This window comes from Natrinema zhouii, assembly GCF_013456555.2.
GTDB lineage: Archaea > Halobacteriota > Halobacteria > Halobacteriales > Natrialbaceae > Natrinema > Natrinema zhouii.
Map to the genome: position 1 here is coordinate 227,828 of NZ_CP084884.1, position 56,258 is coordinate 284,085.

At 57.0% G+C, this 56,258-nt stretch carries 55 protein-coding genes and 6 pseudogenes (1 of these 61 cut by a window edge); 28 read left to right on the forward strand and 33 right to left on the reverse strand.

The genetic code is table 11. The annotated features are described in order from the left end of the window. Window positions 1-281 precede the first annotated feature (281 nt). Complete coding sequence (locus HYG81_RS43545; RefSeq protein WP_226778591.1) at window positions 282-482, forward strand: hypothetical protein; 201 nt, start codon at window positions 282-284, stop codon at window positions 480-482. Window positions 483-842: 360 nt separating this feature from the next. Here HYG81_RS43545 and HYG81_RS43550 read toward each other — a convergent pair whose 3' ends face one another. Beyond that, window positions 843-2,129 carry a DUF2238 domain-containing protein gene (locus HYG81_RS43550; protein ID WP_226778592.1) on the reverse strand — a complete coding sequence of 429 codons (1,287 nt, stop codon included), beginning with the start codon at window positions 2,127-2,129 and terminating at the stop codon, window positions 843-845. A gap of 116 nt (window positions 2,130-2,245) precedes the next feature. Here HYG81_RS43550 and HYG81_RS43555 point away from each other — a divergent pair. The 4 genes and pseudogenes from HYG81_RS43555 to HYG81_RS43570 all read left to right on the forward strand — a co-directional run. Then, window positions 2,246-2,533 (forward strand): annotated as a pseudogene (locus HYG81_RS43555) (hypothetical protein); the annotation flags it as partial. 440 nt (window positions 2,534-2,973) lie between these two features. Further along, window positions 2,974-3,159: pseudogene (locus tag HYG81_RS43560) on the forward strand (hypothetical protein). A 300-nt stretch (window positions 3,160-3,459) separates the two neighbouring features. Next, window positions 3,460-4,677, forward strand: coding sequence for an MFS transporter (locus HYG81_RS43565; protein WP_226778594.1), 1,218 nt, complete (start codon window positions 3,460-3,462; stop codon window positions 4,675-4,677). A 143-nt stretch (window positions 4,678-4,820) separates the two neighbouring features. Further along, a complete protein-coding gene (locus HYG81_RS43570) occupies window positions 4,821-5,078 on the forward strand; it encodes an ACT domain-containing protein (RefSeq protein WP_226778595.1) in 258 nt (85 codons plus the stop codon). Between the two features lie 153 nt (window positions 5,079-5,231). On the opposite strand, the gene HYG81_RS43575 is transcribed toward HYG81_RS43570, so the two are convergent. The 3 genes and pseudogenes from HYG81_RS43575 to HYG81_RS43585 form a co-directional block, all read right to left on the reverse strand. Beyond that, a complete protein-coding gene (locus tag HYG81_RS43575; RefSeq protein WP_226778696.1) occupies window positions 5,232-5,507 on the reverse strand; it encodes a PadR family transcriptional regulator in 276 nt (91 codons plus the stop codon). 79 nt (window positions 5,508-5,586) lie between these two features. After that, window positions 5,587-5,682, reverse strand: a pseudogene (locus HYG81_RS43580) (IS5/IS1182 family transposase); the annotation flags it as partial. Between the two features lie 163 nt (window positions 5,683-5,845). Then, a complete protein-coding gene (locus HYG81_RS43585) occupies window positions 5,846-8,314 on the reverse strand; it encodes a cbb3-type cytochrome c oxidase subunit I (protein ID WP_226778596.1) in 2,469 nt (822 codons plus the stop codon). A 305-nt stretch (window positions 8,315-8,619) separates the two neighbouring features. Between HYG81_RS43585 and HYG81_RS43590 the strand changes: the two genes are divergently transcribed. After that, window positions 8,620-8,793, forward strand: a complete 174-nt coding sequence (locus tag HYG81_RS43590) for a hypothetical protein (protein WP_226778597.1) — start codon at window positions 8,620-8,622, stop codon at window positions 8,791-8,793. A 241-nt stretch (window positions 8,794-9,034) separates the two neighbouring features. Here the strand turns inward: HYG81_RS43590 and HYG81_RS43595 are convergent, their stop codons facing one another. Continuing rightward, window positions 9,035-9,340, reverse strand: coding sequence for a helix-turn-helix domain-containing protein (locus tag HYG81_RS43595; RefSeq protein ID WP_226778598.1), 306 nt, complete (start codon window positions 9,338-9,340; stop codon window positions 9,035-9,037). 180 nt (window positions 9,341-9,520) lie between these two features. Here HYG81_RS43595 and HYG81_RS43600 point away from each other — a divergent pair, with 180 nt between their 5' ends. Beyond that, complete coding sequence (locus HYG81_RS43600; RefSeq protein WP_226778599.1) at window positions 9,521-9,772, forward strand: HalOD1 output domain-containing protein; 252 nt, start codon at window positions 9,521-9,523, stop codon at window positions 9,770-9,772. A gap of 48 nt (window positions 9,773-9,820) precedes the next feature. On the opposite strand, the gene HYG81_RS43605 is transcribed toward HYG81_RS43600, so the two are convergent. Then, window positions 9,821-10,261: a response regulator gene (locus tag HYG81_RS43605; RefSeq protein ID WP_226778600.1), complete on the reverse strand. Its 441-nt coding sequence runs from the start codon at window positions 10,259-10,261 to the stop codon at window positions 9,821-9,823. Window positions 10,262-10,448: 187 nt separating this feature from the next. On the opposite strand from HYG81_RS43605, the pseudogene HYG81_RS43610 reads away from it, so the two are divergent. The 3 genes and pseudogenes from HYG81_RS43610 to HYG81_RS43620 form a co-directional block, all read left to right on the forward strand. Beyond that, window positions 10,449-10,669, forward strand: a pseudogene (locus tag HYG81_RS43610) (hypothetical protein); the annotation flags it as partial. A gap of 818 nt (window positions 10,670-11,487) precedes the next feature. After that, on the forward strand, window positions 11,488-12,276 hold the full coding sequence (locus HYG81_RS43615) for a sulfite exporter TauE/SafE family protein (RefSeq protein WP_226778601.1): 789 nt from the start codon (window positions 11,488-11,490) through the stop codon (window positions 12,274-12,276). 9 nt (window positions 12,277-12,285) lie between these two features. Further along, entirely contained in the window at window positions 12,286-14,718 is a 2,433-nt protein-coding gene (locus tag HYG81_RS43620; protein WP_226778602.1) for a heavy metal translocating P-type ATPase, read from the forward strand. Between the two features lie 56 nt (window positions 14,719-14,774). Here HYG81_RS43620 and HYG81_RS45975 read toward each other — a convergent pair. The 3 genes and pseudogenes from HYG81_RS45975 to HYG81_RS45520 form a co-directional block, all read right to left on the reverse strand. Then, window positions 14,775-14,906, reverse strand: a pseudogene (locus tag HYG81_RS45975) (IS1595 family transposase); the annotation flags it as partial. A 125-nt stretch (window positions 14,907-15,031) separates the two neighbouring features. Beyond that, window positions 15,032-16,009 (reverse strand): deoxyhypusine synthase, encoded by a 978-nt coding sequence (locus HYG81_RS43625; RefSeq protein ID WP_226778603.1) that lies wholly within the window; start codon window positions 16,007-16,009, stop codon window positions 15,032-15,034. 441 nt (window positions 16,010-16,450) lie between these two features. Beyond that, window positions 16,451-16,585 carry a hypothetical protein gene (locus tag HYG81_RS45520; protein ID WP_255647825.1) on the reverse strand — a complete coding sequence of 45 codons (135 nt, stop codon included), beginning with the start codon at window positions 16,583-16,585 and terminating at the stop codon, window positions 16,451-16,453. Between the two features lie 467 nt (window positions 16,586-17,052). On the opposite strand from HYG81_RS45520, the gene HYG81_RS43630 reads away from it, so the two are divergent. Then, window positions 17,053-17,334: a DUF8072 family protein gene (locus tag HYG81_RS43630; protein WP_226778604.1), complete on the forward strand. Its 282-nt coding sequence runs from the start codon at window positions 17,053-17,055 to the stop codon at window positions 17,332-17,334. A gap of 356 nt (window positions 17,335-17,690) precedes the next feature. Here the strand turns inward: HYG81_RS43630 and HYG81_RS43635 are convergent, their stop codons facing one another. The 3 genes from HYG81_RS43635 to HYG81_RS43645 all read right to left on the reverse strand — a co-directional run bounded on the left by HYG81_RS43635 (window position 17,691) and on the right by HYG81_RS43645 (window position 21,863). Then, on the reverse strand, window positions 17,691-18,491 hold the full coding sequence (locus HYG81_RS43635) for an IclR family transcriptional regulator (RefSeq protein WP_226778605.1): 801 nt from the start codon (window positions 18,489-18,491) through the stop codon (window positions 17,691-17,693). A gap of 654 nt (window positions 18,492-19,145) precedes the next feature. Continuing rightward, window positions 19,146-21,113 carry an acetate--CoA ligase gene (locus HYG81_RS43640; RefSeq protein WP_226778606.1) on the reverse strand — a complete coding sequence of 656 codons (1,968 nt, stop codon included), beginning with the start codon at window positions 21,111-21,113 and terminating at the stop codon, window positions 19,146-19,148. A 594-nt stretch (window positions 21,114-21,707) separates the two neighbouring features. Further along, on the reverse strand, window positions 21,708-21,863 hold the full coding sequence (locus HYG81_RS43645; RefSeq protein WP_226778607.1) for a rubrerythrin-like domain-containing protein: 156 nt from the start codon (window positions 21,861-21,863) through the stop codon (window positions 21,708-21,710). 345 nt (window positions 21,864-22,208) lie between these two features. Here HYG81_RS43645 and HYG81_RS43650 point away from each other — a divergent pair, with 345 nt between their 5' ends. Next, window positions 22,209-24,827 (forward strand): PAS domain S-box protein, encoded by a 2,619-nt coding sequence (locus HYG81_RS43650; RefSeq protein ID WP_226778608.1) that lies wholly within the window; start codon window positions 22,209-22,211, stop codon window positions 24,825-24,827. A gap of 832 nt (window positions 24,828-25,659) precedes the next feature. After that, window positions 25,660-26,517: an MBL fold metallo-hydrolase gene (locus HYG81_RS43655; protein WP_226778609.1), complete on the forward strand. Its 858-nt coding sequence runs from the start codon at window positions 25,660-25,662 to the stop codon at window positions 26,515-26,517. Here the strand turns inward: HYG81_RS43655 and sugE are convergent, their stop codons facing one another. Continuing rightward, a complete protein-coding gene (sugE, locus tag HYG81_RS43660) occupies window positions 26,518-26,841 on the reverse strand; it encodes a quaternary ammonium compound efflux SMR transporter SugE (RefSeq protein WP_226778610.1) in 324 nt (107 codons plus the stop codon). It abuts the gene before it with no gap. Between the two features lie 178 nt (window positions 26,842-27,019). Continuing rightward, window positions 27,020-27,322, reverse strand: a complete 303-nt coding sequence (locus HYG81_RS43665) for a HalOD1 output domain-containing protein (RefSeq protein ID WP_226778611.1) — start codon at window positions 27,320-27,322, stop codon at window positions 27,020-27,022. A gap of 138 nt (window positions 27,323-27,460) precedes the next feature. On the opposite strand from HYG81_RS43665, the gene HYG81_RS43670 reads away from it, so the two are divergent. Next, window positions 27,461-27,766, forward strand: a complete 306-nt coding sequence (locus tag HYG81_RS43670) for a winged helix-turn-helix domain-containing protein (RefSeq protein ID WP_226778612.1) — start codon at window positions 27,461-27,463, stop codon at window positions 27,764-27,766. A gap of 242 nt (window positions 27,767-28,008) precedes the next feature. Here HYG81_RS43670 and HYG81_RS43675 read toward each other — a convergent pair. The 6 genes and pseudogenes from HYG81_RS43675 to HYG81_RS43700 form a co-directional block, all read right to left on the reverse strand. Continuing rightward, a pseudogene (locus tag HYG81_RS43675) lies at window positions 28,009-28,961 on the reverse strand (LysO family transporter). Between the two features lie 82 nt (window positions 28,962-29,043). After that, window positions 29,044-30,126: a type 2 isopentenyl-diphosphate Delta-isomerase gene (gene fni / locus HYG81_RS43680; protein WP_226778613.1), complete on the reverse strand. Its 1,083-nt coding sequence runs from the start codon at window positions 30,124-30,126 to the stop codon at window positions 29,044-29,046. Between the two features lie 200 nt (window positions 30,127-30,326). Continuing rightward, window positions 30,327-31,346, reverse strand: a complete 1,020-nt coding sequence (locus HYG81_RS43685) for an NAD(P)/FAD-dependent oxidoreductase (protein ID WP_226778614.1) — start codon at window positions 31,344-31,346, stop codon at window positions 30,327-30,329. A 161-nt stretch (window positions 31,347-31,507) separates the two neighbouring features. After that, a complete protein-coding gene (locus HYG81_RS43690) occupies window positions 31,508-32,551 on the reverse strand; it encodes an NAD(P)/FAD-dependent oxidoreductase (protein ID WP_226778615.1) in 1,044 nt (347 codons plus the stop codon). After that, window positions 32,548-32,904, reverse strand: a complete 357-nt coding sequence (gene trxA, locus HYG81_RS43695; RefSeq protein ID WP_226778616.1) for a thioredoxin — start codon at window positions 32,902-32,904, stop codon at window positions 32,548-32,550. Before trxA ends, HYG81_RS43690 begins: the two co-directional genes overlap by 4 nt. A gap of 218 nt (window positions 32,905-33,122) precedes the next feature. Further along, window positions 33,123-33,785 carry a class I SAM-dependent methyltransferase gene (locus HYG81_RS43700; protein WP_226778617.1) on the reverse strand — a complete coding sequence of 221 codons (663 nt, stop codon included), beginning with the start codon at window positions 33,783-33,785 and terminating at the stop codon, window positions 33,123-33,125. Between the two features lie 110 nt (window positions 33,786-33,895). Here HYG81_RS43700 and HYG81_RS43705 point away from each other — a divergent pair, with 110 nt between their 5' ends. Continuing rightward, the gene (locus HYG81_RS43705; protein ID WP_226778618.1) at window positions 33,896-34,279 is read left to right on the forward strand and encodes a DUF302 domain-containing protein; all 384 of its coding nucleotides are present in this window, start codon (window positions 33,896-33,898) and stop codon (window positions 34,277-34,279) included. A 166-nt stretch (window positions 34,280-34,445) separates the two neighbouring features. Here HYG81_RS43705 and HYG81_RS43710 read toward each other — a convergent pair whose 3' ends face one another. The 3 genes from HYG81_RS43710 to HYG81_RS43720 all read right to left on the reverse strand — a co-directional run bounded on the left by HYG81_RS43710 (window position 34,446) and on the right by HYG81_RS43720 (window position 38,658). Further along, window positions 34,446-35,594, reverse strand: coding sequence for an MBL fold metallo-hydrolase (locus tag HYG81_RS43710; protein ID WP_226778619.1), 1,149 nt, complete (start codon window positions 35,592-35,594; stop codon window positions 34,446-34,448). 70 nt (window positions 35,595-35,664) lie between these two features. Next, window positions 35,665-37,458, reverse strand: a complete 1,794-nt coding sequence (locus HYG81_RS43715) for a bifunctional metallophosphatase/5'-nucleotidase (RefSeq protein WP_226778620.1) — start codon at window positions 37,456-37,458, stop codon at window positions 35,665-35,667. 42 nt (window positions 37,459-37,500) lie between these two features. Next, window positions 37,501-38,658 carry an aminotransferase class V-fold PLP-dependent enzyme gene (locus HYG81_RS43720; protein WP_226778621.1) on the reverse strand — a complete coding sequence of 386 codons (1,158 nt, stop codon included), beginning with the start codon at window positions 38,656-38,658 and terminating at the stop codon, window positions 37,501-37,503. Window positions 38,659-38,913: 255 nt separating this feature from the next. Here HYG81_RS43720 and HYG81_RS43725 point away from each other — a divergent pair, with 255 nt between their 5' ends. Continuing rightward, the gene (locus HYG81_RS43725) at window positions 38,914-39,267 is read left to right on the forward strand and encodes a DsrE family protein (protein ID WP_193364782.1); all 354 of its coding nucleotides are present in this window, start codon (window positions 38,914-38,916) and stop codon (window positions 39,265-39,267) included. Window positions 39,268-39,316: 49 nt separating this feature from the next. On the opposite strand, the gene HYG81_RS43730 is transcribed toward HYG81_RS43725, so the two are convergent. From HYG81_RS43730 to HYG81_RS43740, 3 genes are all read right to left on the reverse strand, one after another. Then, window positions 39,317-40,591, reverse strand: coding sequence for a M20 family metallopeptidase (locus HYG81_RS43730; protein ID WP_226778622.1), 1,275 nt, complete (start codon window positions 40,589-40,591; stop codon window positions 39,317-39,319). Between the two features lie 7 nt (window positions 40,592-40,598). Further along, window positions 40,599-41,945 carry an FAD-dependent oxidoreductase gene (locus HYG81_RS43735; RefSeq protein ID WP_226778623.1) on the reverse strand — a complete coding sequence of 449 codons (1,347 nt, stop codon included), beginning with the start codon at window positions 41,943-41,945 and terminating at the stop codon, window positions 40,599-40,601. A gap of 175 nt (window positions 41,946-42,120) precedes the next feature. Continuing rightward, complete coding sequence (locus tag HYG81_RS43740; RefSeq protein WP_226778624.1) at window positions 42,121-42,387, reverse strand: hypothetical protein; 267 nt, start codon at window positions 42,385-42,387, stop codon at window positions 42,121-42,123. Window positions 42,388-42,655: 268 nt separating this feature from the next. Here HYG81_RS43740 and HYG81_RS43745 point away from each other — a divergent pair, with 268 nt between their 5' ends. From HYG81_RS43745 to HYG81_RS43755, 3 genes are all read left to right on the forward strand, one after another. Beyond that, the gene (locus HYG81_RS43745) at window positions 42,656-43,096 is read left to right on the forward strand and encodes a DUF302 domain-containing protein (RefSeq protein ID WP_226778625.1); all 441 of its coding nucleotides are present in this window, start codon (window positions 42,656-42,658) and stop codon (window positions 43,094-43,096) included. Between the two features lie 2 nt (window positions 43,097-43,098). After that, the gene (locus tag HYG81_RS43750) at window positions 43,099-43,659 is read left to right on the forward strand and encodes a class I SAM-dependent methyltransferase (protein ID WP_226778626.1); all 561 of its coding nucleotides are present in this window, start codon (window positions 43,099-43,101) and stop codon (window positions 43,657-43,659) included. A gap of 123 nt (window positions 43,660-43,782) precedes the next feature. Further along, entirely contained in the window at window positions 43,783-45,417 is a 1,635-nt protein-coding gene (locus tag HYG81_RS43755; RefSeq protein WP_226778627.1) for a multicopper oxidase family protein, read from the forward strand. Window positions 45,418-45,684: 267 nt separating this feature from the next. Here HYG81_RS43755 and HYG81_RS45980 read toward each other — a convergent pair whose 3' ends face one another. The 5 genes from HYG81_RS45980 to HYG81_RS43775 all read right to left on the reverse strand — a co-directional run bounded on the left by HYG81_RS45980 (window position 45,685) and on the right by HYG81_RS43775 (window position 49,370). Then, window positions 45,685-45,810, reverse strand: coding sequence for a hypothetical protein (locus tag HYG81_RS45980; RefSeq protein ID WP_425607582.1), 126 nt, complete (start codon window positions 45,808-45,810; stop codon window positions 45,685-45,687). Beyond that, window positions 45,786-45,944 carry a DUF2243 domain-containing protein gene (locus tag HYG81_RS45985; protein WP_425607583.1) on the reverse strand — a complete coding sequence of 53 codons (159 nt, stop codon included), beginning with the start codon at window positions 45,942-45,944 and terminating at the stop codon, window positions 45,786-45,788. Before HYG81_RS45985 ends, HYG81_RS45980 begins: the two co-directional genes overlap by 25 nt. A gap of 102 nt (window positions 45,945-46,046) precedes the next feature. Continuing rightward, entirely contained in the window at window positions 46,047-46,391 is a 345-nt protein-coding gene (locus HYG81_RS43765; RefSeq protein ID WP_226778628.1) for a four-helix bundle copper-binding protein, read from the reverse strand. Between the two features lie 172 nt (window positions 46,392-46,563). Beyond that, window positions 46,564-47,289, reverse strand: coding sequence for a DsbA family protein (locus HYG81_RS43770; protein WP_226778629.1), 726 nt, complete (start codon window positions 47,287-47,289; stop codon window positions 46,564-46,566). Between the two features lie 200 nt (window positions 47,290-47,489). Continuing rightward, window positions 47,490-49,370, reverse strand: a complete 1,881-nt coding sequence (locus tag HYG81_RS43775) for a polysaccharide deacetylase family protein (RefSeq protein ID WP_226778630.1) — start codon at window positions 49,368-49,370, stop codon at window positions 47,490-47,492. A 118-nt stretch (window positions 49,371-49,488) separates the two neighbouring features. Between HYG81_RS43775 and HYG81_RS43780 the strand changes: the two genes are divergently transcribed. The 9 genes from HYG81_RS43780 (at window position 49,489) to HYG81_RS43820 (ending at window position 54,868) form a co-directional block, all read left to right on the forward strand. Beyond that, entirely contained in the window at window positions 49,489-50,037 is a 549-nt protein-coding gene (locus tag HYG81_RS43780; protein ID WP_226778631.1) for a hypothetical protein, read from the forward strand. Beyond that, entirely contained in the window at window positions 50,034-50,528 is a 495-nt protein-coding gene (locus HYG81_RS43785; RefSeq protein WP_226778632.1) for a hypothetical protein, read from the forward strand. The genes HYG81_RS43780 and HYG81_RS43785 overlap by 4 nt, the downstream gene beginning before the upstream one ends. A gap of 93 nt (window positions 50,529-50,621) precedes the next feature. Continuing rightward, window positions 50,622-51,083, forward strand: a complete 462-nt coding sequence (locus HYG81_RS43790) for a response regulator (protein WP_226778633.1) — start codon at window positions 50,622-50,624, stop codon at window positions 51,081-51,083. Between the two features lie 98 nt (window positions 51,084-51,181). Continuing rightward, window positions 51,182-51,541 (forward strand): ArsR/SmtB family transcription factor, encoded by a 360-nt coding sequence (locus tag HYG81_RS43795; protein ID WP_006111122.1) that lies wholly within the window; start codon window positions 51,182-51,184, stop codon window positions 51,539-51,541. Beyond that, complete coding sequence (locus HYG81_RS43800) at window positions 51,541-51,804, forward strand: DUF7521 family protein (RefSeq protein WP_006111121.1); 264 nt, start codon at window positions 51,541-51,543, stop codon at window positions 51,802-51,804. The genes HYG81_RS43795 and HYG81_RS43800 overlap by 1 nt, the downstream gene beginning before the upstream one ends. A gap of 114 nt (window positions 51,805-51,918) precedes the next feature. Beyond that, entirely contained in the window at window positions 51,919-52,641 is a 723-nt protein-coding gene (locus HYG81_RS43805) for an SCO family protein (protein WP_226778634.1), read from the forward strand. 1 nt (window position 52,642) lies between these two features. Continuing rightward, a complete protein-coding gene (locus tag HYG81_RS43810) occupies window positions 52,643-53,230 on the forward strand; it encodes a TlpA family protein disulfide reductase (protein WP_226778635.1) in 588 nt (195 codons plus the stop codon). Next, entirely contained in the window at window positions 53,227-53,889 is a 663-nt protein-coding gene (locus HYG81_RS43815; protein WP_226778636.1) for a cytochrome c biogenesis CcdA family protein, read from the forward strand. Before HYG81_RS43810 ends, HYG81_RS43815 begins: the two co-directional genes overlap by 4 nt. A gap of 439 nt (window positions 53,890-54,328) precedes the next feature. Next, on the forward strand, window positions 54,329-54,868 hold the full coding sequence (locus HYG81_RS43820; protein WP_006111116.1) for a DUF2243 domain-containing protein: 540 nt from the start codon (window positions 54,329-54,331) through the stop codon (window positions 54,866-54,868). Between the two features lie 522 nt (window positions 54,869-55,390). On the opposite strand, the gene HYG81_RS43825 is transcribed toward HYG81_RS43820, so the two are convergent. After that, window positions 55,391-55,816 carry an EamA family transporter gene (locus HYG81_RS43825; RefSeq protein WP_226778637.1) on the reverse strand — a complete coding sequence of 142 codons (426 nt, stop codon included), beginning with the start codon at window positions 55,814-55,816 and terminating at the stop codon, window positions 55,391-55,393. A 234-nt stretch (window positions 55,817-56,050) separates the two neighbouring features. After that, window positions 56,051-56,258: the 3' portion of a sulfite exporter TauE/SafE family protein gene (locus tag HYG81_RS43830; protein WP_226778638.1), read on the reverse strand. 716 nt of this gene lie beyond the right edge of the window; only the last 208 of its 924 coding nucleotides appear in the window; the start codon falls outside the window, past its right edge — the gene reads right to left on this strand; its stop codon occupies window positions 56,051-56,053.

Consider the following 56,258-nt stretch of genomic DNA (forward strand, 5'->3'; position numbering starts at 1 on the left):
CTACATAACGAATCGTCGTTCTTCTCTGCAGGTAGTTCCAGTCATAATGCTGTGTTCAGTATAGGCAATTCACAAAGCAATTGATTCTCAAACGGCCCTCTGAGCCGATTCGTCCAGCTACGACATATCTATGTCTTCGAGAAGAGGGGTATTGATCGAGCACCAACCCACCGACAGCTCTCCGAACCACCCTGGTTCACCCTCGAGGAGGACGTCACAACGGAGACGGAAGCCATCATCGAATTTCCGAATACCAAGATGTCTGCCTCATCGACGTTGAGTTGTTCCTCAAAATAGAAATTCCACTTGACGCGGAAGGCACCGCGCTCGAACATCCGGAGCGGGTCGTCATCACCGCCGAATGTCCTGAAGGCGAGTCATATCCAGAACTGTCCTCGGAACTGCGTGAACGGATCAACGAACGAACGGCAGCCGACGTGACGGTTCACGTCCGGTACGTCGAGTACGATACCGCCGAATAACTCGCCGCTCGACACGGGATATATCGCGGACATGGTGGGAGTACGGAACTGGTCACTCACGCCGGGTTGCGGTGCGAACGGGACGCAAGCAAATAGGGGTAATGGAGGTCATTATTAGAATATATTTGAATGAATGAATATCGCTATTAGAAACCCCCTGCTCGGTAGAAATCCATTTCCATTCATCCACAATCGACTTTTCGTAGACAAGGTTTAATGAGTGTATGAGTATTGAGCAATACTCATCTACAATTACTGTATATATCCCAATCTAATTGAATTTAGGGAGAATAATATGTGATACGTAGCATTCAAGAGAGATAGACACAGCCGGAGGAAACTGGGTTTTTCATCGACGAATCAAACGTTGAATCTGCTTTCGAGTCGGGTTGCAAGATGCTCAGATACACGGACAAGGTATGCTGTGCCCCACGTCGCAACAAGGATTGCTCCAACGGTATTGAACAGCAGATCCGAGAGCGTGTCGTTAATCCCGTGCTGGGTAAGAACGGGATCAACTCCAAGGAGAAGAGCGCCTTGGTCAGTAAAGAACTCGAGTAGTTCCCAGATGACGCCCATCGCCAGAACGAATACAAGCGTAAATATAAACATCGCCCATGAAGGGAGGTGAATCGCCGTCGCGTGGAGATGTATGGCCCGAAGCGTCGTGTACCCTGCCGCAGCAATAACCATAGCAGAGAGAGTATGTGTGAGTGTATCCCAAGGCGGAATTATGCCATAGAATCCAATGGACCCGAGTGCATGGAGAAACACAGCACTTGTTATCCACAATGCGAGTCCCGGCTCTATCGGAATGCCGTAATCCCGTTCCAATATGGCAGGGATGAACGTAATTGCAAGAGTGACCGTGGCATTGATGAAAAGAGACAATTGTTGAGTCCAGAGTCCGTATACAAGAACGAGACTAAGAATAGTCTGCATCGTTAGCGCTACCTGACGCTGTCGTGCCGTCGAAATGTGTAAACGTTCACTGAGAACCGCTGATTCGACAGGAGTTTTCCTTTCAGGAGGAGACGGGGCCACCATTCGAGGAACGGGCTGTTGGGAGACCTGCTGAAAGTATCGATGAAAGATGATTCCGCCAACTAAGCCTGCGGTAGTGGCGTAGAAGAATTCGCTCATCAACGATGCATTGATCGCATCCTGCGTGCGACCGTCGAGCAGGAATGATGTTTCGAAGAGAATATCGGATATCCAGCGAAAGAGATTCAATGTGCAAGCCATTGCTAACGTAAATAATACTGTCAGAACGATGGTGAACCACGGAACTAATCGGAGAGACGTAAACCGGTGCAGATTAACCATGAGTAACAATCCGAGCGTGGCGAGTGCGAGGCTTGGGAAGAAAGTCGTCACAGGGGCAACAGGGACAAACGTTCCCGAGAGAACGGGAAGACAGACCAAGACGAGAAAGTACCACGGGGGCATCACCGTCAGATCGCGAAACATGAGGACTGGAACGAGAATGATCACTATCGCGACGAGGCTGAACAGTACCGCTTCGTAGCGGCCGAGTATCATTCCGATAGAGGCGCTACCGGCGAGGACTAAGACGCATATCCATGAACGGAGAACATTTACAATCGATTTGCTAAATAACGTAGCGAGTCTATTGTGATCACTCATAAGGAGGAAGTCGCTGCTGATACGCGAAGATTGGAGTTAAGAATTCTGCCGGCATTCTTGGAGCTGAGATAACGCTCGTAACGGAACTAGTGGTCCTAGCTGGCATACTTCTTCCTATGGTTGTAGCCTCAGCCGTCGTCTTTCTCGTCTGTCTCCTACTCGGCGCAGCAGGTATCTACGTTGGCGCACGGATCATCGTCGGAGCGAACAACTTTGGGCATGCTATCGTCACCGCACTACTTGGCGCAATCGTATGGACCGTCGTTGGATATCTTGTCGGATGGATCCTACTTTTAGGGCCGCTACTCGCTCTTATTGCTTATATCGGCGTGATCAATTGGCGATACTCAACCGAATGGACTGCTGCTGCGATGATCGCTCTCCTTGTGTGGCTCGTAGTTCTTTGGTGTTCCCGGCGCTTAGAGAACCTTCTTTCCCGCCCAATTCACAGCTGTAGTTACCGAATCGGTAGATTCGGTTTCAGGAACATTTCCGAATAAAGAAACCGTGCTACGATCTCCTGATAAACTACGAGGTGAATTGGTCGTTCGCTCAAGATGGTTTATCGCCCCAAGAGGGGTGCGGGGGCTCGACTGAAGCCCACCGCAGCAATCCATGCGAATCACTGATGTAGCAACAGCGTCGTCAGACGCGGAGACGACTCAGTTCCTGAAGCGGGGTATCACCAGATGACCGACGGCAACGCCTGTCGGATGCCGAATTGTTCGGCACTCACCCGTGATCGGGCAGGATACGCTGGCCGGTTCCGCTCGGACCGCTGCGGAGTCCGATACGACCATCTGCAGACGGACGCTCGAGATGCGCCTCAGGAGGCTGCGTCCTGATGTTCGAGCAGATCGATCACCGTGGTAAGCGGTTCACGATCGATGACGACGAGAAAATCGACTGCTGTCGTCGGGCAGACGCTCTCAAACGGCAGGCCTAGAGAGAGCGCCGTGAACTCGAGCGTGCGAAAGCGGTCGCTGGGCCAGCCGGTGCGAATCCTGACGTCGAGGTGCTCGACCGATGACGCCAGACGAGTCCGATCCTCAGGACACCCCTACGTTCGATTGAGCTCTCGGTGTCGACGATCCCGTTCCCGACTCGGAGTACTGATCAGGGGAATCACCCAGAACGCGGTGCCGTGGATGGCAAGCAGATTCCTGGTGACGATCTGCATGAGGTACTCCTCAAGATGGCTCTATTGAAATGCTACTTTTCGGACGTTTTCCAGCGTGAAACACACGCTCACTATACATGCGAACTGACCGACTGTCGCTGAATCGTTACCCTACTCTTTTATGTATTATACAGTAAATACGTCTATCGAATGGCAGCTATCGCTAACGGGAAGTGGCGTGCACTCATCTTGGTCGGGATTGCGGAGTTGTTTGCGATGACTCTGTGGTTTAGCGGGACAGCAGTCGGCCCGGAACTGGCCGAGATGTGGCACCTTTCCGCTGCCGAGACAGCGTGGCTGACCAACGCCGTCCAATTGGGTTTCGTCGTCGGTGCACTGCTGTCGGCAACGCTCACCATCGCTGATGTCATCCGACCTAAGTATCTTTTTGCAGGTTCTGCGCTCGCCGGTGCTGGTGCGACGGCACTCATCGCTGGGTTCGTCTCGAGTGGCTTCCCGGCCATCGTCCTCCGTTTTGCCACCGGCGTCGCCCTCGCTGGTGTCTATCCGACGGGGATGAAGATGATGGCCGCGTGGTTCGACAAAGGGCGTGGCCTCGCTATCGGTGTCCTCGTCGGCGCACTCACTGTCGGTTCAGCGTCGCCACATCTCATCCGGGCTGTCGGTGGCATCGGCCAACCCGATCTCGTGCTCTACGGGACCGCAGGGCTCGCAGCTCTCGGTGGGCTTCTCGTCCTCGCCTACGAAGATGGGCCCTACCAGCCCGAGACGTCCCCATTCGACCCCAGCGCAATCCGGCGTATCGTCACCGATCGTAGTGTTATCTTAGCAAACACCGGCTATTTCGGTCACATGTGGGAGCTGTACGCGGTCTGGACATGGATACCGATCTATCTTGCAGCCAGCCTTGAGGCCAGTAGGACGGCCAACGCGGAACAACTCGCTGCACTCCTGGCATTCGGGACCATCGCAATCGGCGGCGTGGGAGCCTGGCTCGCGGGCTCGGCTGCTGATCGGTGGGGACGGTCGCTGGTGACGAGCGTCTCAATGGGCATCTCCGGAACCGCCTGTCTTCTCGCCGGTATCGTCTTCGGCTCGTCACTAGTCATCATCGTCCCGTTCGTCCTTGTCTGGGGGTTCTTCATCGTCGCGGATTCCGCGCAGTTTTCCGCGGCTGTCTCGGAACTGGCCGATGAGAGTTACGTCGGCTCTGCACTAACACTTCAGACTGCTATCGGCTTTCTCATCACTATCGCCTCCATCCAGTTGATTCCCATGGTTCAGAACATGGTTGGGTGGCGGTGGGCCTTCATCCCACTCGTTGTCGGCCCACTCGTGGGGACGGGTGCGATGCTGTGGCTGCGGTCGCTCCCCGAGGCTAACCGACTGGCAGGTGGGCGGGGATAATCCGGAACATTGCCTGTTCTACTGTCCCCTCACACTCGTTTGTTGGCCGAATCGGCACATCGTGGACTCGCTTGGCATGTGATCTTGACATATATCAGTGAGATTGACCGCCACTCCGTTACCTGCTTGACCTGAATGGACCGATGAACGAAGAAGCTGACAAGACGTCACTGGCACTTGATCCAAGTGAAGATCGTCCAGGCTTGCTCCACAGCATTCTCGGCTGTTTCAGTGGGCATGAAATTAACCTCTCTTACATTCAATCGCGGCCAACGAAACGCGAACTCGGTGACTATTACTTCTACATTGAGGCGGAAACTAATCAGGAAAGCGAGACGTTCGAGAAGGTCCATCAGTGTCTAGAGACGTACGCTACGGTGGATATCTTAGATTCGTATTGAAGTGCGAACCATCTATAGCAGAGTTGGAAGCTCGTCTCGAATCTTACTCTCTGCTAAACTACAGTAAGTTTGACTGCTAGATATGCCAGTATATTTCTTATACTTACCGATTCGGGGAGTAAAGCAAGAATCCAGATTGTTTCCGATCTCGATTTAGTCGATGTATTGTGATTCCAATTCACGGCGATCCTCGATTATTTGCTCTCCCTCGTCTGTAATCGCGTAATAGTTTGTGCGTCTGTCGAGTTGTCCTTTCTCGACAAGCCCTTTGTCGACGACCTCGTCGAGATTGGGATACAGTCGCCCGTGGTTGATCTCGTTCTCGTAGTACTTCTCGAGTTCGCCTTTGATCGCGAGACCATATGGATCGCTCTGGCTGGCGATCACGTACAAGATATCATGTTGGCGTGGAATATCCTGCCGTGCCATCGAGCGGTGGTTTACGTAGTTGATTGTCAGATTCATCCCCGCCCTAAAGGACGGGGCTTTCTCCTCTATTCTCCGTAAACCCGCCGCCCCGAACGGTGACGGATCCGCTTCGATCACCAACAGCACTTTTAGCCAACGTCGCCACTTTCCCAGTGAAGCGGGAAATTTTGAATATGAACCATCTGCCGTTTCCTGTCTCAGTTCTCTAGTTCTGACGGATCAAGTCGGTACTGTATCATGAGTTCCCAGAGCCAACTGATTTGACTTCGGTAGCGACGAACAATGCATCGAATAGTCCGAACGTCTGGTTTCGAACGAGGGAAAGCGAAACGTCCATGCTACATGAGGTAGAACAGCGGGAAGAGAATCACCCAGACGATATCGACGAAGTGCCAGTAGAGCCCGAAGAACTCCACCGGACGGTTGTCCTCGAGGTAAGCGTCGATGCTCACGATTCGGTAGATCATGAACGCTGCGATGAGTAGGCCGAAGATGACGTGCAGCGCGTGTAATCCGGTCGTCACGAAATACATCGAGTATTGGAGTTCGGTGAACCAGTAAATACCGTGAGCGAACTCCTGGCTCCACTCGTAGCCTTTGATGGTGAGGAACGTGAGTCCGAGCAGCAGCGTGACCCCCATCGACGCCAGCAGCCCGCGCTTGTTCTCGCGTTCGGCCATCACTAGCGCGAGGATGACCGTAAAACTCGAGGTGAGCAGGACGTAGGTGTTGACCAGGCCGATCGTCGCCGACGGTGGCACGGTCTCGAAGTTACCCCAGCCGGCGTGGATCCGCATGAACACGTATGCCCCGATGACGGCACCGAAGACGACGACGTCCGAAGCCAAGAAGAACCAGATACCGGTCTTCGTCGTGCCGACCCCCTCGAACGGCCAGCGCTCGGCGATGGCCATCTCGGGTGCATTGAACTCCTCGCGCCCGTACTGGAACAGCGCGATCCCCAAGATGCCGACGCCGACGAGCGAGATTATGGGATAGAGAATATTCTCCGATCCAGCGGCCGTACCGGGGAGCTCCGCCCCGCGTGCGGTCGCGAAGTCGGCGACGTAGGGAGTCAGCCCCGACAGCCCAAGGAACATGACAAACATGCCGAGCCCGATTCCGAACGGCCAGATACTCGCGTGATCTTCGTGGTCAGCCTCAAGCGACTCAGCCTCCCCGGTGCGCTCGTGGGCGACCGCACCGCCGTCGGCCGCCGTCGCATCGTCGACGAACTCGAGTTCCCCGCTCGCATAGCTGGGCCGGTTCGGCCAGTTCTCGAGCGGCGGCGGCGACGTGGTCGCCCACTCGGCGGTCCGCGAGTACGCCCACGGGTTATCGGGCGCATCAGGCCCCGAGATAAAACTCTTCGCGAGTGTGATGAACACGAGCAGAACCCCCGTCCCGATGACGAAAGCCCCGACGGTCGCCAGTTGGTGATAGAGTTCCGTCCCCTCGGGATAGTGGAAGACACGCCTTGGTGTCTCCCACGCGAGGAACATCGGGAAGTACAGCAGGTTGAAGCCGACGAAGTAGACGGCAAAGCTGAGCTTTCCGAGCCGTTCATCGTACATTTTGCCGGAGATCTTCGGCCACCAGTAATAGAGGCCGCCGATCAGTGCGGTAACGCCCGCCACCATCACGTAGTGGAAGTGCGCGACGACCCAGTAGGTGCCCCGGAACTCGTAGTCGAGGACCACTGCACCGAGAAAGACGCCCGTGATGCCGCCGATGATAAACAGGATAAGTGCGCCAAGAGTGAACAGGAACGGCGTCGTAAAGCGCACGCGACCCTTGACCATGGTATAGATCAGCGCGAAGACTATCAAGTCGAAGGGTAACGAGATACCGATCGTCGTCGCCATGAACAGCGTCTTGATCGGGAGATTGATCGTCGTCAGAAACATGTGATGCATCCAGACCAAGAAGGACTGCACCGCGACAAGCACCATCGCAATGATAACCCACTTTCGGCCGACGATCCGTCGGCCAGTAAACGTTTGGAACGTCTCGAGCATGATTCCTAACGCGGGGAAGAAGACGATGTAGACCTCCGGATGGCCGAAGAACCAGAAGAGATGCCCCCACAGCAGGCTCGAGCCCTGGTCGGTCGCGAAGTACTGCGTGAGCAGGAGGCGGTCGGTCAACATGAGGATCAGTGCGGCTAGCAGCGCCGCGAACGCGAATAGCATCATCCAGACGGTCAGGAGGAGACCCCACGTGACCAGCGGCATGTTCCATAGGCCGAGGCCCTCGGCACGACAGCGGTGGATCGTCGTCAGGAAATTCACCGTACTAAGGGTGGTCGACATGACGAACAGAGTCAGCGCGAGGATCGTCGTATTGCCGCCCATCGTCAGCGTATAGCCGGGGTTGTAGATCGGCACGTTCAGCGGCGCGTACATGTACCAACCGTTGGCCCACGTCGTCCCCTGGAAGAACGAGAGCAAGACGAGAAGTCCCGAGAAGAGGAAGAACCAGTAACTCAGCGCGTTCAGGCGCGGAAACGCCATGTCCGTCGACCCGATCTGGAGCGGAACGATGTAGTTCCCGAAGCCGAATCCGAGCGGCGAGATGAACCAGAACACCATCAACAGCCCGTGGATCGAGACTGACTGATTGTATTCGGTGTTCGTGAGGAGTCCGGTGCCGCCGAACTCCCAGAGGTGAGCGCGGAATAGTAGCGCGAGGATGCCGCCAGCGACGAGGAAGAACAGCGCCGTCACAGTGTACAGAATTCCAATGTCCTTGTGGTTGGTCGTCACCAGCCACCGCTTGACACTTGTCTGCGGGGGAAGCTCGCTCATGTAGCGCCACCTCCTGACCGGTATCTCGAGCCGACACTAGTTCGGAACGTGGCAGGGCCGGTTTCGCCCACGAACCCACGGTCGAAACGGCTTTCGGAACGCGAGATAAGATGCATAGTCAACACTTCCCAATACGATTAAGCATATTATGATGTCCGGTGCACTTGCAAGCGGTATTTCTCGTGTTTTGGCCCGGCCGCGACCGAATTCGCGGTTATTCCCCTTCAACAGTCCTCAAATAGCACGATGCTGGCCAACAATGGGTCGTACAACACTCCCTAGCCCTTGACTTAGCAGAGAAACAGATGGAAGCACAGGACATCGAACCGGTCCTGGACTATGAACTTGTAATCATGGGACCGGATGCAGCAGATGTCGTCCGGGACGTGCTGACCAAAATCGAGATTGAAGTCTATCTCGCTGATGATACCGACCGCTGTACGAACGCGTCATGGTCTCGCCCAGCGATTTTCACCTGAACTATGTTCCAAAACGTTCAAATTACGAAACCCTATTAACCTGGAACTCCGCATCACGGTGATGACCGATACGGTGAGCCCTAGCCAAACAACTACACGCTCGATGTCCGGATTCTTGACTCCAATGGCGATAGCATCCTACCAGCTTGAGCCAAACCATGACGTACCCGCGAAAATAGAAGGTAGAGGAAGCACACTCTGGTTCCGAGCGTTCTACTGTCCGCAATGCATAAACAGTTGATTACGGCCACTCGACCGGCAGCTCGTCCGCATTCTCCTCGAACATCTCGAGGACTGGTTCGATCTGCTCAAACTCCGGGCCTTTCACGACTATGTCCTGCTTCTTCTGCCACTCGATGAATCCCGCATCTTCCAACCGGGGCAGATGGTTGTGACACATCTCGATTTGGAGCTCCTCCAACTGCTCATCCCCCAACTGTACACCCTCCGGTGTCTGGACCGCAGCTTGCGGATTATGCTTCGAGAGCGCGACCAGTAGCTCTCGACGATGCTCATCAGCTAATGCTGCCATGATCTCGTCGAGCATACCTTCAACTATAACCGAAAACAGTGAAGGACCTTTGGCTGGCTATAACATGTTCTTGCACAATCGTATGTTTTAAAGACTATATATTTGGATAAGCCTATTCATCAAGAAAATGGTAAATATCAGAGCTTTCCTGTCCATGGCGAAACATGATATGGAGATCAGTGGAGGCTCGAGACAATGACCGGCAGCGATAGCCCTGATACTCCGTTTGAATACGAGTCAGAACAGCCACCGAGCCTTGCTGTTGTCAACGCACTTGCCAATCTAGAGGAAGAGGACCCAACAGATCTGAACTATACCCTCTACGACTACATCCATCCCGAAGCACTGGATACGCTCATCCAGTCTGGCCCTGTTACAGTCACGTTCACCGTCAACCAGTACACGGTTCATATCACAGGATCTGGTACCATTCGGATCACCAGTTGACCAAGCTACTCAGTAAAGGTCGAGGACTTACCGCAGAAGCTGTGCCCGTCAGTCCACTCGCATAACTGCTAACTGAAACTGCTCGAACGATCGAATCACCTCAACGAACTCGCCAGGGTCAACTGGCTTTTTGAGGACTGCATCTTCGTCTGCATCATGATCAAGGTCACGGGACTCGATCAGGTCTTCCTTCATCCCGGTCAGGATGACCACTGGGACATGGTCCAACTCGGGGTGGTGTTTGATTTCGTGTAAAACATCTTCACCATCCACCTTCGGCAGATTCAGATCGAGCAATATAATGTCTGGTCGAGGTGCGTCGTTGTACTCTCCACGTTGATAGATGAAGTCGAGTACTGACTGGCCATCAGTGACGGCGTTGAGTGTGTTTTCGATGTTCCCGCCTGAGAAGGTTTCTTCGATGAGGCGAACGTCGCCAGGATTGTCTTCTACCAGCAGTATTACCGCCTCTGATGACCCGTTTCCCATGGTATGATGAATTGGACAACTCGATATAAGAGATTTGGTGAGATGCCTAATAGGTATACTTTCGAGTCTTCAACATCGACTGTTGTTTCTATTATCGTTCAGTACACACGTGTAGTGTACAGTAGATTCACGTGAATGAGTCTCTAAAGAAGAGGATTTCAACAGAGCAGTCCGAGAGGAGACGTGAAATGGCGTCACCCGGATGCGATCATCGGTGACTGCCGCATGCTCTATGTTTGATGTCCCCGAGTTCGAAGGAAGAGCGTTTCAAGATGCGTGTCTCCGGGTGATTGCAGACCACGGTGACGAGGTTGCCCTCGAGATCCTCCGGAGCGTGGTATCGAAACTGATGAGGAACGTGTTCAGGAAGTTGTAGAGATGCTGAGCGAGCAGGCCACGAATGACTAATCTTAGATTCGGCTGATTTCCGCCACTATTTGGGTTTTGTACATATTTCACATTATGTAGGTTGTGTAGGCCACATTTGCTTGCCGCCTCTTGATTATCCTCAAGACCGGGTCCGACCGGTAGTTGTATACAAGTTGAGACTGGCCATTCCAATGCATACGATCTTGTCTGGATCGACTTTGATTAAAGAATCATCGGGTGAATCTGTCGTTAGATAATATAGCGAGTCTACCGATGGTATCCTCTTTTCAAATGGAAGACTTCCAAGGGATTCATCACTCTGGTAATCGAGATTATCGGCACTGTCTAGTTAAGCAATTCTGACGTTGAACAGCATTTCAGCATCTGTCACAGCAGCACCGATGAGATCTGTGACCACACTTCTTATGAGACGTTTGCTGAGGCAGCCGAATTTTCGCTGCTCGTGGAACAAGGATCCTTTCTATCAAATTATAGATAATAATCCCACAATCGATACCGTCACCTCATCGTCGACCTGTCTTGCGGCTTCCTTATCTAGACAGTGACCATTTAGCAACAACCTCTGAGTAGAAAATCCTAACAGTTACTATAGTTGTCTACAGATATTGATGTGCCGTTCTGACTGGGCTTGGACGGTCTCGTCAGGTTCGATGTGATACCTGTAGTGATGCAGCCATCAAACAGCACTGATTTGTGCCAGCAGTGAGCGGCGAAATCACGGTTACTATTGCCGGTTGTTTCGACCAAACTGAAGAGGAGAACGGTGAGTTCAACACGAAATCCCTTACTATCCGGGGCGGCTACTTCGACCAGTATCACTTGCTACTCCCATAGATATGGACCTATTCACATCCCTTGGCGTCGACGTGCTGTTGTTTCTCGCAATCGGTGTCCTCGCCGGTGCACACTGTATCGGAATGTGTGGTCCGCTCGTCACCGTTTACGCGAGTCAGATGGATAGCGCCACATCAAATAGCAGTCGTGAAAGTCATCTCACAACCTACGAGGTGCGCCAGCATGCACTGTTCAACATCGGACGAACGGCGAGTTATACGCTTCTCGGTGCGGTGTTCGGTGCACTAGGCAGTACGTTGTTTGTGACGACTGCCTCGCTTTCATCTGTCGTCGAGTTCGTCCGTGGTGGAATCGGTCTCATTATCGGTGGCCTCGTCATGGTCGTCGGGGTATATTACTTACTGGGGCGAACAACTGGTGGTATTCACTTACCAGGCCTTGAGCGGATATCTGGCTGGCTTGCGGCACGCGTTGATCGTCTTGCGAACGGCCCTGGTATCGTCGGACTTGGTGCGGTTCACGGACTGTTACCATGCCCGATCCTCTACCCAGCATTTCTGTATGCGTTTGCGATCGGCTCACCTGCCGGTGGGGCAGTAGCTCTTGGCGCACTTGGACTCGGTACAATTCCTGCTGTCTTCGCGTATGGAACCGTCATCGACGCTATCGATGTGGTTCATCGACAACGAGTGCATCGATTGCTTGGGGTTGCGTTCGTCGCCCTCGGCTACATCCTGCTTGCACATGGATTGATGAGCTTAGGGATTCACCTACCTCACCCTAGATTACCGTTCTATGATGGAATCGAAGTGGCAAATCGTACCAACTAGTAACACACAATGAGTGATAATAGCACGACTGAAACCGGTTGTACGCTCTGTGATCTTCCCGTAGAGGGAAGTGATATCGTCGACGATGGGGACCCGTTTTGCTGTATCGGTTGTCGCGATGTCTATAATGCGCTCAGCGATGTCGATGATATCGAGGCAGAAGATGTCCGCCGTTCTCGAGACGAATCAGAGTCTAATCGGGAGATTCCACCTGATCACGAAGCAACGTTTCTGGAAGTCGATGGAATGCACTGTGCAACCTGTGAGGCATTCATCGAATCCGCTGCAACTGCGGTTGAGGGTGTCAGTGACGCGAACTCGAGCTATGTGACAGACACGGTTCGGATCGATCACGATCCAGATCGTGTCTCAAAGGCTGATCTTCGAGATACGATCAGTGGTCTCGGATACAGCGCTTACTCACGCGATGATGCGTTTAGCCGCCGGAGAGCAAACAATTGGGAGATGGGCCGAGTCGCAGTCGGTGTTCTCATGGGGATGTCCGTGATGCTGCAGTATATAGTAATCATTTATCCAACATATTTTGGCGGATTATTTTACGGTGAGCGGGTCACAGAGTTCTTCGAAGCCACACTCGCGAGCCCTCTTGCCACGCCTTTCTACGTTGTCATCGCAGCGCTCACGACAATCATCCTAGCCGTGACTGGAAAGCCGATCCTCCAGGGAGCGTACGTCAGTATTCGGACACGGTCTCCGAATATGGATCTACTCGTCGCGATTGCAGCCGTGAGTGCGTACCTCTACAGTACGCTTTCGATCGTACTGGGGGGCGCGCATATCTACTACGATGTGACTGTTGCTATTATTGTCATCGTCACGGTCGGAAACTATTATGAATCGTCGATCAAGCAACAAGCGACCGATCATCTCTCTGATTTGACGGCTATTCAGGTCGATGAGGCCCGCCTAGTTGGCGGAAATGGTGAGTACGAAGATATCGCAGTCGACGAGCTCGAGGTCGATGATCACGTACTAGTACGGTCTGGAGAGCGAATCCCCATCGATGGTGAGGTAGTCGATGGCGACGCAGCCGTCGACGAAGCAGTTGTCACTGGTGAGTCTCTTCCTGTACGGAAACGTATCGGGGATACCGTAGTTGGCGGCTCGATGGTGACCAATGGTGCGGTGACCATCCACGTCGGAGAAGATGCTACGAACAGTCTTGATCGGATTGCTGAACTTGTCTGGGACCTCCAGAGTGGCTCTCACGGTATTCAGAAGCTCGCAGACAAATTAGCGACGATCTTCGTGCCGGTTGTTCTCGTTCTCGCAGTTATCGTCACCGGCGTGTATCTCCTGCTCGGTAGCGGGGCCTCCGCCCTTCTCGTCGGTCTCACAGTGCTGATCGTTTCCTGTCCATGTGCGCTCGGACTGGCGACACCGCTTGCAGTCGCTGCGGGGATCCGCGACGCATTGGAACGTTCGATTGTCATCTTTGACGATACCGTGTTTGAGCGAATCCGTGATGCGGACACCGTTATTTTCGACAAGACAGGTACATTGACAACGGGCGAGATGACCGTCATCGACACCAATCTAGAGGCAGCCCTACTTGAGAAGGCGGCGCTCCTTGAGATGCGGTCATCACACCCGGTTGGGCAAGCAATTGCCGCCGAACGGCCGGTGACTGACGGTGGTACAGCTGAATCCGCCTCGGACACCAGTTCGATAGATGATCGCGTCGAATCTTTCGATAGTCATCGAACCGGTGTTACGGGTATCGTAGACGGTAACGAAATCATCGTCGGCCATCCAGATCTGTTCCGTCACCATGGATGGGAGGTTCCTGCGGCAGTCGCCAAGCATATTGACGGCAGCCGCGAAACGGGTCGGGTTCCAGTCGCTATCGGACGCGATGGAACCATCGAGGGTGTTGCCGTCGTTGGTGACGAACTACGAGCGAACTGGGATGAGACGTTGACCGCGATTTCGGATAATGAACGGGATGTCATCGTCCTCACCGGAGACGATGCTCGAGCGGCGGAGAGCTTTCGTGAGCATCGTGCTGTTGACAGAGTGTTTGCGGGTGTTCCTCCTGAAGGAAAAGCAGCGACTGTCGAACAATTCAACGAGACTGGGCGAACAGTGATGATCGGTGATGGTACCAATGACGCGCCGGCGTTAGCCGCAGCTGATCTCGGTATCTCGCTCGGTGGCGGTACCGCGATGGCCGCTGATGCCGCGGACATCGCTCTCGTCGACGACGATCTCTCGTCTGTCGAAACCATCTTCGATCTCGCTCAGGCGACAAACCGACGCGTGAAAGGAAATATTGGGTGGGCGTTTTGCTACAACGCCATTGCAATTCCGCTGGCTGTGCTAGGCCTTCTAAATCCACTTTTTGCCGCACTTGCGATGGGTGCAAGTAGCTTACTGGTCGTTACGAATTCAACCCGAGCATTGCTACCAGAGGACGAATGAGGTCTCCACCCTCTTCGTGAGAGTTACCGGCAATGGTGTACACGTTCTTGTTCCAAATTGAGCGGCTCGTACGCTCGAAAGTCGTCGGTATAGACAGCGATCGACTCCTGCTAGCCGACCACCAGCAGGAGTCGAATCGTCGATTCGTCTGCGGCTTTCGCCGGAATTACCTCGCGCACGGAGATACCTATAAACTCACGATATCTGAAACGTGACGATCAACGCTAGTGAAAGCGTATTCGTATCCACTGTCTTCGACACGATCGGATCGAAGCACTGAATTGGGCGGCGATGCCGACCGAAGCAATAAAACCTATCGCTCCGTAAACGCACTTGCAACTAACAGCGGGAATACGAGCGTTGCTTCGGCTTCGACTTGCGTGTAATTCGTTTTCTCGTCTTTGATCTTCCCCCACGACACAGCCTCGTTCGGCGGCGCTCCCGAGAGAGACCCGTCCCCTTCCATCCCCGTTGAAATGTAGACGACGTAGTCTGCACCGCCGCGGAACAGATTCGTCATGATCGCGTGGTGTTTTGGTACACCACCACCGACGGCTATCAATCCCGTCGTATCCGCGAGCAATCCGTCCTCAATGAGCGAGTCGTAGTCATCTAGAATCTCGATTCCGACCTCCGAGTCGTATCCTTGCCGGTAATAATAGAGGAAGTTCCCGACTTCGGCGTCTGTCAGCGCAGGGCAATAGACGGGGACGTTGTTATCCGCGGCCTGTTTCAAGACAGAATCCTCGTCATCGAGCGTCTCCCCTAGTTCTCGTGCGAACGCCGTCGGCGTGCGCACTTTTTTGGCTGCGAAAAAGTCTTCGAAGAAGTCGTAGAGGTACTCCTCGAGCCATACGTATCGATCGGACGGAACGAAGATATTCCCGAGACGGTTGATACCGCGGTCGCGAAGCGCCGCCTCGTCAGCATCCCACCACCCCATCTTGAACGGCTTTGCCGTCTTGATAACGTCCTCCGTCAGCGACCCGGACGTAGTGATGAGTACGTCGACGTATCCTTCGCGGACCAAATACGCAACCACTTCACGCAATCCCGAGGAGATGATGTTTGAGGTGAACGTAAGATAGATCGTCGCCTCCTCTTCTTGCATTCGTTCGGCAATATCGACGGCCTCGGCGAGTTGTGTCGCCTGAAATCCCGTCGTCTCGTAGGACGCGATCAGGTCATCAAAGTCGAACTCCTCGCGGAAATCGTATCCACGGACGTTCGCTGTCGTTAGTTCTTCATCACTATCTGGAACGACATGTTCATGCGAGTCATCTTCCTCCATACGTTCCCGTAACGCGACGACTGGTTTGAATGTCTCGAGATGGATCGCTGTATACTCGGTAGTCTGTATCTCTGAACGAATTGATTCGCATCTGGCTTCGTAGAGTTCCCGTCCCTCCCAATATGTGTCTCGTCGAACAGCCCCTCTCACAGAGATCTGCGTTCGCTTGAGGTCACCGGTTGACGATTCCTATTCATTGATTCCCTTCTCAGCATCAACGGACGACCTCGAGCTGACTGCACAGGACGAACAGAGTGCCTCAGCCCAAATACTCATCAATTGGTGTCTGTGCATCTACGCTTCTCTCGCTGGGGTCTCTGGAGAGCGTCTACAGATGAATAAGGCGAGTGCCTCGGGGCTTGACCCGAGGCTGTTCACCAGCGACGACTAACTGGTATTCCCTATGCGTGGGAAGCCTCGCCGTTTACTGCGAGGAGGATGTTACCCAATAGTGCCTCTCGTGATCAGTAGAAGGATAACTCCAATTACAAACACCAGCGTTAGCCATATGAAGAAGATCATCGTAGCTTGACGGCCAGTGATCTGGTCACCGCTAAGGACCTCGTCGAGCTCCATACCTCGTAGTACCAATCAGATAGAGATAAATCGTTTGGTCTACCACAATCTCACCTATCTATCACGACTCATCTGATTTCATCTCTCGTTTAGCCGGTCGTCCGAATCGGACTCGATTTCGGAGAGGGGCCATTCACGACGTTCGTCCTCATGCTGGCCATAGTCACCTATTCACATTTGGATTATGACTCTTATTGTGGGTCGTACTCAAGAGGGTGAAATCCCAGAATCGATGGCCTGTTATAATAGTCCATCTATATCGGACAATCTCATCGTACTCCCGACCAAAGATGTGACTCAATCACGGTCGCTCGCTCCGGTGAACTCGTGACGCCTCACGGAACGACTGGACTGAGACGGGAAATCACGTCATTCTGCTCGTTGAGACAGATTTACTCAAGGAAGTCATCGAGTGATCTAGCGTAAAATCAGCACGACTTATAGGCCGTAACCGCCAGTATGTACATATGGCAGATCTCAATCCGATCGCAAAACGAATACACCAGCTCAGTCCCGATCCCGTCGAATTGACGCTCGGCAATGGAACGACGGCCATATTTCATATTTCCGGGGCCGAGTTCTTTCAGCAGGAATTTCAGGCGGAGGGTGTCTGTGAGGACGATGAAGCGGACTATCGATTTATCACGAGCACGGATAACGGATCAGTTCTGGTCGGACGTAAGGACGGAAGTGAATCAGAGTGGACGATGATTGGGAGGGTAACCGAAGTCACCAGAGATGGATCGTAACCACCTGTTCGCTGGGAATTAGACTGTACATCCATTCGCTACGTATCGCTGCTTGCACTTTGTGGGAACATTCCGTTAGAGTCGATCCTTTGCTGACAGTTGTCGGCAGTACGGTTGATGACGGGCAACAATTCCCCGGAGACGTAACGTCTACGTCCAGTGGTATATAGTAGTCCAGATCCTTCGAACAATGTCGGCATCGCATCGTACTGCTTCGCAACTTCGTGTATAGAATTACATTCATACATTTGTAATATGTCGTTATAATTCCCCTGTATTTCCGATGAAAACAATGGGCATATATAGTAACACAGTATACTCGGACATTTACTAGGGTTCGTGAGAGATCCGGTTACTTAGCGATAATCATCCAAATACGAGTCGTTGATCTCGGTCTCGAGATCGTTAACGTATTCCATCAGAATCTCCGGCAGTTCGGTGGTGTATCGTTCGTCCGTGAATCGATACTTCGGACCGATGATGGCGATTGCACCGAGAACGCTCCCATCGGGGCCTGTCACGCGCCGCCCGACTTCTCTGAGACCGTCGACGTATTCTTCGTCGGCGAATGCAATGCCTCGATCGCGAATCTGCTCGAGTTCTCGGAAGAAATCGTCCTGATCCGTGATAGTGTGTGCTGTCTGTCTTGGGAGTCCCCAGTCGTCCAGTACTGCTTCAACGCGCTCGTCTGATAATTCGGCGAGAATCGCTTTGCCGGTTGCAACGCTGTGGAGATAATAGTAGATCCCAGCAGAGTTAGGCGTGGTAGATATATGTTGCTCCTTGGATGGAAAGTGGCTGTCCGGGTGGAAGGATTCATGGACAAGAATGCCGCGATTATCGTTCTCAACGACGAATTCGACCTCTTCGTCGATTCGGTCAGAAAGTTCTGTTACAGTCTGCTTGGCCAACGTGTAGGCCTTCTTGCGTGAGCGTGCATACTCGCCGTGATTTAAGAACCGTAATCCGATGTGATATACCGCGCCCTCCTTTGTGAGATACCCTTTTTCGAGAAGGGTCTGAAGATGGAGGTGGATGGTACTTCTCGCGATCTCCAACTCCTCGGTCAGTTCATCGAGCGTTGCGCCACCCACTCTCTGAATCGTGTCGATTACGTCCAGTGACCGTTCTGTGGTTTTCGCTGTCTGTTTAGTCATATCTCTCTGTACCGACTGATACTATATAATGATTCGCCTGGATCGGACTATTAAGACTCTGAGCAGCACCCCCTCGAAGATTCTCTACAGAGAACGCTAGCGAAGGTGCTCTCGCAGGATTCGATACCGATACGATCCGTTATATCCTCGCGACCACTTTTCCAAGTACGGCCGGCTTTTACAGAACAATCCGAACAACTCCAGGGAAAACCGGCCATCGATTTCGTCTTCGATAGCCTCGTACAGCACTCGTGATTTTATGTACGGGCCTCTCGTCGGATGATCAAGACACTCCCTTTTTAGATACTCTCGTACAACGTCGTCGGTTTCCACGATATCGAACGTCTGTAACTGAGAGGGGACTTCATTCATGGTGATCAAGGTGTCTCTATCGGCTACCGAGGCGTGTATAGAATTTGTTTCGGATGGACCATAATAATGTTGATATGGTCACACCGACTTCGAATCAATACACATTTTGTTCCATGCTTCGAGAACGGATTCGTTGTGATAGGCCGCTTTCGGCGACGTACCTTCGTCGGACTCCGATCTGTAGAAATCTGCTGGCCGAACCGCTCAACATCGACTCGAGGACGCGAAAACATCCTATTAGTCAGTGAACGAGGCGTCCGTGGTAAGGTATCGATCGACTGTTCACTCTCGATTCCAGATCGTCGCGAGTTCACCGAGGATTTCAGGATTCCGAAGGGCGTCGCTGTTCGTAAGTGATCGATCGTTGATAACACGCTCAAGGAGCCGGTACATCGTCTTCCCAGAATAGGTTTCGGGCAGTTCGGGCGTAAATACGACGCTTGTCGGCCGTGCGAACTCACCGACGTGCTTAGCGACTGCATCCGCGATGGCGTCTCCGACGGCGTTCTGGTCCCGCTGTTCTTGCTCGAGGGTTGCGAAGACGCAGAGCGTTGTCTCGCCACCGGTACTCTTAGCGACGACAGCGGCTTCGGTAACGCCGTCTACTGTCGTGATCGCAGCCTCGAGTTCGGCCGTTCCAAGGCGGCGGTTACCGATCGAGATTACATCGTCATCACGGCCGAGGATCGTCACGTACCCGTCGTCGTCAACGACGGCTCGGTCGCCCGTGAAATATCGCCAGCTATCCGCCCGCGGGTCCGAAAACGCTTGCCAGTACTCCGCGAGAACCCAGTACCGATCACCTTCGAGCGGAGCGAGCATCGACGGCCAGGGGCGATCAATCGTCAGATAACCGGGTTCGCCGGGCGGTAGTTCGCGACCGTCTTCGTCGACGACCTGGATTTCGATTCCAGGTAACGGCGGGCCGACCGAATCGGGCTTCGACTCGTCGATTCCAGGACGGACCGAAATGAGGACGCATCCAGTTTCGGTCTGCCACCACGTGTCGACGATCGGGTACCGTTCTTCACCGACATGGGTGTAGTACCACTCCCACGTATCTGGGCCGATCGGCTCACCGACGGTACCGAGCAGTCGCAGCGACGACAGGTCATAGGACGAGGGAAACGACTCGCCCCACTTCATAAACGTCCGAATCACTCCTGGTGTCGTATAGAAAATCTCCACGCCGTTTCGTTCGATCAACTTCCACGGCCGGTGTCGATCCGGATAACGAAGACTTCCCTCCACGAGGACTGCCGTTGCGCCCGAGAGAAGCGGCCCGTAGACGGCGTAGGAGTGGCCGGTGATCCACCCGATATCGGCCGTACACCAGATCGTGGTCCCTAGGGAGAGGTCGAATACTGTCCGAGCCGTCCATGCAACACCCGCGAGGTAGCCCCCGGTCGCGTGAGTCATCCGTTGCTGGTCGCCGGTCGTCCCTGACGTGTGAATGTGAAAGAGGGGATCGGTCGACTTCCGCGACACCGGAGTCACATCTGCGCCGGCGTGCGTCTCGACGAGGTCGTCGTAGTCGTATTGATTCGCACCGAGGTGCGTCCCGTGACTCGCACCGAGTCGATCGACGACGATCGTGGGGAGCGATTCCTCAAGCGATGCTAGCGCCGTATCGGCTTTCCGCTTCTGGTCGATCGCGGTCTCCTCGCGGATGCTGCCGTCGCAGGTAACGAGTGCGGATGAGTCAACGTGTTGCATTCGCTTGACGAGCGCATCGGGAGCAAAACCCGCAAAGACGACGTTGTGGACCGCCCCGATACGAGCGCAGGCGAGCATCGCGATTGGCAACTCGGGGAGCTTCGGCAGGTAGATCGTGACGACGTCATCCGCTTCGACACCGAGCTCGCGGAGCGCAGCTTCGACGGCTGATACCTCGCGGTAGAGGTCGTAGTACGTATAGGTTCGGCGCTCACCCCGTTTCCCCTCCCACCGCAGTGCGACCTGATTCTTCCGCTTCTCGAGGTGGCGATCGATGCAATTTTCTGCGGCGTTCAAGCGTCCACCGACGAACCATCGGTAAAAGGGCGCATTTTCCTCGTCGACGATGCGATCGTGGGGCTTGCGCCACTTGAGCAACGATGTGGCGGCCTCCCAGCACGCCGGCCACTCGTGATTGAAGGAATCATCGTCGGCCGACTCCGTCGCAGTACTATCGCGACCGAATGTTTGCGGCGTCCAGCGACGTACTGATGAGTTCTCGAGGGAAGGATATGCCGGTCTCTCTTCGGTCATAGACCGTCCCTTCGACGCCGATCCTCCTGTAGATTCCGTTTAGTATCATTGACGATGTTACGATTTGAAAAGCGAGAAGGATGGGTTTCACCTAGTTAAACTGTTATTTACAAACTACCTACCCTACTTTGCTCACCCTATGCGGATTCGTTGATAGTAGGATTTTAATGTAAACTCTCTGAGATGGTCGAGAACTCTTGGATCAAAGTCTGAAGTCTTACTACTCCCGTAACTCTAGGTCGGGAGGTCGGGACTGACCCAGTCGTCCCGACCGCTCTGTTTCGGGTGTTTCTTGGATAACACCGTATGGATAGCGGCCAATTCGACAACTGACTTTGGCGGATCAATCTAAGCCAGTCTACCCTTTAACACATGCAAGACTGAGAGAATAATTACTAAACAGACGCTTCGACAGTTGTCGCATCTCTGGCCAGTACTGTGTACGGTTTCACAAAATTAGAATTGGTATGAACTGTCGATCTTCTCTGCTTTCCAGATCAAATTAGCAACTACTATTCAGTCGTGGGAGTAGTCACAACCCACTACAGCTTCAACAGAGTCTGCTATTAGACGGTATAGGAAACCGGTAGAACACTATTCAACCGATTTCGCTCGATTCTGGAAGTCACCACCACACTCATCACACTTGCCGGGGTTCGTCTCGGCCTTGACTATTCTCCCACACTGGAGACACTCATACTCAGAGGCTATTTCTGAAGTGTCGTCCTCGACGTCTTGACCATGCGGCATACCCTATCTTTGACTTCCAGATATAAATAAGAACTGCGAGCCGTATCTGTTGACGCGAGTAGAGTGACGCGACTCGAGTTCAAGCACCCTCCGCTTGCGGAGGGTTTATAACTCGAAGGCTGCTTTCGTAGCATCATGAGTGGTCGCTCGCTAACTGACAGTCTTCAGGAAACGCTCGCGCTCTTCGATGCTTGTGGACCGCCGCAGACGACAACTGAGGTGGCAGACCAACTCGATCTCGGTCGCCGAAGCACGTATGAACGTCTCGATCGACTCGTTAACTGCGGCGAACTGGAGACTAAAAAAGCAGGGTCAAACGGACGTGTCTGGTGGCGACCGCACCAGATGACGGGGGCTCAGGCCGCCGACGTCGGGGAGTGGCCGACTGTCACCCAGTCTCTGATCAATGACGTGCTAGACGATGCTGCCATTGGCATGTTCGTCCTCGATAAGGAGTTTAACGTGGCGTGGGTCAACGACACGCTCCAGCAGTACTTCGGACTTAATCGGGAGCGCGTCCTCGGAGGGGATAAGCGTGCGGTCGTTCGGGATTGTATCGCGCCTGTGGTTGATAACGGTGAGCAACTCACCGAAACCGTGCTAGCGACCTATGAAGAGAATACGTACGCCGAACGGTTCGAGTGTCGTGTGACCGCGGGCGAAGGGCGCGAAGCGCGGTGGCTCGAGCACCGGAGCAAGCCGGTCGAGACCGGCACGTACGCCGGTGGTCGCGTCGAACTCTATTACGATATCACCGAGCAGAAGCAATCGGAACGCGCTCGCCGGGAGGAGAAGACGCAGTTCGAATCGCTGGTCGATGCCGTCGAGGAGTACGGGATTTTCATGCTCGATGCAGACGGATACATCCGCAGCTGGAACGCGGGGGCCGAGCAGATCAAAGGATACGCGTCCGATAACGTCATAGGCGAACATATTTCGATGTTCTATAGCGAAGATGATCGAGCGGCTGGCGTTCCCGAGTCGAACCTCGCAGTCGCAGCCGAGGAAGGGTCAATGGAGGACGAGGGATGGCGCATCCGAGCGGACGGCTCACGGTTCTGGGCCAACGTGACTATTACTGCGATCCGCGACGCCGATGGCGACCTTAAGGGATACGCGAAAGTCACCAGAGACATGACTGACCAGCGTGAGTGGGAGCGTCGGTTACGTCGCGAACGTGATCTCACTGAGCGTCTCATCGAGACTGCACCAGTTAGGCTTGCGATCTTTCGGGCTGGCGGGTCGCTTGAGCGGATAAACTCGGTAGCCAGACGGGAACTGGGTATCGACGAATCCTCCGTAAGGGCGCTCGACTTCACTGCCATGAATATCTATGACGTGGAGAGAAGCTCAATTTCGTCGGAAAACCACCCTGTCTCGCACGTGATCGAAACCGGTGAACCCGTTTACGATCGGCTGGTTCAGCACGAAACGCCTGACGGACAGCAGCGATGGGTTTCGCTGACTGCAGCACCGCTGTTTGACGAAGACGATGAACTCGAACGTATCATTGTTGCCGGCAAGGACATCACGGAGCTGAAAGAAAAAGAGCGTCAACTCGAACGTCAGCGCGACGAACTCCGGCATGAATTGGACGAAGTGTACGAGCGAGTCACCGACGCGTTCTTTGCAGCCGATACCGACTTGCGGTTCACCCATCTGAACGACCGCGCCGAAGAACTGCTCGGCACGACGGAGGGAAACGTCTACGGCGAGTATATGCGGGACTCGTTTCCGGAGTTCACCGAACGGTCGTTTAAAGAGCAGTACGAACGAGCGATGACGACCCAGAAACCGGTCTCGTTCGAGGAGTACTCGGACACGGCCGACGCGTGGTTTGAGGTACGCGCCTATCCATCTGACACCGGGTTGTCCATCTATTTCACCGATATCACCGAGCGTAAGGGGCGCGAACGGAAACTCAAGCAGTACGAGCAACTCGTAGAGACGGTCTGGGACGGCGTGTACGTGCTCGACGAGAACGATCGCTTCGTTCTCGTCAACCAAGCGTTCTGCGACCTTGTCGGGTACGACCGCGACGAACTGCTGGGAAAACATGCGACCCTCATCAACAGCGAGACGGTGAACGAAGCCGCCAACGAACTGGAAACCGAGATCAGTGCTGGCAAGCGTGAGGTCGGTGTCCTCGAGTACGAGTTCGAAACGGCCGATGGAGAAACGCTGCCCGTGGAAACTCGGTTCGGGCCGTACGAGTACGACGGGGGTCGAATTGGCCGGTGCGGAGTGGCCCGAGATATCGGTGTCCGGAAGGAGTACGAACGGAAAATCCGAGAATCGAACGAGCGGCTCGAGCAGTTCGCGTACATCGCCTCTCACGATCTGCAAGAACCGCTGCGGATGGTGACGAGCTATCTCCAGTTGCTGGAGCGGCGCTATGGCGATACGTTCGACGAGGATGGCGAGGAGTTCCTCGAGTACGCGATCGACGGGGCCCAGCGGATGCGCGAGATGATCGATGGCTTGCTCGAATACTCGCGGGTTTCGACCCGCGGTGATCCGTTCGAACCTGTCGACTTGAACGATGTCCTCGACGATGTCCTCGCGGATCTGCAGTTGCAGATCGAAGAAACCAACGCCGAGATCACGGTCGGGGAACTCCCTCGCGTCGAGGGCGACGCGAGCCAGCTCCGACAGGTGTTCCAGAACCTGCTCGACAACGCGATCACGTACAGCGGAGACGAACCGCCGTGGGTCCATATCACCGCCGACCGGCACAGTGAGGAGTGGGTGATCTCGGTTGAGGACGACGGGATCGGCATCGACCCTGACGACCAAGAGCGGATATTCACGATTTTCGATCGCCTCCACAGCCGCGAGGAGTACGACGGAACCGGTATCGGGCTCGCGCTCTGTCAGCGCATCGTCGAGCGTCACGACGGTGAGATTTCGGTCGACTCCAAGCCCGGCGAAGGTGCGATGTTCTCGTTTACTCTTCCGACGTGACTCAGCAGCCGTGATGTCCTCCCGATCCACTACCCGAACGAGCGATCCACACTGAGTGAGCGCCTGCAGGTGGGATCGAACCCTCTCACGCTCCTCGAGGGATATCTCGACGAACTTCGATACATTAACCGTCCACGGGACAGTCGCAGTTCTCGCCAGCAGATAGCGTCTCGAACTTGCTAATCCCGTCGGATATATCACACTGCCGACTTTTGATACGCTCCCGACGCGATAATCGTTCATTTTCACCTCCCGAATCGCTGTTCGCCGCCGACTCTGATTGAACCTCATTATGACAGGTCCTATAAATAATAGGGCTATAAACTAATACATGACTGAGTGAATTAAACTCAATTCGTGCTCTAGAGGAACGAACGGGACCGTTTCGCCTTTTCCAAACCTGGACTATCCGACAAGACGCCAAGACTCATCCTCCATTTCGGACCGGCACCCCTTAAATAGTCCCTGCCTGACCAAATTGTAAATCTATACCGAACGGCAACTACAGATGCATATTCATCAATTCTATTGTGTGGCCACAGTGGCATCAATACCATACTTATCGACTAAAATAGCGTCTGAATTATCTTCTAAACAATATTGAACTGTTATTTCTACTAAACAGTGGAAAAACTTTGTGTTTATACATCCCGCACAGAGAACGTGTATGCTGGAAACCCTCCTTCACACCGGTGCAGAGCATCCAAACATACTATGGATACTCATCCCGAGTTTCCTGTCGTTTCTTACAGGACTCGGATTCAGTGTTCGTTCTGACCGCCTACAGGAATGGCTCCGTCCACAGAATTCAGAGGTAACCAACTAAAATATCATGAGTCAGATGCTCAACCTTCCAGCTCCAGAGACCGACGACGTTGACCATGAGAGTGGTTCAATCTTCTTTGTCGGGACGGCGACTGTGATTATTCGCTACGCTGGGTTCAAAATTCTGACCGACCCGAACTTCCTACACAGCGGCGATCACGTCCATCTTGGGTACGGTATCACGTCGGAGCGCAAGACTGACCCGGCCATCGAGATTGAAGAATTACCACCAGATATTGACTTTGTTCTGCTTTCACACTATCACGGCGATCACTTCGATCGTATCGTCGAAGAGAAACTCGACCAAAGCCTGCCCATCATAACGACTCAACACGCGGCTGACGAACTCTCAGAGAAAGGGTTCCACGAAACGTATCCACTAGACACGTGGGAGGAGATGCTTGTCAGCAAGGGAGACATAGAACTCACTATTACTTCGACGCCTGGCAGACATGGCCCACCTGTTGTTGAAAAGGCACTCCCGCCCGTCATGGGAAGTATGCTCGAGTTCCAATCAGCGGAGGGACAGACACTCATCCAGTTGTTTATTACTGGAGACACGATCATGTATGATGACCTCGAAGAGATTCCCGAACGCTACCCCCAGATCGACCTAGCACTCTTACATCTTGGCGGAACGAAAATTCTCGGCGTCCTCCTGACGATGAACGCGGAACAGGGCGTTGAAGCCGTCGAACTGTTCAACGCGGATACGAACATTCCGATTCATTACAATGATTACGAAGTGTTCCAGTCGCCGCTCTCCGACTTCAAAGAAGCAGTCGAAGAGGCGAATCTCGAAGATCGCGTTGCATACGTCGAGCATGGCGATACCTATCGGTTTGAAGTACCTGACAGTAGGTAGTCAGTGCCCACCAGACGCGAGGTGGAGACCAACGATACCGACGACAATCACGCCGATAAACGTAATTCGAGCGAGAGTTGCCGGTTCGTCGAACAGGAAAATACCAAGTGAGGCTGTTCCAACAGCTCCGATACCAGTCCAGACCGCGTACGCTGTCCCCACAGGGAGTTCTTTGACTGCCTGTGCCAACAGTACCATACTGATAATAAGGGCAACAACGGTGACGAACGTGGGTACTGGCTTCGAGAAACCGTCAGAGTATTCGAGGCCGATTGCCCATACAATTTCGAACAACGCGGCAAGTAGTAGGACGTACCACGACATTTCATCGGAACCTACTCAGCGAGTCGGGCTATGCTTTCTGTTATCCGACAACCTCACTGGTAAACTCTCTGTTGGAATCAGGTAGACGCTGTCATTACGTACTTGCCCTATACTTACCGCTGACCGAATATACTCAAAATCGATAAAGACCACTAAGTTAGACGAATATCATCAATTTTCAGCTGCTATGGCGAGTGATATGGATGCTACCGGACTCTGTGATATGGACTTTGTATTGTTCCACGGTGAATGTAATTTCAACGTTTCCTGACTGGGTGAGTGTATCAAGGGCCTCGGGGTAGGCATAGTCATAGAGTGTGTAATCCAGTTCTGTTGGGTCTACTTCTTCGAGATCGGCGAGTGCATTGACGATGGCAATACTTGGTGGCTGTTCTGACGAGTATTCGTATGGTGTATCTGGGTCATCACTACCAGCCATTGCCTCGACTTTCCATTGACAGCCTTCGTCATGTTTCGCCATGGACAAGCAAACACTGAAGTTTACTATCCCAATAGTAAACATAGCTCTCCATGTGACGGAGCTTTATAGTGAACAAGTGCGGAAGAACTTGGGATAGCTAGCCGAAGAAACTCATGTTTCTGCAATAAAAGTGGAGGTATGCTCAACGATATCCTGGTGGTATTAGCTGATGAGCATCGTCGTCAGCTGTTGACCGCGCTCCTAGAGCATAATCCACAGGCTGCAGTCCAGACATCGGAGGGTATGCAGTTGAATGATGAGCAGTGGGGCGACCTCGAGGTCGAAATGTACCATAACCATCTTCCCCGGTTAGAGGAGGCAGGATTCATTCGGTGGCAGAAGGAGCAGAATATGGTTGTGAAAGGTCCGGAGTTCGATCAGATCAAACCGGTGCTGGAACTCCTCGAAGAGAACGAGGACGAGATGCCGATCGACTGGCCGTGACTAATAATAGTCTTCGTTGGCTCTGTTGAAATCCTCTTCTTTAGAGACTTATTCACGTGAATCTACTGCGCACTACACGTGCCTACGTACCTTTTTGCGCCGAGCGGTGAGCGAGCACCGCGAGCGAACACGAGGCGCAAAAATCTACGCTAAAAAGGCCGCTCGCTCCCGGTGGTCGCTCGCGGGTGCACTCCTTGCGACCCGACCGCAGTGGTAACTTCTTCACCTCAATTTAACAGTGCCTAGATTCCCAGAATGGTCGGAATGAGAACAGTCGCAGCTACCGCGAGCACGAGACCGTTAATGAGCGCTGGAATCACAAACCTCTCACCAGAAACACGCTGAATCAAAGGAAGCATTATGTCCATTGTCGTTGCGCCCCCGGCGCGATACTTGTTATCCCACCGAAGTACTTGGCGACGACTGGCAGCACGAAGAAGGTGACAATCTCCCGAAGGAGGTTCGCAAGAAACGCAATCGTGCCCAGTTTCATCCCGCCGAGATCAAACACGACGACCCCCGCATAACTGTACCACCCAAACCCTACTGCGACTGCTGCGGCGTGGGTAACTGGCATATCGATAACTATTCCAAACAGCACGCCACCGAGAATGCTCCCGACAGCCACAGCTAATGGGATCAGGAGTACGCCCCATCCGAAATGTACGATATGGCTCAAGGCCTCAGTATCGCCTCCAACTGTAACGCCAACGCCGAATAGCAGCGCCAAGAGAGCATAATCAGAGAGAGATACAACACCCGTGACGAAGTGCTCTGGAAGCCCGATGGTTGAGAGTCCAAGACCAACCACAAGCGAGATAAAAATGAGAAGAATGATCTGCCAATCAAAGCCATCAGCTCCTAGTTCCGACGGTGAGCCTTGACGTGCGATTGTGTTCTCATCGGACGAGGCGAATCGCGGATCGACAATCGACGTGATCATGGTGAGCAGGTAGACACACATGATACTCCCGATGATACTTCCTACGCACAGGACAAGTGCAGATCCACCAATCGCATTCAAATCCTGGAGGATTTGGTTATCACCACCGAGTTGTGCACCGATCGAAATGAGGAGGATGGCGAGACCAGTGAAGATGATGCCGTCACCTATCTCCTGGGTTCGATAAAACGGTGAGTAATATCCAATCAGACCACCGATCAACAAAGAGACAAGCAGCGTCCTGATACTCATGTTCCACCATTAGAAGATACGGTATAAAACAATTCCATCGATAGTATTACTATGTATGAATATGTATCGAGATATACAATTGTTACTTGCTACTGGTTCGTTGTTCAACGTATTCGCGCGTTTCTCCCTGCAACACATATTCTGCCTGTTGAAGGTCTTCGATCGAACTCGAACCAGTGACGAACATGGCTGTCTGCAGTTCGGCGATCAGATCCTCAACGTGTTCGATAACAGCGTCTGGCCCATCTGTGGCCGGTTTCAGGAACGGTTTCGCCAACCCACCGGCGAGTGCACCTAACGCAATCGCTTTTGCCACGTCTAATCCCGTCCGTACACCGCCACTTGCAATCACGCAGTTGTGTTCGGCTACACACTCGATCGTGCTTGCAGCGGTTGGGATCCCCCACTCTCGGAACAGGGTGCCGATCCGTTGCTGCCGCGGTGCGTTCACGGCGGCTGCACGGTAGGCTTCGATCCCGGACCACGTCGTGCCGCCTTTTCCAGCGACATCGACCGCGTCAACCCCTGCCGTGGCTAGCTTTCGGGCAGTCTCCCCGGAAATCCCGTTACCCGTTTCTTTGACAATGATCGGAACCGAGAGATCCGCAGCTACTCGTTCGATCGCAGCCAAGCAGTTCCGACCATCAACATCGCCTTCTGGTTGAACGGCTTCTTGGAGGAAGTTCAAGTGGACTGCGAGCGCGTCTGCCTCGATCATCTCAACTGCGCGCTCGACCATTCCGATGTCGTACTCTCGAAGCTGTGCAGCGCCAAGGTTCCCGTAGATGAACGCATCGGGCGCGGCATCACGGACGACGGTATACGATTTGAGGACGCTGTCATCGTCGAGTTCAAGGCCGGCCCGCTGACTTCCAAGTCCCATAGCGATACCTGTCTCGCTGGCAGCGTGGGCCAGTGCCCGATTAATTTCCGTCGTGTTGTGATGCCCTCCAGTCATGCTCTCGATGAAGATCGGGACGGATAACTCGTGTCCCAGAAATTCGATGGACGGATCAATAGCGTCGTAATTGAGTTCTGGAAGTGCTTCGTGGACGAGTTGTACGTCTTCGAAGCCCGTTCCTGTGGTTTCAACGTCCCGCTCCTGAACGATCTGGATATGATCGTCTTTTCGGTCTGCAGTCTCCGACGAGTCCTGCTCCGTCATTAGTCGAACTTGCAAAAGGAGCGGCAAAAGGGTACTGTTATTTTGATTCACCACTGTCTCAGGTAGCCCTATAATGAAGTTGTCTCCACTACCTGCCCTGTATGCAGCGCAACATTCGATATATCGCTATGACTCGATAGAAGGATTGGGGGTCAGTAAGCACACGTAGTTGCCGTTCAGTACAGGTGAAGTACAGTCATTCAGTCATATGTGTGGAAGTCGACTTCTTGCTCGAGAAGTTCGTCGGGAATCCCGGGAACTTCATCAGAACGGACTGGACCCTGTTCCTCGATGACGTCGAGATCGCGGGGAAATTCACGTAACGCGAAATGCAACGAAATACCAGCCTTCGCTCCTTCGCCCAATGCAATCGGGAGTTGATTGTGCCCAGGTGTCAGGTCTCCCACTGCATAGACGCGATCGACTGTTGTCTGCCCGTGATCATCGACGACGACCGTCCCATCATCGTTGACATCACAGCCGAGATTGCGGGCCAGACCATTGTTGTACTCGGCACCGTACATGGTGAAGCCACCCTTGTACTCGCGAACCATGCCGTCTTCGAACTCGAGGGCTGCTAACCAGCCATCTTTGTCGTTTTGAACGCCAGTGATGTCCTCGTGAATGATATCGATCGGATGGTTCGAGAGCATCGTTGCCGTCTCGTCGCTCCATTCAGGGCTATCATCGCGGGTGAGTAGATCAACATCGTTGGTGAAGTTCAGCATGATCGCGGCTACGTGTGCAGCGCTCTCCCCGTACCCCATGACGTAGACGGGTTCGTCGACGAACATGTAGGCATCACAGTGCAAGCAGTAGTGGAGTCCACGACCGGTCCGCGGTAGTGGCGGTTCCGGGCGGACATCGTTGAATCCCGTCGCGAGAACAACGTACTTTGTGCGATAGTCAGCATTATTCCCGCAGAGACGGATCGAACCATCCTCATTACTGTCGCAGGAAACGAGTAGATCATTGTGGATATCGCACCCGTACTCTCGAAGTTGGTCTCTACCGACCGAGAGAAATTCGTGTCCAGATGTCCCCTCCGTGACACCTAATAGATTGTGAACGTCTTGCATCATCGCTGCACGTCCACCGCCTCGGTCAACAACGGCAGTCCGATGGCCAAGTCGCGTCGTATACAGCGCCGCGGTCATTCCAGCCGGACCGCCTCCGACGACGAGAACTTCGTAATCGTGAACAGTCGAATCAGTAGCCATCGTCTCTTCGTTCGATATCGACACATAAAATGGTGGTTCGAAATCAGTGTGATATTGTGGATATAGTGACGAAGCCAGCGAGTGAGCTCTAGTTCTTGATTACTAGAGACTTACTGAGCAGCTGTTCCCAATCTCATCATTCATAGAATCCATACTTTCAGCTACAGAGGAATCTCAAGTGCGGTCTCTGCCGTCCGCTCGAGTGTCTCGAGGTACGCTTCGGCGTCAAGCGCTGCCATGCTGCCAGTACCAGCGGCGGTGACCGCCTGTTGATAGTGCGGATCGGCGACGTCGCCGGCGGCGAAGACGCCCTCGACCGCCGTCTCGGTCGTCGCGCGGCCGGCGTCGTCCGTACGGGTGCGGAGATAGCCGCTCTCGTCGCGGTCGACGGCGGTCCCCTCGAGGAGCTCGGTGTTCGGCGTGTGGCCGATGGCGTAGAACACGCCGCCGACGTCGACTGTCACCTGATCCACGTCGACGCCGGTCGCGGCCTTCTCGCTGGGGTAGCCGTCAGGATGGGAGACGAGCGTCGCGCCGGTGACGCCCTCCTCCTGCGAGCCGTGAAGCGCCTCGAGTTCCGTATTCCAGCGGAACTCGATGGTCTCGTTGTCGCGAGCGCGGTCGGCCATGATCTCGGATGCGCGCAGTTCCTCGCGACGGTGAACGATCGTCACATTGTCGGCGAACTTCGCGAGGAAGAGCGCCTCTTCCATCGCCGAATCGCCGCCGCCGATCACGAGGACGTCGTCACCGCGGTGGAACGCGCCATCGCAGGTCGCACACGTGGAGAGCCCGTAGCCCATCAGTTCGTCTTCGTTCTTAGCGCCGACCCAGCGAGCGCTCGCGCCGCTCGCGACGATCAGCGCACGCGTTTGCAACGTGTCGCCGTTCGAGAGTTCGAGTTTGAACGGACGCTCCTCGAGCATCGCGTTTTCGACAGTGCCGTGAGTGAACTCAGCGCCGAAGCGCTCGGCCTGGTCCTTGCCGTTTTGGATCAGCTCCATCCCACCGACGCCCTCAGGGAAGCCGAGGTAGTTCTCGACGTCGGTCGTCAGCGTCAGTTGGCCGCCCGGTTCGGGTCCCTCGAGCACCAGCGGCTCGAGGTCGGCCCGCGCGGCGTAGACGGCCGCGGAGAGGCCGGCGACGCCGGAACCGACGATCACTACGTTGCGAACATCCACGGTCGTGTCTGTTTCCTTGTTCATTCGGTGTATCTCTCGATCAGGCTACGGAGTCGGTCTTCCGGCAGCGCGCCGGACTGCTGTTCGACCTGCTCGCCGTCAGCGAAGAGGGCTAGTGTTGGCACACCCCGAACGCCGAACGAGCCCGCGAGTTGCTGGTGTTCATCGACGTCGACCTTGGCGATCACGGCCTCGGTCGTGTCCGCGAGCTGCTCGAGGACGGGATTGAGCATCTGACAGGGGCCACACCAGTCGGCGTAGAAGTCCACGAGGACGACATCGTGCGCCGTCGTGACGTCCTCGAGGTGGCTTCTCCCGTCGATGTGGATCGGTTCGTCGAGCGATTCTCCGAAGGCACCGCGTGCATCAGTTGCCATCACCACTACGTATGGACTGATAGCGTTTAAAGGTTTTGTGAGAATTGCACAATATAAGAGCTATAGTAGAGACCGTCTTCATTCTCCACACTACGACGAACGAACCGATCCGTGGACCGCGCTAAGTAGAGGTTCGGTGAGGATGATCGAAGAGACGTGACAACGCTTTCGTCGGTCGAACCGTCCCGATCGGTTTTGCACAGTAACCTAACAACCGCTCATTCGACAGAGTCGGCCGACCGATCTGAAATACCCGCGTCAAAGCGGGTGAAATACCCAACTCGCGTTCCGACGCGCGCGTCGAACGCCAGTCCCCGCCGTTCGACACGGCGTCGCAGCCCTTCGAATCCGACGAAGTGCGGGTCGGGGAGAGACTCGCCGATGACGAGTCGACCGTCGGGTTTCAAAACCCGCTCGAGTTCGTCGAGGGCTCGCTCCTGGTCAGGAATTTCCCCGAGGACTAAGACCAGATACGCGGCGTCGAACGTGTCGTCCGGATACGGAAGCGATCGTGCGTCGCCGCGGATCGGTTCGACGTTCGGGTTCCCTTCCTGTCGCATTCGCGTTCGGACGTGTTCGACCATCTCCGATTGGACATCCACGGCGTGCAGTCTCCCCGACGGTTCGATTGCCCGTGCGACCATCCCGGTATAGTAGCCGGTTCCCGGTCCGACCTCGAGAAGACGTTCACCGGGCTGGGGCTTGAGTACGTCGCGCAGCCGGGAGCGAGTAATGACCGGACGTGGGAAGTTGATCGCGTGGCGCTGGGCGTACGGGCACGGTGATGGGTTCGATCGCCACCGAAGGGCGTATCCGAGTCCGGCTAGCAGCGTGAGTCCGAGCAGGGCAGCGATCGCTCGTACGGTACGACGAGAAACCATAGTAAGCCCTTCATCGTGGACGGACTACAGTCTTCCTCAAACTGACGCACGTGCTGCAGGCTTGCTGTTGCTACCCCAACTACGACCGCTCTCGAAATCAGTCGTACAGTATGTCCTATACGCTTCGTACACAAGTCGACGGCGAGTTTGACGACATCGTCGAGAAAACGATCGACGCCCTTGAGGACGAGGGGTTCGGCGTGCTCTGCGATATCGACGTCCGGGAAACGCTGAAAAAGAAACTCGACGAGGACTTTCGGCAGTATAGAATCCTGGGTGCGTGCAATCCACAGTTGGCCCACCAGGGACTCGAGAACGATCTCGAACTCGGGACGTTGCTCCCGTGCAACGTCGTCGTGTACGACGATGACGACGGCGTGGTCGTCAGCGCGGTCGATCCGCAGCGTCTGATCGCCGTCGCCGAGAACGACGACCTCGACCCGATCGGCGACGACGCGTACGAGCGCTTCGAACGCGTTCTCGAGTCGTTATAGTTCGGGTCCAGTGCAGCCGTTCATGGTCGCTCCTGTCGTCCCAAGCGAAGGGCGAATTTCGCAAAGAGAACAAGGCAGGAGGTGACTGGAAGGATTCTAATGTAGAAGACGTGCCACGGAACCGATGATCGACCGTACAGAACCGATTCGAGTCTGACTGCGCGAACTAGGCCGCGCAGTTATTTGGCCCTAACTCGAGTTCCGTCGCCTCGGACTCGTCCTCGGGTGGCTCCGAACCCGTGTTGATCTCAATCACGCGCTCGTAGTTCGGTGGCTTGTCGGGCGCATTGTCGACCAATCGGTCCACGAACTCGTCCTCGTCCAGTCCCAGCAGGTCGAGGTTGTCGCGGAGGTCATCTAGTCGAGCGCCGATCAGTTCGCCAGGCGAGCCGACCTCGTATCGGTTGTCCTCCGTGACCGAAACGTGGCCCGGAAGGATCCGCGTCTCATCCGGTAACTCGAGGATGGTGTCGTGAATCGATTCGTACAGCAGTTTGGCGCCGCGGGACGCGTCTTCGTCGCCGAATTGAAGCTCCGTCCGGCCGACGGACTCGACGAACAGCGTGTCGCCGGTCAGCAGCGCCTCGCCATTGACGAGGTAGTTGACCATCTCGGTCGTGTGCCCCGGCGTGTGTAGCGTTTCGATCTCGATCTCGCCGAGTTCGATCGCCTCGCCGTCGGCAAGAGGTTCGTAGTCGTACTCGACGCCCCGCTCGCTCGCGTGTTCTCCGAGATGGTAGGGGACGTCCAGCTCCGCCGCCAGTTTCGATCCACCCGAGATGTGGTCGGCGTGGACGTGGGTGTCGAGGACGCGTTCGATCGTCAGCCCGGCCTCCTCGGCGACGATTTTGAACTGGTCCGTCTGTCGCGTCGGATCGACGACGACGGCCGACTCGGCGTCTCTCGAGCCGACGACGTAGCCGAGACAGCCCTTCGCCCGTCGCTGCAGTTGCAGGACGACGAGGTCGTCGTTTTCGGTCTCGACGGGAACGACCTCGTAGACTTTGCTCCAATCCTCCATACCGCCCTTCACGACGGACACATCGTCGTAGCCGTGTTGCTCGAGTTCGAAGCTGAACGGCGTCGATGTAAGCCCCTTTCCACAGATCGCGACTACTGTCTCTCCGTCTTTGGCCTCCTCAACGCGCTCGAGTTCTTCGTCCCCGATCTCGTTGTCTGGACCGAACGGGATGTTCTCGGCGCCGTGAATACGCCAGCCCTCGTAACTATCTTCAGGGCGCGTATCGACGAGCGTGAACGACTCGTTTGAGTCAACCATATCCGCGAGCCGTTCCGGGGAAATTTGGTTCACCATTGGAATCTCCTTACAATACTATCTGGTGCGAGGCCGCCGATAGTTCTCATCCCTGCATAGGCATCCTCGGCTACCGGTACGGATTTCGCCCGCTCTCGGGGAAGCGGGTCCCGGTTGGGATTAACCGCGTCTCGCAGTACTCATCTCCGCCCGCGTAATCAACCCCCGGTTGGACGTACGGGTACGGTCCGTCAGCGGGCGTATTCTGGACCCATCCGCCGTTGTCGGGCGTCTGGACGAGCGTCGTCTCCTCGTAATCGATCGGCGAGTAGTCCTCGAGGTAGTCGACGACGACGTCAACCGGAACGACGCCGTCTTCAATGTCGATGTCTTGGAACGGGAAGCCGCAGTTTCCGAGATCACGTTCGGGATCACCGGGACGGGTAAACGTCGCGATCGAGTAGCGCGCTTCGGGATCGACCGGTTCCCCGTCGACGACGAGATCGACGAGTCTGCGTTCGCGTTTCGCGGTCGGATCGATGATCACCTCCACGTTCGAAGAGTAGTTCCGGACACGACCGTCCTCTTGCTCGTAAACGTACGGTGTGAAGTTGTCAGTGAGGAACGCCTCCATGTGGTTCAGCAGCTGCTGACCGTACGCTTCGCCACGGGCCACCGGTGCGGTCATCGGAAACGCTTGATATAGGTGCTCGAGCGTTATCTCGCCGGCGGGAACTGCTGGACCGTAACGGAAGCCGTGGGTGACCGCTAATTCGGTGCCGAAGTACGTTCGTAGTGCGTCGGCGAACAGCGCGTTCCAGTCGCTCTCGAGGAACGATTGTCGATCGAGCGACGCCTCCGTCCTCCCGACGACTGTGTCCAGTGGCTGCTCGAGGGTTCCGTCCCCTCGCTCGTAGGAAGTTTCGTCGTCGAAGAACGGCGATCGAATATCCGCAACCGTCCGTTCGGCCATCGGTGCCGGGTCGGATGTGTAGTCGTGGTCTTCGGCGAGACAATAGAGGATGTGGCGAAACGCGACGCCGTCGTCATCGATGTGGAGGTCCACGCGTCCAAGTCCGTCGCCCGTTCCTGATTCGACGACGAGCGTCTCCGTCTTATCGATCAGGATCGGATCGTGAGTGTACTCGTGAGTATGCGCACTGAACAGAACATCGATACTCTCGATGTCCTTCGCCGCTTGGACGGCCCACGGCAACCCGATCTCGGTGACCGCGAGGACGACATCGGCACCCTCGTTGCGCACGGAGTCTGCGGCTTCCTCGAGCAACGCTGGGTGCTTTCCGAACCGGTACTTTCCCTCGTGGAATGCCGGCGCCATACGGTCGACGTAGACGTTCGTCATCCCGACGATTCCGATGTCGACGCCGTTCACACGTTCAATCGTGTAGGGGTCGAACAGCAACCCGTCCGCATCTGGCCCGTAGAGGTTGTTCGCCAATACCTGCGCCTCGAGTTCGTCCATCAGGTCCCGCAGGTTCCCGTCCTCGGCGGCCTCGTTCCCGAAGTCCCAGTTCCCCGGAACGTACACGTCCGGATCGACGTGCTCGGCTATCGGCTCTAGCATCGCCCTGCCCTTCGTGTACGTCGTCACCGCGGTGCCGTGGAACGTGTCGCCGCTCATCAGCGTAAGCGTCTCATCGGTAGCCGAGCGGATCTCTTTGAGTTTGCCGGCCAACAGCGGGATCCCGCCGCCGCGCCGGAGGATTCGGTCGTCGCCACCGAAGTCGAAATCGGGGTTCGATTCGGGATTATCGTAGTAGACGTGATATTCGGGAACGAGCTGGCCGTGCAGGTCGCTGACGTGGAGACAGACTACGTCCGGTACTTGCCCCTGATCGCGGTCAGCCGCGTCCGATCCGTCGAGCCGCTTCCACTCCTCCAGGTATTCCGTGTCGAGATCCATGCGATGCTCTTTCACGTCCTACGAGAGCATGTACTCAAGTCGTTACCCTGCATTGTGCTCCCGCGATTCCCACTCTTGCTCCAGTCCGTCGAGCAGTCGATCGATGTCGTTTGCAGTATTGACTGCGTGGACGGACGCTCGAACGGCGGTCGGAGATGGCAGTGCTCGAACGACGATCCCGTCGGCAGCCAGCCGTTCGACCGTCGTCGCCGGATCGTCAACATCGATGGTCACGAGCCCCGACTCCGGCACTGAGGGGCTGAGAAGACGGTCAGCGGGGACACCGTCTACTAGTCGACCGGCGAGACGGCGGACGCGGTCTTCGATCCGGTCGATCCCGACTTCATCGATCACGTTGATTGCTTCCCGGAGCGCGACGTGGGGTGCCGGGTTCGCTGACCCAACTTCGAACCGACGTGCGCCGGCTGCGTACTCGTAGGGATCGTCGGATGGCGTCTCGACGCTTCGATAGCCGACCGTTCGCGGTTCGAAACCCTCAGCGGCGTTACGGTCGACGTAGAGGAAGCCGCCGCCCCACAGCCCGAGCAGCCACTTGTGCCCCGCGGCGGCGACCGCGTCGGCGCCCCACTCCGCGACGTTCATTGGTAGTTGTCCGGGGACCTGCACGGCGTCGACGAGCGCAAGCGCACCAGCGTCGTGGGCGATATCAACCAGTTTCCCTACCGGAAGCTGCGTCCCGTGGGTCCACGTGACCGCGCTGAAGCAGGTGACTCTGGCATCCGTGACGGCCTCGGCGAAACGCTCGAGATCGATGCGGCCGTCCTCGGTCTCGACGACTCGAACCTCGACGCCTTCCCGCTCGAGGCGTTGCCACGGGAGGATTCCGGCGGGATGCTCGAGGTCCGTCCGCACGACGACGTCACCGGGCTGCCAGTCGATCGCGTTGGCGACGGCGTTGATCCCGGCCGTCGTACTCTCGGTGAGCGCGATCTCGTCCGGGTTGGCGCCGACAAACGACGCGACTCGCTCTCGAGTGCGGTCGAAGGCTCGGAACGCCGTCTCGTAGGGGTGGTCACCAACCGGTGACTCGTACTCGTGCTCGCGGACGAACTCGTCGGCGGCATCGACGACATATTTCGGACTTGGACCGTGAGCGCCGAAGTTGAGATAGGTTCCCTCCTGTAAGGCAGGGATATCCGCCCTGAACTCGGTCGGCGTCATCGTCGGACTCGGTTGCATACGGTATCTTACGAACGCAGTAGATAATAATCTTGGGTTCACTATGAAATACTGAGAGCAGTCGCCGTGAACGAGCGATTCACCGACGAGCAACGGGGGTTGCAAGAAACTGGTCCCCAGCCCCATCTCGAACACTTCGTTCATCCGGAGAACCGTTCCTGGCGATTCGGCAACAACTATCGTGACCACTGAACGTTATTGCACACCTGATCGGAGGCGACAGTATTATATTATATTGGGTCTATAGTACAATACATGTCTGAACCAGGAGGCGATGACACTGGGGAACAATTGGGAATCGTACTCGAAACCAGCGACCCCGAACGCGCGTGGAACGCCTTTCGTCTCGGAATCACCGCACTAGAGAACGGAAACGACGTGTCAGTGTTCCTGCTCGGCGACGGCGTCGAAGCCGAGGAGATCACGGACGATCAGTTCGACGTACGGAATCGAATGGAGGAGTTTGACGAGGCCGGTGGGGAGTTGCTGGCCTGTGGCACCTGTCTGGACATCCGAAACAGCGATGGGAGCGAGGTCTGCCCGATCTCGACGATGAATGATCTTCTTGAGGTCGTGACGACCGCCGATCGAGTGCTGACGATCGGATAGCGATCGGTTCCGGATACCCTGCACAGCGGAGCGCTCGAGCGTCGGAGTGCTATCCGGATAGATCCGTCCTGTCGACTGCAGACGCCCATACTTCGGGCAGGCGCGCGTACACCATCGCGTTCCCGATGAGCGCGTCGACGGTCGTGTACTCGTCGACCGCGTGGACGGTATCCGTCGCGAGCGCGAACTCTACCGTCGGAACGCCGGCGTTTCGAAGTGTCTTCGCGTCGCCGCCGCCGGTCGCGCTCCGGCGGTACACTCGCTCGCCGGTTGTCGCTTCGGCACTCGAGGCGACGGCCTCGACGAGCGGGCTGTCGATCGGTTCGGCGGTGCCGACGCTCCAGGAGATGTCGGCGACCGTGATCCCCTCGCAGTCGGCGATGCAGTCCCGGATCTCCGAGAGAAGGTCAGGAGTCCGTATGCCCGCAGTCAGTCGAATATCGATCTCCGTGCGGGCGGCCTGTGGGACGCTGTTGATCGCGTCCCCGCCCTCGAGGACGCCGAGGTTGATCGTCGGGGTTTCGAACAGTTCGCGGGCGGTCTCGGCACCCATCGTTGGTTCGTAGAAGCCGACCGATTCGTCGAGGATCGGCTCGATGGTGGGATCGATCTCGAGGCGTCGCGTCCCGAACCGTTGCCGCAGCGTCGTCACTGCGTCGTAAAGTCGGTCGATCACGTTCTTGCCGAGCACCGGCCGCGAGCCGTGTGCGGCCTCGCCGGTCACCTCGAGCGTCAGCCAGATACTCCCTCGATCGGCGACCGTCACGGAGTGGCGCCCCACCTCGCAGGTCGGTTCGCCGATGACGCAGGCGTCGGCCTCGAGACGGCCGGTCTCGAGCAACGCAGGGAGGCCGGCGTCGCCGCCGACTTCCTCGTCGCTGACGAACGCGAACGCGAGGTCGACGGGCGGTTCGACGTCCATCTCGGCGAACGCGCGGATCGCGAACAGCATCGCTGCGACGGCTCCCTTCATATCGGTCGCGCCGCGGCCGTAGATCCGGTCGTCGACGCGCTCGCCGAGCGGATCGGACGACCACGCGTCGGCGTCGTACGGGACCGTATCGAGGTGGCCGTTGTACAGCAGCGTTCGATCGCTCGCGCCCGGAAGCGTCACGAGGAGGTTCGGTTTCGCCGGATCGACGGCGAACCGCTCGACGTCGACCGGAAGCGGCGACAGGTACTCCTCGAGCAGCGAGACGATCTCGCGCGTGTTGCCGGGCGGATTCGCCGTGTCGACCGCCAGCAGGTCGAGCGCGAGCTCGATCAGGTCCGCGCGGTGGTCGGCGACGTACGCATCCAGTTCGCTGGGTTCGTCGGTCGTCATCGTGATCTCACTCGAGTTTGCCGGCGAGAACCTTCGCCGCGGTGAGGATCGGATCCCAGACGGGGCTGAACGGCGGCGCGTACGCCAGATCCGCGTTCTGCAGTTCGGTGACGGTCATGTCGGCCGTCAGCGCCGTCGCGACCGTGTCGATGCGCTTCGTGCCCTCGCGGCCGACGACGGTGCCACCGAGCAGTTCGCCGCTCTCGCGGTCGGCGACCAGTGTGACGGTGAGCTCCGCGCCGTCGGGGTAGTAGTGAGCGCGCGTCGATGCCGAGATCGTCACGGAAACGGGATCGAATCCAGCCTCGCGGGCCCGATCCTCGTCGATGATCCCTGTCCGGGCGGCCCCGAGGTCGAACGCCTTTACGATCGCGGTGCCGGCGGTGCCGCCGGTCGGCGTGGGAGCGCCGGTAATCGTCTGTCCGATCGCCCGCCCCGCACGGTTGGCCGTGAGGGCCAGCGGGACGTGGTCCGACTCGCCGGTCACGACGTGGGTTGCCTCGGCGTTGTCGCCCGCTGCGTAGACGTTCTCGTCGTTCGTTCGCCCGTACTCGTCGGTTGCGATGGCTCCGGTCGGCCCTAGTTCGATGCCGGCTTCCTCAGCGAGATCAGTATTGGGCGCGACGCCGACGCCGACGATCGCGACGTCGGCGGCGACGGTCTCGTCCTCGAGTTCGACGGCCTCGACCCGCTCGTCGCCGACGAAGCCCGACACGGCGGTCTCGAGGTGGAGTTCGACCCCCTGCTCGCGCAGGTGCTCCTCGACGACCTCGGCGACGGCCTCACCGAACGGCTGGAGGATGTGGGGCAACATCTCGTAGAGGTGGACGTCGACGCCGTGGGCCGACAGCGCCTCGGCCATCTCGATGCCGACGTAGCCCCCGCCGACGATCGCGGCCGTCTCGGGGTCGCGGTCGGTGACGTAGTTCTCGATGGCGTCGGCCTCAACCATGTCGTGAATGGTAAAGACGCCCTCGAGTCCGAGCCCGTCGAACGGCGGTTCGATCGCGCTCGCGCCGGTCGCGACGAGAAGGTCGTCGTAGGGTTGTTCGTACGTCTCGTCGCCGGTCTCGACCGTCACCGTCTGCGCCTCGGAGTTGATGTCCACGACCTCCGTCCCCGTGTGTAGGTCGACGTCCCGTTCCTCCCGGAACTCCTCGGGCGTCACGGTGACGAGGTCGTCCAGGTCGTCCACCTCACCCTTAACATAGTAGGGCATCCCGCAGGCGGCGTACGAGACCCACTCTCCCTTCTCGAAGACGATCACCTCTCGCTCGGGATCCTCGCGTTTCGCCTTGCTCGCGGCGCTCATTCCCGCGGCGTCACCACCGATAACGACGAACGTCTTGGTCATACGTGAGGAGTAGGACGGCAGCGCCTAAAGTATTTCTGTGAATTCCCAATACTACACAATCTAATACGGCTATCGCTCCGGAAGCATCTCTCGTCACGAGTCGCTGCTCGACGGGTTCGGTACGGTCTCCAGTACCACGATCAGTGTGCAAGCGTCCGCCGCTTGCGTCGACGGATCACTCGAGGTCCGCGTTTCGCTCCACGCTCGGAGATCGCTGCGTCTCCCGGTCCGCGTCACGGGTCGAACACGAACAGCTCGAGCGCAGCCGGATCAGTAGCCCGATGACGCCGAGCACTGCGAAGATCACCGCTCCCTGTACAATCCCGGCGATTATCCCGACTGACGTCCCGCCGGCGAGGGCGGCGGTCCCCGGTCCGACACAACAGAGGCTCGCGAGCCCTGCCAGCCCGAGCAGCGATTGATCCGAGATGTCTAAACCCATACGTGAATTTCAGGATCGGGAAGGATATGTATTCGGCCGATTTTCCGAGTCAGCGATCGTGGCCTCGAACTGACCGCCCCGCCCGATATCCCACCTGCTACGTGCCCACTTGCCTGCTGAACGATGCAGGAAGCTCCTACATGTGATCCGCCCGGTTTTCGCTGGAGCAGCGCACGGTGATGTACTCTCACGAATCGACGGTTATCCCGTAACAATCGACGGTGGAATCCAGAACTGATTTTTGTGGTGGGCCCAATACTATACATGAATGACGCTGCCAATCGACCCTAGTCAAATCGATCCGGACGACATCGGTGCGAAACAGACGACCCTCGAGATGGACCACGAAGACGCCATCGAACACGTCCGCGAGGTGTTCACCGACGCGGGATTCGGCGTTCCCGTCGAGTTCTCGCCGTCGGAATTGCTTAACGAGAAGGTCGATGCCGACCGCGACCCCTACTACGTCCTCGGCGCGTGTAATCCATCGGTCGCCGACCGGGCACTCGAGGCTAGCGACAGCAAACTCGGCGCGCTGTTCCCGTGTAACGTCGTCGTCTGGGAGGAAGAATCTGGTCGACAGCGCGTCTACCACGTTTCGATCATGCGGATCGCACGGCTCGTCGGAATAGCACCGGATGACGACGAAATGGAAAACATCGTCGCCGAGACCGGCGAACTGGTTGATACTGCGTTCGAGAACCTGTAACCATGGGATACCACACGTTCGACGCCGAGCGAGCGGACAAGTTAGAGGTGGCCGGACGGCGCTATCGGTTCGTCTCGGCCGAGGAACTGCTGTGGGCGCTCTCGCTCTCGCCGGACGACACAGTTGCCGACCTCGGCAGTGGAACCGGCTTTTTCACCGATGACGTCGCACCATACGCCGGTGAGGTCTACGCAGTCGACGTTCAAGAGGAGATGCACGAGTACTACCGGGAGAAGGGCGTCCCGGAGAACGTCGACCTCGTGACCAGCGACGTGAGCGACCTGCCGTTCGACGACGGCGGCGTCGACGCCGCGTTCTCGACGATGACCTACCACGAGTTCGCGAGCGATGCGGCGCTGGCCGAGATTCGCCGGGTCCTCGCCGCCGACGGCCGGCTCGTCGTCGTCGACTGGGCGGCCACCGGAACCGGCGAGGACGGGCCGCCGGTCGACGAACGCTACAGCGCCGACGAGGCGGCGGACGCCCTCCGCGAGGTCGGCTTCGCCATCGAATACGAGGCCGTCCGACCGGAGACCTTCCTGCTGATCGCCACGCTCGAGTGAGAACGGAGGCGACCCATTCGAACGCGGTTTCCAGCCTCGAGGTCACGTTTCTCGGACGCGAATCGAGAAGGACGCGCGCTGGCATGCCCTTCCTTTTTGCCGGCAGTTGTGGGCGGTTCTGTGATGGACGATACTGAGCGAACCGTCCTGCGACGGCAGGCGCTGCGCGTCGGCGGCGCGACGCTGTTCGGGATCGTGGGACTACCGAACGGGATCGGAACCGGAGCGGCCGCACTCAAGCGGACCGCACAAGAGGACGACGGCGACACGCAGGAGGAAACACTAGTCGCCTCGAGCGGCGAAGTCGACATCGGAGTGGACGAGAGCGTCGAGACGTGGCTGTACGAGGAGCAGTTCCCCGGGCCGGAGCTCCGAGTCGGCGAAGGAGAGACGCTCCGCATCTCGCTCGAGAACGGGTTGCCCGAGGAGACGACGATTCACTGGCACGGCGTTCCCGTGCCGAACCCGATGGACGGCGTTCCAGATGTCACGCAAGAGCCCGTCTCGTCCGACGAGACGTTCGAGTACGAGTACGAGGCGTCGCCAGCGGGGACGTACGTCTACCACAGTCACGTCGGGCTGCAACTCGATAGGGGACTCTACGGACCGCTAATCGTCGAGGAAGAGTCGACCCACGTCGAGTATGACCGCGAGTACACGCTGCAGCTCGACGACCACCTCGGGAAGGAGCCGGCGCTGGACTCGATAGAAGCCCCGCCGGGCGGCGGTGACGGAATGGGCCCTAGCGGCGGACCAGGGGGAGACGGAAATAGGAGGGGCCCCAGCGATGGCAATGGACGGGACGGTGGTCGTGGACCGGATAACGGAATGGGTCCCGGTGGTGACGGAATGGGTCCGGGTCGAAACGACGATGGAACGGGCCCCGGCGACGGAATGGGACCTGGCGACGGAATGGGACCTGGCAATGGAATGGTTCCCAGCGACGGTATGGGACCGGGTACTCAGATGATGAGCCAGCGACCACCGTACGAGGGACTGCTCGTCAACGGACGCCTCCCGTCGGATCCGCCGGTGTTCGAGGTCGAAGAGGGCGAGCGCGTCCGGCTGCGATTTATCAATCCCAGCAGCGCCACGACCTATCGGGTCGGCGTCGGCGGCCACTCGCTGACCGTCACGCACGCCGACGGCCGACCGGTCGAACCCGTCGAGGTGGACTCGTTCGTGATGAGCATGGGCGAGCGCTACGACGCGATCCTCGAGGCCGACTCGCCCGGCGAGTGGATCATCGCCGCGGACCCCGTCGTCGGCGACGAGGACCCCGCGGAGGCGAGACTGCAGTACGCAGACGCCGCCGGTGACGGCGCTGCCAACCGACCACAGTTCGCCGGCGACGAACTCGAGTACGGTGACCTCGCGGCGTTAGAACCGCTGGAGCTCGACGGAGAACCGGACCGTACGTTCAACTTTACGCTGTCGGGCGGAATGATGAGCGGCGCCGACACCGACGCGTGGACCATCGACGGTGAGGTGTACCCGGACGCCGACCCGCTCGAGATCAGCGAGGGCGACCACGTCCGCGTGCGGATGGTGAACCGCAGTCCGGCGATCCACCCGATGCACCTCCACGGCCACTTCTTTCAGGTCGGCGACGCGGTCAAGGACACCGTCCTCGTCGCGCCCCACGGCGACCAGGTGACGTTCGATTTCCGCGCGGACAATCCCGGCGACTGGTTGTTCCACTGTCACAACGTCTACCACCTCGAGCGAGGGATGGCACGCGTGTTCGAATACGAGTGACGGCGACCGCTCAAGTTCGCGAGGCATTCGCCGATCACGTCGACCGATCGGTTGTCGGACGCTCGTCTCGAGGCTCCGCGACGATCACCTTATCGAGTCGAGTTACGGCGTAGCCGCCGACGATGAAGAGCACGCCCGATAGCAGGAAAGCAATGTCCTAGAGGAGGACGCTCCCGGCCCCTTCGGCAAGACGTCGGGATCCCGAGGAGTTGGGGTTTACGAGCCTCTCGAGAAGATTGAAGACGTCTGACCGTCGCCACGCGCGAACTAGGAGAAGCTCCCCGCGATTGTGAAGAAGTAGGTGCCGACGTAGAAGAGGTCGTCGGCGACGACGTTCAGTCGCAGATCGGTGAGGCCGTCGGATCCATCTAGGCCGACAGCATGTGGTGCCACTGCAGGAGCTGGTAGAGGACCCCGTCGAAGAAGCCGCACAGACCGATCCCGAGGACGATACCCGCTTGAACGAGCGGTTTCACTCGTTCCTGTAACCCGAACCACGTCTCTCCGTCGCTGGCTATATCTGGCATTCGCGACTGAGTAAAAAGCGTACACTACTGTCTGCTGCAAGCGGAATTCAGACCACACGAAATGCGGCCCTCCTAAAATCGGGACTGCTAGGCCAGTTCGCCTTAGCTGGCCATGTTGCGGCACGACTCTGCGCACTTCGGCAAGACATCCGCACACACTTGGCAGTGCTCGTGATCGAACTGTTCGCACTCCTCGGCGCACGCCTCGCAGGCGTCTGCACAGACCGACGCCAGCTCGCCGTGGTAGTCTGAGTCGCGAGCCATCAGTCGTGCGTGCAACGACGCGATGTCGGCCACGTCGCGACAGAGCCGAATACACTCAGCCATCTCCTCTCCGTGGTCAGCGCAGGCATCCGCACACCACTCACAGGCTTGTACAGCCTCGAGACAGTTATCGATACACTCGTGCATTTCCTCGTCCGCATGTGGGAGGTCTTGTAACGACATTGCAATTTAGACTGTGCTGTCCGTAGTAGTCAACATCGTGCATGTCGCTGCAAGTCATCGGTCCTGGATTGCGATCCGAACCGCGGCGGGCTCGTGGCGTGTCGTTGCCGAACAAGTACACTTCGAAGGTGAGCGTGGCGAATCTTCGGTCCGGTCTCGATCGCGACTGATCTCACGCGTCCTCGATTCGTTCGATCGCCTCGTCGAAGCGCTCGATGGGCTGTGCGCCGACGAGCGTCTCGACGGATTCGGAGTCCGGATCGAAGACGGCGAACGTCGGCGTCCCCCGAATGCCAAACGAGCGTGCTTGCTCGCTATCCGCGTCGATTTCGTCTTCGAGCGCCGACCGTCGATCGTCGAGACACGCCTCGAGCGAGTCGGCGTCGATGCCGTCGACCGAGTACGTATACTCGAGGAGGTTCTCGGCTGTGGCCCAGCCGGAGTTCTTCTCGCCCTGTTCCTCGAAGATCGCCGCATGCCAGTCCCAGTACGTCGACGGGTCGGCGTCGCGAACCTGATCCCACACGCACTTGCCGGCGACCGCAGCCGTCATCGAGTCCGCACCGAAGTACGGCAGCGAGATGAATACGATTCGAAGCTCGCCCGGTTCGACGTACTTTCGAACGAGGTCGGGGAGCGTCTCCCGTTCGAACTGTTCGCAGAACGGACACTGGAAGTCCGTCCAGTAGTAGAGCTCGATCGGTGCATCGGACGCACCCATAATCGGCTTTCCCTGCAATTCGACGCCGAGTTCGGACGTCTCGTCGCTCGAGTGAAACGACGAAGAGAGATCGTGAGCGGTGTCGTCGGATCGCGTGAGATAGTAAGCGCCGCCGACGCCGAGAGTTCCAACGAGACCTGTAACGAGAGCGCGACGAGACGGCTGATCGAGCGACATCGATTGTTCGTGCTCACATTTACACTACCGGCCCTAAACGGATCCGCCGATTTGCTGAGTCAGCAAAATCGGACCGAAATCCCATCCGTTCCGCCCCGATTCGTCCATTCGCCTCCTCGCGACGGTCCGACGATGAGCAGTGATCGAACAGCGGAAACGGTGTCGGGCGCAACGAGTGTTTCGAGCGATCGAATCCGGTACTACGAGTCCACGACCTCGAGCGTCCAGTCGCCGTCGGCCTCGACGTTGAGCCAGACGGGGCCGCCCGCCTTGTACGACCGCGAGTTATCGAACTCGCCGGTCCGGTGGACGAGTATCTCCCGACTGCCGTCCGCATCGTAACCGTCGACGACGAACGTGCCGTCGCCGTCGTGTGTCGCGACGACTCTAACGCCGCCCTGGGTCCACAGTGGCCCGACGAACGCCGATCCCGTCCCGGTCGCCTCGAACGGGAGGTCCCTGAGTTCGTCGGCGTCGACCGCCGGCTGTGAGAGGTCGATCGACCACGCACTGTCGGCGTCAATCTCGAGTCTGTAGGCGTCGTCGTCGACGGCCATGATCGACTCGCCGGTGGCATTTCCGGACGTGGTCAGCAAATTCTCGTTGCGTCCGATACCGTCGGGTTTCGTCACGTCGACGGCGATCTCTCCGCCGTCGTGGGAGACGTTCGCCACGAGGATCCCCTCGTCGAGGTCGAACGTGGCGGTGTTGCCAGATTCGGATCCCTCAAACGTGTGGGACTGGCCTGCCTCGAGAATCGTTCCGCTCGGTCGCTCTCTGTTCTCGGTTTCGTCGTTGCCGTCGGCGCGCTCGAACGTCTCGTCGACGAGATCCGAGGGAGTAATGACGTCGAGGCCGCGGTGCTCGATGTGATCGAGGAGCAGTCCGAAGTCGTCCAGCGACATCCGATTTTCGTTGACACCCACGTCCGCTTCGTCGACGATCCGCGGAACGCGCACCACGGTGAGGTGATTGTACTGATCGGAGAGATTGGTGTGGCGACGAACACCGGTGTGAAGTGCGGGACCCCAGATGAACGGAATCATGTGCATCTCGGTCGGCGGCACGCTCGTCGTTCCGGCGTTGGACAGGAACGTCGTCTCGTGGATCTCTCTCGTGAGCCCGTAGGTCGTCGCATCCATCCGGTCGTCGGGAACGAACAGGTGACGCGATCCGTCCTCGAAGCCCTCGTCTGCGAGCGCGTCTCGAGCGGTTTCGAGGATCTGTCGCTGCTGGTCCTCGGACTGTTCCGGCAGGGGCGTCGACACCTGCGGGAGCGAACAGACGTCCCAGCCGCGGTCTCGGAGGTCGCGTAATTCAGTGCGCCCCATCCGACCGGCGGCTCCGATTTGCTCGGGGCTGACCGGAACCGCCGCGGTCCAGTCGCGCTCCTCGAGCATCTCGGCCGCGATGTCGTAGTGCGAACCGTGGCCGCCGTAGAACGCGAGGATTGCGGCACCGTTGGCGGCCGATTCGGTTCGGCGGAGGTCGTCGACCAGCAATTTGGTCGGTCCGCCGTCCGGCCCGTCTGCGATGATATTGAGACCGGTGACGTTCGACAGGTCCGGGTCTTCCCCCGGCTTCTGCTGGTAGCCACAGTCCATTCGGAACCAGCCGTCGTATCCGTCTGGAACGATTCGAATACTGGTGAGGCGTTGGCTCTGCGTCGGTGCAAGGAATTCGACGATGATTCGATCAGCGGATTCCGGTTTGACCGCCAGCGAGGTGTCCCAGTCCTCGAAGTCGATTCCGTCGTCGAACCGAATCTCCATACGGGCTGTCGCCTCGTCGCTCTCGATGACCGCCGCTTGCGATCCGAGTCGCGCCTCGTCGGAAGCGGCTGAGAGTTCGCCAGTTCGGGCGGACCACTCGCCGAGGTCCTCGAAGTCAGAGATCACCTGCCCGCTCTCGATAGCAGGCCAGTTCGTGGGGCCGGACGCCATTTTGCCCCTGCCGATTCCGTTGCCGTCGTCGTCCGATAGGATATCCATACAGCCAGCGAGCGTCGTCGATGCGGCACCGAGTGCGGCGAGCATTCGCCGTCGGGACGACCCCCCGTTTGTGTCGCGTTCGTGAGCCATTGTAGATAAGTTACTCGTCGTTACGTTCTCTCTTCGATGACGTAAACGGAATCGGTGATTTGCTGACCCAGCAAATCGGAGTCGATAATTTCAGTCGTCCCTGCATCGGTACAGCTAGATGTTCACGCGCGATTCGATCAGCAGGTACCTGACGAACCTCGCTGCAGCGGTCTCGTACCCGTTCGAGACGTGGCGAGGGACGCTCGGACTGGTACTCGTGACGGTCGCCACCTACGTCCTCCTGATCCTGAGTACGATGCCGGAGTTCTCGCTCCAGATGCTCGGCGACGGACTCCACTGGTTCGAATACGTCCTCGTCTCGCTCACGGAGACGATTTACCGAACCGACGGCTGGTCGGGGCTCGCGGTCATCGTCCTCTACGCCTTGCTCTCGGGCGTCGCGGTCGTCAACGCCGTTGCGCAACTGCAGATCGTCGGTCTCTCGAGTCTCACCGACCTCTCCGGCGTCGTCCCGGGGCTCCTCGCATCGGGCTGTGCGAGCTGCGGTGCCGGCCTCCTCGGCTTTCTCGGGTTCGCCGGAGGGATGGCAGTGCTCCCGTACGACGGCGCGTTGCTTCGCGTCGGCGGGCTCGCCCTCTTGGTGTTCTTCCTCGGACGAGCGGGCCATCCGGAACACTGTGCGCTCACGACGGAGGCGACGAAATGACGGCACACGACTTCGCCCGATCGATTCGATCGGATCGGCGAGCGATGCTGTGGGGAACGGCCACCGGAATTGGCGTGGTCCTGCTATTCGGGCTCGTCACCGGTCTCATCCCGAACCCCCTGTACGTTCGGATGGTCCCCCGGACGCCCACCGACTACCTGTTTCTGATGCTGACCGCGCTGCTGGCGGGCGTCTACACCGCACAGCGACTGGCGACCGAGACGGCCGATCTCGACCTCGAGGCCGACGACGAGAGCGAGGCTGACGGTGCAAGTAGCGAGGACCGCTGGATGCTCGGTGGTCTCGCCGGCGGATTCCTGGCGGTCGGTTGTCCGATCTGTAACGTTGCCCTGCTCGCCCTGTTCAGTTCGTCTGCGCTCATGACGTACTTCGATCCGTTACGACCGGCCCTCGGCGCGCTCTCCGTGGCGATTCTGGCGGGATTAATCTATGCTCGCCATAGGCGGTCGTGTCCGACCTGCGCACCGTGATGCGTTCGACCATGAGCCACCATCGAAACAACCAATATATTGCATATATTATATGTATCATCCCAGTGCTTCAGGATATTTCATCGGAAGATAATGAAAGACCAACACCCTGTTGAGGCGCTCCTCATCGATCCGAACGCCGACGACGTTCAGCTCTTTCTCGAGACGATCGAGAACGCGGCGTCTGCGAACACCGTTTCGACCGCTGCCAGTGGTGCCGACGCACTCGAGTTCATTCGGCAGTGCAACTCGGATCCCGACCGTTCCCGTCCGAACCTCGTCGTGATCGATATCGACCTCCCGAAGATGGACTGGCGCCCCCTCCTCGAGACGTTCGATACCGATCCCGAGTGGACGGACGTTCCCGTCATCGTCTTTACAGCGTTGGACGAGCGGGAATGTATCGCACAGTCGTACGCGCTCCGCGCAAACGCATATATTCGGAAGCCAGATGACCAGGACGAGTTCATCGACGTTGTCCGCGCGCTCGAGGCGTTCTGGTTCGACGTCGTCTGGTTACCGCCGGGAGACGAAGCGGACGACGACCGTCAGTAGTCACGACTGCTACCGGAGTGCGGGTACAAGACAGTGACGACGATTTGCTGAGTCGGGGAATCGTGGCCTATTTGGTACTGAACGACGGGGTCTATCGTGTGCAACACGGAGGCTCCTCGGACTCGGCGGAAATCTTCCAGATCCTCGCGGACGAGTACGCACGGAAGATACTCCTCGCCGCGGACCACGGGCCGAAGACCGCGAAAACGCTCAGCGAGGAGTGCGACGCCTCGCTCACGACGATCTATCGGCGAGTGTCGACGCTGCAGGACCACGACCTCATCGAGGAACGGAACACCGTCGATTCGGACGGCTCCCATCGAAGCAAGTTCCAAACGTCGCTCGAGGAACTCCACGTCGATATCACCGACGGTCAGCTCTCGCTGACGCTGGAGACCCGCGACGAACTCGCTGACAACTTCACGTCCCTCTGGAGCGATCTCCGGGGTGACGACTGATGGAAGCGTCGTTCGTGATCGCCAAACTATTCACGTTCGTGCTGAGTCTCGGCGTCGCGTATCTGGCGTATCACGGCTATCGGCGCAGCGGTCAGACGCCGATGCTGTACGTCTCCGGTGGATTCGTCTTCATCGGTGCCGGCGCGATCTGCGAGGGGCTCATCTACCACGTGTTCGGAACGACGATCGCGTCCGCCGCCCTCGTGCAGGCGGCCATCGTCTCGAGCGGGATGGTGCTCGTTCTCATTTCATTGACGAAGTGATCTCGCGAACTCCCGAGCGGCATTCGCGCTCCTCGTTCATCCTCGCCGCTGTCCCTTTTTCCGACTCGGGGAATCGTCGTACTGGATTTACGATTCCCACCGAAACGTCGACGTATGAATCGGCGTCTCTGGCTCCGATCGATCGCCGCCTCGAGTGTCGCTACCACAGCGGGCTGTCTGGATACCCTCTCGAGTGACGAGGGACAGGCAGACGACAGCGACGGTAGTGAACGGGAGCGTGCCGACGGAGCGGTTCTCGGCCCACCGGAGCAAGATCTGAGCGAGTCGTCGCATCCGAGCTACGGCGACGACGTTCCGTCGGTCGAACTCCCCAACCCACTGATCGGTGAAACCGTCTCGACGGACCAGTTCGAGAGCGACCAGGCCGTTTTGATGACCTTCTTTTATACGTCGTGTCCCGATGGGATGTGTCCGGCATTGATACTACGACTCCGCCGTGCACAGGAAGCCGCTGCTGCCAACGGGTACGGTGACGATGTCCAACTGCTCGCAATGACGTTCGACCCGGAACGGGACACGGAAGACGCGCTTCGAACGTTCGCCGGTCAGCAGGGAGTCGATCTCGAGGCCGGGAACTGGGACTTCCTCAGACCGGAGCGGTACGAAACAGCGAAGGAGATCTTAACAGACCAGATCGGGTTGCCGCTCAAGAAGATCGATGCCGAGAAGTACGATTCGCTCGAGTATCAGTTCCCCCACTATAATTTGATCTTGCTTGCGAACGAACGGGGGATCATCGAGCGAGCGTATCCCCGGGGGGCAACGGTCGAGATCTCACGGGTAGTCGACGATTTCGAAACGGTGGTGTCAGCGTAAGATGCGCAGGCGAGATATCCTCGCCGGAGTCGGCAGTTTGGGTACGATCGGTGGCGCAGGAGCGCTGGCGATACGCGGTCCACCGTCGTTCGGAGATGGAACAGACGAAACCCAGAGCGAGAATTCGGATGGAACAGGATCTCCGGACACCGAACCGCTCACGATCGAGACGATCGATGCGCCGGGAAGCGAAGCTGGCGAGGTCCGTGTTCCGGCGTCCGACCGACCCACGTTCATCGATTTCTTCGGCACGTGGTGTCCGCCGTGTATCGAGCAGATGCCCGCACTTGCGGCGGCGAACGATCGCATCGGTGACGACGTGCTGTTCATCTCGATCACGAGCGAAGCGATCGGGCGATCAGTGACGAAAGCAGAACTAGTCGACTGGTGGGAGAAACACGACGGGAACTGGTCTCTCGGCCTCGATCCGACTGCGGAACTGACTGCACGGTATCTCGCGGGCGGCTATCCCTCTGCGGTTGCGATCGATACGTCCGGTCGCGTCCAGTGGTCGGACACCGGCGTCAAAACGGCGGACGAACTCGTGGCGGGGATCGAACAGGCGCTCGAGGCGGGGACGGACGCGTGATCGACGCATCGCTCCTGTCGACGGTCGTCTTCGCACTCACTGCCGGCGTCGCGACCTTCTTTAGCCCCTGTGCGTATCCGCTGTTGTCCGGGTACGTCGGGTTCTACGTCAGCCGGACGGACGGCGACGCATCACTCGGTGGGGCGACGACCCGCGGTATCGCCGCAGGCGTTGGCGTTCTGGGAACGCTCGCAGCCCTCATCGGGGTGACGTTCGTAATCGGTCAGCAGACGCTATCGAACCTCACGATCTTCGAGTCGCTCGTCGGCGGACTACTGGTGATCTTCGGCGCGCTCGTTCTCGCCGGTCGCGCCCCCTCGCTGTCGATTCCGCTTCCGAAGCGGCGCTCGAGTATCTTCGGATTTGGACTCTTCGGTTCGGGGTACGCGCTCGCTGGGGCCGGTTGCGTCGCGCCCGTCTTCCTCGCGGTCGTCGCCCGCTCGCTATCGCTGCCGACCGAGGCGGCGGCGCTCGTCCTGATGACCTACGTCGGTAGCGTAGTCGCCCTGATGATCGCGGTGACGGTCGCGACCGGAATGGGGCTGGTCGCGAGTGCAGGTCGGTTCGCGGCCTACTCGGGACCCCTGAAGCGGCTCGCCGGAGGCCTGATGATCGTGGCTGGGGCCGGACAGCTTTATCTGGCGCTCGTTGTCTATTAGCAGTAATAATAGCACGATTTCATCATTTAGAACAACTCGTGTAACTCACGGTCAGTACAGGTGAAACACACATCGCTCAGTACAGCTACTTCAGTTATCACTCAGTCCAGTAACAAAGACGATGAGGAGAAAGAGTGGAAGAACAAATACGAGGATAATCGCGAAGAAAGAGATAGCCGTGAATAACGGCCCTGAGTTTCCAGAACCCGTCTGGAGGAAAATCAGGATAACAAACCACAGTGTCAGAGTCTGAAAGAAATCCATCACGTCCATGTTCTTAACGTGTTCAAACGAATGAATTATTAACTCACTTTCGATACGTTTGCACACGTAGTTACCGTTCTATACAGATGGTTACGAAAATGATCTCAAAGTACGAGGTTAAATTCACGTTCGCAATAACTCAGAACTTTCTGTGTTGGTAGTAAGCGCAAATACGATGAGCAATCATCCAGACACCACGCGTGATCAGACCCAGAATACGGTGACTCAACGCGCGCTAATCGCAGCAGGAGTATTCGGATTTGGATTCAGCGGGTTAATTGACGTACTCGTTTTGCACCATATCCTCCAGTGGCATCACCTGGTGTCTGGAATCTATCCAATGTACACGCTGGACGGTCTTGAGACAAACATCCTTGCAGATGGGCTGTTCTCACTTGCGATGTTAATTATTATGGGAGTCGGGGCCGGCCTTGTGTGGCAGTCTGAGCGACGAACTGTTGTTCCGTTGGCCGTCCAACCGCTGGCTGGTGCTGCTCTCATCGGTCTCGGCGTGTTCGATGTCTATGACGCCTTCATTGACCACGCTCTGTTAGGCCTTCATCAGCCAGTCGGTCCTGGCGGGAAATCCTTGTCTTGGGGTGGTCAGTATAACCCTCATTGGATAGTGGTCAGCCTCCTCTTCATCACTGCGGGGTACTACGTCTATAGAACGGGGATACAGAATCGTAGTGGCGAGCGGGAAGAAGCCACATAATTTGTCTGCAATTTCATACTCATGTTTGTTCTACGTATCCTCTCAATGCTTGGGTTTCTGTTATACGGAAGTCCGTTACATGGTCCTCCGCAAGCGCCACCGCCACCAGTCCCCCATTGGGTCGTACTGCTCGTTGTTGTTCCTATCCTTTGGCTTGTCATCGGTGGTACAGTACTAATGATCGATTGGCTATTACGACAGTTCTGAAAAGTAGGGACGTGAACAGGACTCATTGAAATGTTACTGTTCCGGTCACGTCGAAGCACAGCAATATGTTCGTATACGTAATTGCTGTTCGTAGAGACAAACGATGGAACGCTGCGGGTTGGAATCTACTCACTCTCTATCAAGAACAGCGTGTTGAAGACAGAGCGGAAATTCAGCACGGCACCCTACTCTCTCTGATCACTACTAAGAACAGCGTTTGAAGGGGCTACTCGTTTATTTTTCTGAGTAGAAGACGCGCCTTGACTTATTTTTCTGGGAATACTATCCTGTGCCCAATAATTGCGTAGGACAGATCTATCGGGTAACCAAGACGACCCCAATAACTGTGAACGCTATCCCAGCAAGTCTCGTTATCGTAACTTCGTCTCCGAGGACGACCATACCGATGATGGCCGCAATGACGAAGTACATCGCACCGAGAGTAGAGACGATTGTTGTTGACCCTCCAGAGAGGCCAACGTACATCGAAATAAGGCCTATTCCGGTGAACAACCCGGCCGTACCAGCGAGCAGTCCTCCTCTCACAGTGATGGCGAGCGATGCGTCCGAAACGAGGATGAATCCGAGTGCGAAGGGCCCCGCAACAAGATAGGAGATCGCGGCGGCCGTCCTCGGGTCGATGGACTCCGACGCAGCGTTGCCCAAGACTACCCAAATTCCCCACGTTACCATTGTAATCAACCCAAAGAAAACAGCCGAATCTATCTCAGGGAACCCCATCGTGTGCGATCTCCATCGCCACTGGAAAACACCTCTCCCTTCATTATCTGCGATTCTTAAACAGTCTCCGTTCAAGAACAGAGCGCGTTAGTGTGCTACAATATGCAACACGACTCAACAGATATCATCGATAACTGATAGAGATCCGCCATTCAGTTCGCACACGTACTTACCGGATCAAGTGCTCCAGTTTCAGGTGCCGTTTTGCATACTAAACCCGTATTCCAACGACTGTTAGAAGAACAGCGCCGGCACGGAGTTCCGGAAGATGTTGAGCGAGATAACGAACAGGAGTCCGACGACGAACCAGTTGAACGCGCGCTCGTCGAACTCGAGGCGTCGGAGATACGTCCCCACCAGTAGGCCGACGATCGTGACGACGGCGATCACCGACCCGAGCCAGAGCCGGTAGGTCGTCAGGAGATCGGTGAACAGCGCCATC

What these genes read in the sequence shown, in the direction of transcription:
- HYG81_RS43620 (WP_226778602.1), top strand. Translation starts at nt 12,286, where the DNA reads ATGAGTGATAATAGCACGACTGAAACCGGTTGTACGCTCTGTGATCTT.
- HYG81_RS43705 (WP_226778618.1), top strand. Translation starts at nt 33,896, where the DNA reads ATGTCCTATACGCTTCGTACACAAGTCGACGGCGAGTTTGACGACATC.
- HYG81_RS43720 (WP_226778621.1), bottom strand. Translation starts at nt 38,658, where the DNA reads ATGCAACCGAGTCCGACGATGACGCCGACCGAGTTCAGGGCGGATATC.
- HYG81_RS45520 (WP_255647825.1), bottom strand. Translation starts at nt 16,585, where the DNA reads ATGGAGCTCGACGAGGTCCTTAGCGGTGACCAGATCACTGGCCGTCAA.
- HYG81_RS43585 (WP_226778596.1), bottom strand. Translation starts at nt 8,314, where the DNA reads ATGAGCGAGCTTCCCCCGCAGACAAGTGTCAAGCGGTGGCTGGTGACG.
- HYG81_RS43615 (WP_226778601.1), top strand. Translation starts at nt 11,488, where the DNA reads ATGGACCTATTCACATCCCTTGGCGTCGACGTGCTGTTGTTTCTCGCA.
- sugE (WP_226778610.1), bottom strand. Translation starts at nt 26,841, where the DNA reads ATGTCGTGGTACGTCCTACTACTTGCCGCGTTGTTCGAAATTGTATGG.
- HYG81_RS43590 (WP_226778597.1), top strand. Translation starts at nt 8,620, where the DNA reads ATGGAAGCACAGGACATCGAACCGGTCCTGGACTATGAACTTGTAATC.
- HYG81_RS43630 (WP_226778604.1), top strand. Translation starts at nt 17,053, where the DNA reads ATGGCAGATCTCAATCCGATCGCAAAACGAATACACCAGCTCAGTCCC.
- trxA (WP_226778616.1), bottom strand. Translation starts at nt 32,904, where the DNA reads ATGGCAACTGATGCACGCGGTGCCTTCGGAGAATCGCTCGACGAACCG.
- HYG81_RS43635 (WP_226778605.1), bottom strand. Translation starts at nt 18,491, where the DNA reads ATGACTAAACAGACAGCGAAAACCACAGAACGGTCACTGGACGTAATC.
- HYG81_RS43570 (WP_226778595.1), top strand. Translation starts at nt 4,821, where the DNA reads ATGAACGAAGAAGCTGACAAGACGTCACTGGCACTTGATCCAAGTGAA.
- HYG81_RS43645 (WP_226778607.1), bottom strand. Translation starts at nt 21,863, where the DNA reads ATGCCGCATGGTCAAGACGTCGAGGACGACACTTCAGAAATAGCCTCT.
- HYG81_RS43770 (WP_226778629.1), bottom strand. Translation starts at nt 47,289, where the DNA reads ATGTCGCTCGATCAGCCGTCTCGTCGCGCTCTCGTTACAGGTCTCGTT.
- HYG81_RS43820 (WP_006111116.1), top strand. Translation starts at nt 54,329, where the DNA reads ATGAGCAATCATCCAGACACCACGCGTGATCAGACCCAGAATACGGTG.
- HYG81_RS43790 (WP_226778633.1), top strand. Translation starts at nt 50,622, where the DNA reads ATGAAAGACCAACACCCTGTTGAGGCGCTCCTCATCGATCCGAACGCC.
- HYG81_RS43605 (WP_226778600.1), bottom strand. Translation starts at nt 10,261, where the DNA reads ATGGGAAACGGGTCATCAGAGGCGGTAATACTGCTGGTAGAAGACAAT.
- HYG81_RS43805 (WP_226778634.1), top strand. Translation starts at nt 51,919, where the DNA reads ATGAATCGGCGTCTCTGGCTCCGATCGATCGCCGCCTCGAGTGTCGCT.
- HYG81_RS43785 (WP_226778632.1), top strand. Translation starts at nt 50,034, where the DNA reads ATGACGGCACACGACTTCGCCCGATCGATTCGATCGGATCGGCGAGCG.
- HYG81_RS43730 (WP_226778622.1), bottom strand. Translation starts at nt 40,591, where the DNA reads ATGACGACCGACGAACCCAGCGAACTGGATGCGTACGTCGCCGACCAC.
- HYG81_RS43600 (WP_226778599.1), top strand. Translation starts at nt 9,521, where the DNA reads ATGACCGGCAGCGATAGCCCTGATACTCCGTTTGAATACGAGTCAGAA.
- HYG81_RS43690 (WP_226778615.1), bottom strand. Translation starts at nt 32,551, where the DNA reads ATGAACAAGGAAACAGACACGACCGTGGATGTTCGCAACGTAGTGATC.
- HYG81_RS43740 (WP_226778624.1), bottom strand. Translation starts at nt 42,387, where the DNA reads ATGGGTTTAGACATCTCGGATCAATCGCTGCTCGGGCTGGCAGGGCTC.
- HYG81_RS43755 (WP_226778627.1), top strand. Translation starts at nt 43,783, where the DNA reads ATGGACGATACTGAGCGAACCGTCCTGCGACGGCAGGCGCTGCGCGTC.
- HYG81_RS43725 (WP_193364782.1), top strand. Translation starts at nt 38,914, where the DNA reads ATGTCTGAACCAGGAGGCGATGACACTGGGGAACAATTGGGAATCGTA.
- fni (WP_226778613.1), bottom strand. Translation starts at nt 30,126, where the DNA reads ATGACGGAGCAGGACTCGTCGGAGACTGCAGACCGAAAAGACGATCAT.
- HYG81_RS43825 (WP_226778637.1), bottom strand. Translation starts at nt 55,816, where the DNA reads ATGGGGTTCCCTGAGATAGATTCGGCTGTTTTCTTTGGGTTGATTACA.
- HYG81_RS43710 (WP_226778619.1), bottom strand. Translation starts at nt 35,594, where the DNA reads ATGGTGAACCAAATTTCCCCGGAACGGCTCGCGGATATGGTTGACTCA.
- HYG81_RS43700 (WP_226778617.1), bottom strand. Translation starts at nt 33,785, where the DNA reads ATGGTTTCTCGTCGTACCGTACGAGCGATCGCTGCCCTGCTCGGACTC.
- HYG81_RS43650 (WP_226778608.1), top strand. Translation starts at nt 22,209, where the DNA reads ATGACGGGGGCTCAGGCCGCCGACGTCGGGGAGTGGCCGACTGTCACC.
- HYG81_RS43595 (WP_226778598.1), bottom strand. Translation starts at nt 9,340, where the DNA reads ATGCTCGACGAGATCATGGCAGCATTAGCTGATGAGCATCGTCGAGAG.
- HYG81_RS43670 (WP_226778612.1), top strand. Translation starts at nt 27,461, where the DNA reads ATGCTCAACGATATCCTGGTGGTATTAGCTGATGAGCATCGTCGTCAG.
- HYG81_RS43745 (WP_226778625.1), top strand. Translation starts at nt 42,656, where the DNA reads ATGACGCTGCCAATCGACCCTAGTCAAATCGATCCGGACGACATCGGT.
- HYG81_RS43685 (WP_226778614.1), bottom strand. Translation starts at nt 31,346, where the DNA reads ATGGCTACTGATTCGACTGTTCACGATTACGAAGTTCTCGTCGTCGGA.
- HYG81_RS45985 (WP_425607583.1), bottom strand. Translation starts at nt 45,944, where the DNA reads ATGCCAGATATAGCCAGCGACGGAGAGACGTGGTTCGGGTTACAGGAA.
- HYG81_RS43625 (WP_226778603.1), bottom strand. Translation starts at nt 16,009, where the DNA reads ATGGAGGAAGATGACTCGCATGAACATGTCGTTCCAGATAGTGATGAA.
- HYG81_RS43780 (WP_226778631.1), top strand. Translation starts at nt 49,489, where the DNA reads ATGTTCACGCGCGATTCGATCAGCAGGTACCTGACGAACCTCGCTGCA.
- HYG81_RS43715 (WP_226778620.1), bottom strand. Translation starts at nt 37,458, where the DNA reads ATGGATCTCGACACGGAATACCTGGAGGAGTGGAAGCGGCTCGACGGA.
- HYG81_RS43550 (WP_226778592.1), bottom strand. Translation starts at nt 2,129, where the DNA reads ATGAGTGATCACAATAGACTCGCTACGTTATTTAGCAAATCGATTGTA.
- HYG81_RS43575 (WP_226778696.1), bottom strand. Translation starts at nt 5,507, where the DNA reads ATGGCACGGCAGGATATTCCACGCCAACATGATATCTTGTACGTGATC.
- HYG81_RS43640 (WP_226778606.1), bottom strand. Translation starts at nt 21,113, where the DNA reads ATGACCGAAGAGAGACCGGCATATCCTTCCCTCGAGAACTCATCAGTA.
- HYG81_RS43735 (WP_226778623.1), bottom strand. Translation starts at nt 41,945, where the DNA reads ATGACCAAGACGTTCGTCGTTATCGGTGGTGACGCCGCGGGAATGAGC.
- HYG81_RS43655 (WP_226778609.1), top strand. Translation starts at nt 25,660, where the DNA reads ATGAGTCAGATGCTCAACCTTCCAGCTCCAGAGACCGACGACGTTGAC.
- HYG81_RS43775 (WP_226778630.1), bottom strand. Translation starts at nt 49,370, where the DNA reads ATGGCTCACGAACGCGACACAAACGGGGGGTCGTCCCGACGGCGAATG.
- HYG81_RS43810 (WP_226778635.1), top strand. Translation starts at nt 52,643, where the DNA reads ATGCGCAGGCGAGATATCCTCGCCGGAGTCGGCAGTTTGGGTACGATC.
- HYG81_RS43750 (WP_226778626.1), top strand. Translation starts at nt 43,099, where the DNA reads ATGGGATACCACACGTTCGACGCCGAGCGAGCGGACAAGTTAGAGGTG.
- HYG81_RS43665 (WP_226778611.1), bottom strand. Translation starts at nt 27,322, where the DNA reads ATGGCGAAACATGACGAAGGCTGTCAATGGAAAGTCGAGGCAATGGCT.
- HYG81_RS43800 (WP_006111121.1), top strand. Translation starts at nt 51,541, where the DNA reads ATGGAAGCGTCGTTCGTGATCGCCAAACTATTCACGTTCGTGCTGAGT.
- HYG81_RS43565 (WP_226778594.1), top strand. Translation starts at nt 3,460, where the DNA reads ATGGCAGCTATCGCTAACGGGAAGTGGCGTGCACTCATCTTGGTCGGG.
- HYG81_RS43765 (WP_226778628.1), bottom strand. Translation starts at nt 46,391, where the DNA reads ATGTCGTTACAAGACCTCCCACATGCGGACGAGGAAATGCACGAGTGT.